Genomic DNA, 57,047 nt, shown 5'->3' with positions numbered 1-57,047 from the left:
CGCAGCGCTCCTGAAGCGTCTGGAACGTCGAGGGCTCCTGGCTCGCCGACGTAGTCAGCTCGACGGGCGCCGCGTCGAGCTGGTCGCCAGCCCGGCCGCGCTCGAGCTGGGCTGGCATCACTTCGGCGAGCTCGTCGACCTGCTCGCCGAGATCGCCGGCCACTTCGAGCCGCGGACGACCCTGGCGATGGAGGAGTTCCTGGGTGACGCGTTGGACGTTCTGCGAGGCGATCGTGGCGGCGGTACGGCGGGGTGACGCGGGGCTGCATCTGGTGGTGGGTGTTCCGATGAGACTGTCGGGGCCGCAGTCGATCGATCCTGCCTGCCCTCGCTGCCGACGTTCCAGCCAGGATCACCCACGACGAGGGCGTTGATGCTCTGGGGTCGAGTGTGAACGGGTCAGTTGCTGATGGCGGACTGGTCACTCACTTGGCGCGTGGGTTGCGGCGGATGAGTGCGCTTCAGCCGTTGTAGCCCGACTCGGCAAGGAGCACGGACTCGAAGAACCGGCCGTCCTCGTCTTCGAGGTCCAGAGGAATCACGGGACGCCAGAGCGCGAGGAGCAGGTCCGGGGCGGTGATCGACCGTCCCTCGTCGGCGACCTCGACCCGAGTGTGTTCACTCAGCCAGCGAGCCAGTTCCTCGGCTGGGGTGCCGAAGACGTCGACGCCCGCGTACTCGACGACGTCGGTATCGGTTGTCGGGCGACCGAACTCAATCGCCTCCACAGAGCCAGTCGAGTCGAAGTAGACGAACGTCACCAAACCCGAGGGTCGTTCAACGACGAGTGAGACGCTGGTCTCGTTCCCGCGGTGAAAGTCAGAGGGGCTTCCCAGGGCTCTGCAGCTCCGGATCGCCTCGGGCCGCGATGCCCCGATGGTGATGCCCGCCGCGTCGGTCGGAGGCCGAAGGTCGATCCGCATGCAAGAAGTTGAGCACGCCCTGCCCACGCACCGGTGAAGTCACTGCACTCGTCTCGGCCCGGGGTCCGGCATCGCGGTACGGCGAGGCAGGAGCCCGTCAGAAGGAGAAGTCCGCTGGCGCGCCTTCACCGACTCTGCCATCGACCGCTTCACGAAGGATGTCTGCGTGTCCCGTGTGGCGCGCATACTCCTCGATCATGTCCAAGAGCATCGCGCGTACGGTCGGTGTCTTGCCGCCGGGCCAGGTGAAGGAGGCCGGCCCGTCGAGTCCACGCTCCGCCATGACATCGGCGACGATTCGACGCGAGCGATCGACCGCGTCCAGCCACAGTCGATAGATCTTCTCGGGAGAATCCTCGGCGCCGGTGCGCCAGTCCCAGTCGGGGTCCGCGTCGAAGTCGACGCCGTCCCACGGGGAGCCGTACTCCTCGCCGGCAAGCTTGACCGCCAGCCAGTCGGCCTCGACCAGAGCCACGTGCTTGACCAGGCCCCCGAGCGTCATCGAGCTGGCGGCCGTCGTAGCGCGTAGCCCCGTCTCGTCGAGCCCGCCCGTCTTCCAAGCGAAGGTCCGTCGGTTCCGCTCGAGAACTGACAGCAACTCCTCGGATTCACCGTGAACCGCGGGCCCGAGGGAGTCGCGAGTCGATTCAGTCATGGCGGGAGGATAGTGAGCCCCCTTGCATGCACGCGCTCGCATCTCGGGCGGATCAGACGTGTCGTGGCGGCAGATCCTGATGTCCGGAGGTGGGTGGCACCGAGGGTTCGTGGCGTGAGGACGGCTCGCGTCGACGCGCGAGATGGACCATGAGGTCCGCGGAGATCTCCACCGTCGCCGGCAGGACGGTCGAGATGTGCCGGTAGACCTGCTGCTGCACGGCGGCCGGAAGCTCCAGATAGGCCGATACGGTCGACAGATAGCCGACGTAGTCGGCTGCGGACATGGTGAAACGCCGCTCGATCACCGACTGCTGAACATCGACGAACCACTCGGATCGCTCCAGCTCCGTACCCGGCCATTGCAGGCGCGCCTCCGGAGCCGTCCCGTCCGGCGAAGGAACCTCATCGCTCGCGAGAAACGGTGCCCGTGCCTCCTGCACCACCCGCTCCACCGACGGGTCCGCCAACCGCACCGGACCGCCGAAGTTCGCGAACACCCCACCCGGACGCAGGAGGGCGGCCACGCGTGACCACCGGCCCTCAGGACGCGTCCAGTGCAATGCCGCCGCGGAGTACACCAGCCCGAAACGCTTCGCCAGAGGAAGGTCCTCGAACCGAGCTTGCAGCGTCGTCACGTGCGGCACCCGCTTGCGCAGCTCGTCGAGCATGGCCGCGTCAGGCTCGCTCGCGGTGACCATGACCCCCGCCTGCGCGAACAGACGGGTCGCCTTGCCCGTACCGGCCCCGACCTCGAGCGCTGACCGAATCGGCTGGCCGGCGTAGGCCCTCACCTGCTCGACGATCTCGCCTGGATACCCGGGCCGGAACTGCTCGTAGGCTTCGGCCACACCTCCGAAACTCAAGGCACGACCAGACATGCCCGCAGCGTCGCACGATCGCCACGTCGACGCCTCGCCGTTGTTCGCGACCCCCGCCATGCCCGCCCGCTCATCGACACCCGCTCATCGACACTCGTGGGTAGCCGGTGTAGCAGTGGGTCGCGACCCGTGCGGCGCCGATGGCGCGTCAGCTCTGGCTCACCAGGTTCGGGCACGGGCGGCCCGAGATGACGTCGACGACGTTGGACAAGGTGGTCGTCGCGATCGCCGACAGCGCCTCGTGTGTCAAGAACGCCTGGTGAGCGGTGATCAGGACGTTCGGGAAGGTCAGCAGGCGGGCGAACGTGTCGTCGCCCAGCACCTCGGTGCTGCGATCCTCGAAGAACAGCTCGTCCTCCTCCTCGTAGACGTCGAGTGCGAGCGACCCGATGCGACGTGACTTGAGCCCTTCGACCACGGCGGCCGTGTCGATCAGCGCCCCGCGGCCCGTGTTGACGAGCATCATTCCGGGCCGCAACGTCGCGACCGCGTCGGCGTTGATCAGGTGCCGGGTGTGGGGCGTGAGTGGACAGTTGAGGGAGACGATGTGCGCCTCGGCCAGTCCGGGGGCCAGGTCGACGTACTCGATGCCGAGGTCGAGAAGGTGGGCGTCGTGAGAGGGGTCGACGGCAAGTACGCGGCACCGCAGGTGCCACAGCAGGCGGGCGACGATGGCACCGATCTGTCCCGTGCCGACGACGGTGGCGGTCTTGCCGGCCAGGTCGAAACCGACCAGTCCGTCGAGCGAGAAGTTGCCGTCGCGGACGCGCGCGTGAGCCCGCGGGATGTGCCGGTTGAGCGCAAGGATCAGGGCAAGGGTGTGTTCGGCCACCGCGTTCGGCGAGTACGCGGGGACCCGGACGACGGTGATCCCGAGCCGGGACGCGGCGGCCAGGTCGATGTGGTTGTAGCCCGCACTTCGCAAGGCGACGCACGTCGTCCCACCAGCAGCGAGGCGATCGAGGACCGGCTCGCCGAGGTCGTCGTTGACGAACGCGCAGACCACCGGCGATCCGGCGGCGAGGGCCGCGGTGTCGGTCGTCAGTCGGGTGTCGACGTAGCGGATGGCGACCTGGTCGGCCACCTCGCCGAGCGCGGCGTCGAACGAGTCGCGGTCGTACCGCCGCGCCGAGAACATGACCATGGGAATCGGCGTGTTCATGTCGACATCTTCCGCCTCTCCTCAGGGTGCCGGCCATCGGGTCAGGAGGCACGAGGGCGTCGGCACGGCTCAGCGGCCCGTTCCGTCGCCTCATGGTCGGTCACACCACCACGGTGCCGGTGCAGGTGCGATTCTTGAAGGTCGCACGGGCGCGGATCTTGTCGGGGCCCGGCCTGTTCGCGATCTTCTTCTCGACCGAGAACGAGCCACTTCGCCCGGCAGTCCTGGCATGCCGTGCCACGACAAGAGCACCGTCGTCCCTGATCCGTACGGTCCAATTCTGGCCGGCACGGTTCGAGTCGACCTCGAACTCGACCTCGATCCTGCCGTCGTCGTGCTTGGCCTTCAGCTTCAGATGGCCGCCGTGGATGCAGGCGCCGCTGGTCCGGACGCCGTCGTCGCCCGTGGCCGATGCCGGACCGGCCGCGGCCGTGAAGCACGTGGTGAGACCGAGTGCGATCGCCCCGGTCCCGACGAGAGCCCGCCTACGAAGTTGATGCAGCATGGTTGCCTCCTGGTCAGTGGATCGATGCCACCAGCGTCGTGAGGCGCGGGTCTTAGTCGCAATCAGACGATGGGACTAGACCCTGGTCGGGGCAGGGGCACGCCCGTAAGGCGCTGAGGGCGGCCGTCGCTTCGCTGATCTGTCGGAGATCAGGCGACTGCCCGATGTGCCCCTCCACCTCAGACGACGAGCATCGTGGTGAAGGAAGAGTCGGAGCGGTGAGGAGCAACCCATGTACGGAACCTCGCATCACCAGGACGTCGCGAAGCCCGAGGTCGAGTCCCGCTTCGGCGGGCTCCGGCACGCCGTCGGCGGTCGCCGACGACGCCGGTCGGTCGCCGAAGCAGGCGGAGGTGTCGACGGCGCGACGTTCGCCACCGCGGCGGGGGCGGCCATCCTGCTGGCCGGGCGCTGACGTCGGAGCCACCTCGACGCAGGGCCGCGTACGCAGGTCGCCACCGGGCGTTCGAGAGACTGGGCCACATGACTTCCTGGACGCCTGGCTGGGGCGCGTTTCCGCCCGCCCTGCGTGAGTTCTGGACCGAGCGCCACCTCTGCACCTTCACAACCGTGCGCACCGACGGCCGGCCCCACGCGGTGCCGGTCGGCGTGGCGATCGACCATGAGGAGCGGTGCGCCTGGGTCATCACCCACGGCGCCTCGCAGAAGGCTCGCCACGTGGCGGCCGCCGGAGCCGAGGGGAGCGCCGTGGCCGCCTGCCAGGTCGCCGGCGCACGGTGGTCCACCCTCGAGGGCCGCGCGCAGGTCCTGACAGAGCCAGCGGCCGTACGCCGAGCGGAGGAGTGCTATGCCGGGCGCTACCGCGTGCCCCGGCCGAATCCCCAGCGCGTCGCCGTCCGGATCGAGATCGACCGGTTCCTCATCTCGACGACGCTCGCCGGCTGACAACGGGTCAGCTAGTGCGACGCGGCGACGGTCGCGCCGACTGCCTTCCGGTAGATCGAGTAGGACGACACCAGTGCCCACACGCTCTCGAGCAGGATGAAGCCCCACTCGTGGCCGGCAACGGCGGTCGCGGCCAGGGCACTCGAGCCGAGCGCGTTCGCCGCGAGATAGCGATAGGACGACTGCGTCAGACGCCCGCTCAGGGCGGCGATGAACGCGACGAGGATCAGGAGAGACCCAGCGATCTGAACGACGTCGTACATGACGAGACCTCCAACGACGCCGTCTTGTCGCTGTCCGGGTACGGCGTGCCTCGTCCGGGACGTCCGACCCGGACGTCGCGCTCAGTATGCCGTCAGCACGACCTCGGAGCGTCACCCGCAGCGAAACGGTCGGGCCGCTGGGCGACACGCGTGTGCGTTCTGGGGCGCAGGACACGAGGCGCCGTACCGCCCGGTGCCGGGTTGTGGGAGCCTCCGGTGTGCCCACGCGTGTCTTCGACGACGGTTCTGCCGAGATCCCGAGCCCTGTGCCCGGCGCGCCGAGGCGGGTGATCGTCGTCGGTGCCGGTATCGCCGGGCTCACCGTGGCCAACGCGCTCACCGCGGCCGGCGTCGACTGCGTCGTCGTCGAGGCGCGAGACCGGATCGGGGGGCGGCTCCACACCGTCGAGGTCGACGGGCACGTGGCGGATCTCGGCGGTGCCTGGATCCACCATCCCGACGACAACGTCCTGAGTCACTGGATCGAGCAGGCGGCGGTGCCGTGGATCGTCGATCCGACCGGCACCCGGTTCACCGGGGCCGACCTCGCCGAGGGCCGCCGGCTGACGGCCGAGGAGCTCGAAGGCGTCGGGTACGCCGTCTTCGAGCCCGTCGCCGAGCGCGTCCGCGCCGAGCTCGCGGCGGGCGGGACGGACCGGTCGGCGGCCGAGGCGGTCGAGGAGTACCTCGCAGCGGCCGGGCCGGGCGGCGCCGAGAACGAGCGGCTCTGGCAGCTGATGGCCGCCATGGTCGAGCAGGACGGCGCCGGGCCGTTGGAGGGCATCTCCGCGCGGTGGGCGCTGACCGAGGACATGTTCGTCGGCGACGTCGTGGACAACGTCCCGGTGGACGGCTACCGATCGGTCCTGGGGCCGCTCGCGGCCGGCAGTGCCCTCCGACTCGGTGTTCCCGTCCGGCGCATCGAGCAGAACGAGGACGGGGTCGTCGTCACCGGCGACGGCTGGTCCGAGGCCGGCAGCCACGTGGTCGTCACCGTGCCGCTCGGCGTACTCAAGGCGGGCGCGATCGACTTCGAGCCGCCCCTCCCAGCGCAACGGCAGGACGTCATCGACCGCACCGGCTTCGGGAACATGGAGAAGGTCGTCCTCGCGTTCGCCCAGCCGTTCTGGCGCGACCGGGATCCCGGGCTGCAGCACTCGATCATCTATCCCGCCGACCGCAGGGAGGCGGCGACGTGGACGTGGGACTTCGGGCTCGCGCCGACGCTGATGTTCCTGGTCGCGCACAGCGCGGCCCCGTCGATGTGGCGCGACCCCGAGGGGTGGGCGCTGGAGCAGCTCGAGGCCGTGTACGGCGACCCGCTACCGGCCGCGCCGACCGGATCGGTGAGCACCGACTGGCTCCACGACGAGTTCGCCCTCGGCGCCTATGCCCACGTCCGCCCCGGCGAGCAGGCCTCGGACCTCGACGTGCTCGGCGAGCCGGTCGGCCGGATCTGCTTCGCGGGTGAGCACACGACGAGTGAGCGTGCCGGGTACGCGGACGGTGCGATGACGAGCGGCCTCCGGGAGGCCAAGCGCCTGCTCCAGCAGCCCGACGTACGACTCGTGGCGCCCGACGCGACCGGCGACTGAGTCGCGCTCACTCGACGAGACCCGCCCGCGAGAACCGCACCTCCTCCAGGTCCAGCCGGGTCTGCACCTGGCGCAGCACGATGTCGTCGATCCGCTGCTCGTCGCGTAGCTCGAGGAGCGCCTCCCGGCGGCGCGCGATGAGTGCCAGCGACAGGCTCGTGTATTGGTCGTCGTGCTGGACGACCGGGTCCCCGTCGCTCCCGGCCGCAGCCACGAGCCTGCGCTGCTTGTCGAGATCGTGGCGGACCCGGCTGACCACCCGCTCGCCGATGCCGAGCTCGGTGGCGGTGGCGTCGATGGTCTCGATCGCCGCATCGAGGGTGAAGATCTCGGCGAGCTGGAGCTCCTCGGCGACCGAGTTGTCGGCAGGCAGTCGGGCGAAGCGCACCACCGACGGGAGGAGCAGGGCTTGGAGGAGGGTCAGCACGATCACTCCTGACGTGACGAGCACGATCAGGTCCCGGTCGGGGAAGGGGGCGCCGGAGTCCAGCGTGTGCGGCACGGCGAGGACCGCGGCGAGCGACACCGCCCCACGGAAGCCGGCCATCGCACTCACCGTGCGCTGACGTGCGCCCACCCGGCGCAAGCGTTGCGCGGGGCGGCGGTCGAGGATCCGGATCAGGTACGGCGTGGTGTAGGTCCACACCCACCGCACCCCGATCACGACCGCGGTCACCACGAGGGTGGCCACCAGCGCGTGCCGAACGGACGTGCTGGCGAGGCTGCGGAACGCCGACTGCGCCGAGATCCCGATGAGGACGAAGAGGGCGCTGCTCAGCACCGTCGTGGAGACCGCCCAGAAGGGGAGGGCGAGCTGCCGCGTGGCCGCACCCGTGATCCGGGGCGTCACCTGGCTCATGAACAGCCCGCAGCAGACGACAGCCAGAACGCCTGACGCATGGATGACGTCGGCCAGCAGGAACGCCGCGAACGGAGTCACCAGCATCGCGATGGCCTCGAGCATCGGGTCGTCCATCCGGCGGCGTACCTGCCAGCTGACGAGCCCGACCAGGCCTCCGGCCAGGACGCCGCCACCGTAGGCGAGCACCAGGAGCCAGGTGACGTGCCAACCGGTCAGCTGCTCCTCGCCGACGGTGACCCCGACCGCCAGTCCGTAGATGACCAGCGCGGTGCCGTCGTTGATGAGGCTCTCGGCGCGCAGCACCGTGACCGTACGGCGGGGCAGGTCGCGGGCCAGGACACCGACTGCAGTCGCGTCGGTCGGCGCGAGCGCCGCACCGAGCACCCACGCCGGACCCCACTGCATGCCGAGCGCGTGTGCGGCCCACGCGACGGCGGCTGCCGTGGCCACCACCAGCACCGTGCTGGTCAGCACGACGACCCGCAGGTTGTTGCGGATCTCTCGCAGCGAGGTGGTCAGGCTCTCCCAGTAGAGCAACGCGGGAAGGAACAGGAGAAGGACGACCTCCGGCGGCAGCTGGGCCTCTCGCAAGTGCGGCGCGAACCCGGTCAGCACGCCGACGAGGACCAGCAGGATGGCGGGAGCGATCGGATAGCGACGCGCCAGCGCGCCGCACGCCACGAGGGCGACTCCGAGCAGGACGACCATCTCGAGTCCGAACACGGGCCCATCTTCGTCAGAGTCGGCTGGCACGACCACCTCGGGTGGCGTGGTGCCTCGGTGGATACCCACACCGACCGGAGAGCCAGCACCGTCGTCAGGGGTCGGGAGTGCGGCTGCCACGACGACGACCACCCAGCCGGAGCGAGGACGACATCGCCCGTGCAGAGGCGACCGCCGTCGTGGCCCGAACGCCTGCGGCGCCGCTGCCGTCAGACGGATAGCATCCGACAGATGTCCGCTCCGCCCGGCCTGAGCCGGTACCTCGGCATACGCGCTCTGCCCTGCACGGTCACGCTGACCTCGCGCGGGGCGTACTGGTGAACGGCCGCCGTCTGGGCGTCGAGGAGGAGCTCCTCCTCAGCGACGTGGTGACCGGTGAGGTGCGACCGCTGGCGCGTGAGGTGTTGGCAGGATGTGAGGGGGTCGGCGACGACGACAACGGCGCTTCGCTCAAGCACGAGTTCTTCCTCGCCCAGGTGGAGGTGGCGACCGGACCGCACACCGACATCGGTTCGGTCCGCAACGAGCTGGCCGGTGGCCGCGCACGGATCGCGGACGTCGGGGCGGCGATGGGGGTCGCGCCCCTGGCGGTCCCGGGTCCCGTCCTCGCCATGACGTCGACCGGCCGCAAGATCTCGCCCGGAGATCGGTACTCGGCCGTCGACCTGCACTACGGGGAGACGGCGCGTCAGTCCTTGATGTGCGCCATGCACGTCCACGTCGAGGTGGCCGATCCGGAGGAGGGAGTCGCGGTCATCGACCGCGTACGTCCCTGGATCCCTGTCCTGCTCGCGTTGAGCACGAACTCGCCCTTCTGGCACGGGGTCGACACCGGGCACGCCAGCTGGCGGTCGCGGGTGTGGAACATGTGGCCGACGAGCGGGCCGGCGGAGCTCTTCGGGAACGCCGACGCATACCGCGCTCGAGCGAAGGACATGGTCGCTCGCGGCGCGGCGCTCGACGAGGGCCTGATCAACCTCGACGTGCGACTCTCCCACCGCTACCCGACGGTGGAGTTCCGCGTCGCTGACGTGTGCACCGACCTCGATGACGCGATGGTGATTGCGGCTCTGGCCCGCGCCCTCGTCGTGCACTTCGCGGAGCGCGCGGGTGACCCGCCGGACGCGTGGCGCGTGGACGAGCTGCGCGCTGCAGCCTGGAGAGCTGCCCGGTTCGGGCTGGCGGACCGGCTGGTGTCACCGGCGTCGCGCGAGCTCGCGCCGGCCGCTGACGTCGGGCAGCAGCTGGCGGACCTGGTCGCCGAGCCCCTCGAGACCGCCGGTGACACCGAGCTCGTGAGGGCCGGCCTGCACACGTTCATGACCCGCGGCACCGGCGCGACCCGACAACGCGACGCACTGGCCGCCGGTGGCGCCATGGCAGACGTCGTCGCCGACCTTCGCCGGCGGACCCTCCGGTTCTGACGCGACGGGGCGACGAACCTGGGTCCGCCCCTCCCTCAGCGAGCGGTCTTGTGACCCACGCGCCGGTCGCGTACCGCCTCGTGGGTGAGGTCCAGCGCCCGCTGGGAGGTCTCGTAGGTGCGCTGGGCGACGCCCACGAACACGCAGTCGACGACCGTGAGCTGGGCGAGGCGACTGGCGGTGGCGCCGGAGCGGAACGTCGTCTCGCGGGCCGCGGTCGTGAGGAGGTGGTCGGCGAGGCGGGCGAGAGGCGAGCGCGGGAAGTTGGTGACCGCGACCGTCACGGCTCCCCGTCGTCGGGCCAGGGCGAGTGCGTCCAGCGTGTCCGCGGTGGCGCCGGAGTGGGAGATCGCGACGGCCACGTCGGACCCGGTGAGCAGGGCCGCACTCGTCAGCGCGACATGGGTGTCGTTCCAGGCGAACGCGACCCGGCCGATACGGTGCAGCTTCTGCTGGAAGTCCAGGGCGACGAAGCCACTGGCGCCGACGCCGTACACGTCGACGCGACGGGCCTCGACGATGGCGTCGACGACCGCGTGCAGGGTGCCGAGGTCGAGCTGATCGGCCGTGTCCTCGACGGCGCGGGCGTCGGCGAAGGCGATCGTGGCGACGACCTTGTCGAGGTCGTCGTCGGCCGCGATGTCGCCGGTGGCGTCATGGCCGTTGCCGGCCTGGTGGCGGCCTGCCTCAGCCGCCAGGGAGAGTCGGAGCGCGGGATAGCCGGTGAACCCGACCGCGCGGCAGAACCTGATCACGGTCGTCTCCGACGTTGCGCACTGCCGCGCGAGCAGGCCGATCGTCGAGGCCGCGACCGCGGCCGGGTCGGTGAGCACGCACTCGGCGACGCGGCGTTCGGCCGGGGCGAGCGAGGGCAGCAGGGCGCGGATCCGGACCGTCGTGGCCGGCGCGGCTTCGGGCATGCGGGACCTCAGTTCGGGGACGACTGCCAGCCGGTGGTCGTGAAGGCGCTGTCCGCGACCGGCTCACCGTCGACGCGGACGTCGTCGACGTAGACGCCACGACCCTGGTAGAGCGAGTCGGAGGCGTAGCGCCAGCGAACCAGTACGCCGTCACCCGCGGAGCCGGCGGTGGGCAGTGTCGCACCGGCGTGGTGCCAGCGCCGGCCGCCGAACCCGGAGACCGTGCCGTCCGTGTCGGTCTCGACCGGCCCGTCTCGCATCGAGAACGGCACCGGGGACCAGGTCGAGCCATCGTCGGTGGAGGCCTCCAGACTGACGATGTCGTAGCCCGCCTCGGTGTCGTACCAGAGCCCGAAGGACAGCGCACCGCCCGAGGTGGCGGGCGCGGACAGCGTGACGGTCCGCGCGTCACCGACACCGGAGAACCAGGCGTCGTCCCCCACGAGCGGGTGCACCGCGAGCGCCCGGGCCAGGTCCCGCGCGACCGCGCGGCGCGCCGGGTTGTTGCTGCCCCAGTCACGGCTCGGGTGCACCCGGTTGGTGAGGAGGATGACGAACGAGTCCGACATCGGGTCGATGACCAGCGAGGTGCCGGTGAAGCCGGTGTGCCCGAAGGTGACCGGGGTGGACAGACCGTCCATGTACCAGCGCTGGTCCAGCTCGAACCCGAGCCCGTGGGAGTCGCCGGGGAACCGGGCGTTCTGGTTGACCAGCATCGCCCGGACCGTGTCCTCCTGGAGGATCCGGGTGTTGCCGTAGCGGCCGCCGTTGAGCAGCGTGCGGGCGAGGACGGCCAGGTCGTGGGCGGTCGAGAAGAGCCCGGCGTGGCCGGCGACGCCGCCGAGCGACCAGGCGTTCTCGTCGTGCACCGCGCCGCGGATCATCGGCCGCCCGGCCCACGGCTCCGCCTCGGTGGCCGCGATCCGGTCCTGCAGGCTCGCCGGCGGGTTGAACATCGTGTCGGTCATCCCGAGAGGGCCGGTGATGCCGTCGCTGATCACCGTGTCCAGCTTCTGCCCGGTGACCGTCTCCACCACCATGCCCAGCGTGATCAGGCTGAGGTCGGAGTAGAGGTAGGTCTCGCCGGGCTTGGCGATCGGCCTGACGGCCAGCACCGCGGCCAGCCGTTCCGCGGGCGTCGGATAGGCGCTGTAGAGCGGGAGCCAGGCCGGCAGGCCGGCGGTGTGGGTGAGGAGGTTCCTGATCGTCACGTCGCCCTTGCCGTTCTGGGCGAACGCGGGCAGGTACGTCGCGACGGGCGCGTCGAGGTCGATCCGGCCGGCCTCGACCTGCTGCAGCACCGCGATCGTCGTGAACGTCTTGGTGACCGACGCCAGGTCGAAGATGGTGTCCGGGCGCACCGTCACCTGCTGGTCGGCGGGGAGCTCGGTGCCGGCGTCGGCGTAGCGCACGGCCTTGCCGGCTGCGTCCTCCACGGGAACGACGCCGTGGCGGGAGGCGAGCACCACGCCGCCGGCGTACTGCGGGTGGGTCGGCGAAGGCCCCAGGAAGGAGCGCAGGTCGGTCGACATCTGCTGCAGCGGTCCCGGCAGCAGCTGTGCCTGCTCGGGCGTGCCCGCTCGGAGCTGGTGGTGCTGGAAGCGGAGGTCCTCCGCCGTCACGTCGAACGGCTTCGGGACCTTCCTGATGGGCTTGTCCGGCGTGGAGCCGGGCATCGGGTGCGCAGGGCCGGCGGTCACGGCGAGCAGACCGAGCATCAGCGCCTGTGCCGCGACCAGCGCCCGCCTCACGGCCGGCGCCCGGGATAGAGCAGGTACCGCTCCCGCACGGCGCGGAACTCGGCCAGCTCGCCCTGCCAACCGGCGACGACCTCGTCGGCGTCGGCGCCCCCGTCGATCGCCCGGCGCACCTGGTCGGAGCCGGTGAGCCGGTCGATCCAGAACGGTGCCGTGGTCTCGCGCCAGGCGAAGTCCTCCGGGTAGAGGTCGCGGGCGGCGACGATCATCGTGATCGCCGTCCGGATCACGTCGAGCTCCGCCCGGTCTCCGACGTGCAGCTGCACGCCGCCGCAGGTCACGCCGGCGTGCTTGGACGACGTCGGCGCGAAGTAGGCCTCGCGGAACGCGACGCCGGACAGCCCGCGCTCGTTGAGCGCCTCGGCCCAGCGGTGGTCGACGTACGGCGCCCCGATGAGCTCGAACGGCCGCGTCGTGCCCCGGCCCTCGGAGAGGTTCGTCGCCTCGAACAGGCAGGTTCCCGGATAGACGACCGCCGTCTCGATCCGCGGCATGTTGGGGGAGGGCATCACCCACGGCTGCCCGGTCTCCTCGCCGTACATCGAGCGCCGCCAGCGCCTCACCGGCGACACGGCCAGGTCGACCTGGCCCCTCGCGTCCGGGTCGTCCGGCAGGAACTCGCCGTTGAACAGACCGGCCAGCTCGCCCACGGTCATCCCGTGCTGCTGGGAGATCGCCTTGCGGCCGACGAAGCTGGCGTACTGCGGGTGCATGACGGGCCCGTACGCCGCCGTGGCACTGATGGGGTTCGGGCGGTCGGGCACCACGAACCGCACGCCGGCGAGCGCGGCGGCGACCATGCAGTCGTACATCGTCCAGATGTAGGTGTAGAACCGGGCGCCGACGTCCTGGATGTCGAACATCACCGTCTCGACGTCGGCCGCGCGGAAGAAGCCGGCGATCTGTGCCGGCGTCTTGCCGTAGGTGTCGTAGACCGGCACGCCCGCCCGGGGGTCGACGTAGCTCCCCTCGGAACCGCCGGCCTGGGCGCTGCCCCTGAACCCGTGCTCGGGCCCGAAGGCGGCCACGAGGTCGACCCGGCTGTCGCCGGCCATGACATCGACCTCGTGCCGCAGGTCCTCGACGATGCCGGTGGGGTTGGAGACCAACCCCACGCGCTGGCCGGCCACCAGTCGATAGCCGTCGAGGGCGAGGTTGTCGAAACCGGTGAGCACGCCACCGCCGGCCTGAGGGCTCGGGGCGGACGCGAGGACGGGTGGGGCGGTCGAGACGACGGCACCCGCCCCGGCGGTGGTGAGAGCAGTGCGCAGCAGGCTGCGGCGCTGGATCGGACGGGCCATGCCAGTACCTCCGAGCAGGTCTGGAAAAGCGATGGGTGTAGGTGAATTACCGCTGGCGCCTTATGAGCGGTGAGTTTCCTACGCCGTCGGGCGGCGGGTCAATGCCTTCGCCTGCGGGGGAGGGCGGCGACAGATCGGTCAGTGCCGCTTCTGGATGAGCACGACGTAGCCGAGTGCGACGCCCAGACCTGCCACGATCGGACCGAGCGAGTGAGCGGCGCCGGACGCTGTGAAGGTCCAGATCGCCCCGAGGACGATCAGCGCGAGCGCGACCAGCGACCCCAGGATCTTGATCGCGACACTCGAGCTGCCGTAGCGGTTGCCGAGATCCGACTTGTTCATCGCCGCACAGGCTAGCCGAGGCCGCGGCCTGGTGGCTCGACGCCGCCGTCGTCCGTCCCCGAGCCGGACCCGGTCAGGTCCCGTCCTCGGTCAGGGCCGTGGACGGCAGCCAGTCCGCTCCAAGGAGCTGGGCGAGGTCGGCGAGACCGGTGGTGTCGCTGCCCACCATGTCGGAGGCGGCCGCGATCCTCTCCACCATCACCTTGCCGACCTGCTCCTCGACCGTGCCCTCGGCGTAGGCGATGTGCCACGGCGAGACCTGGTGGTCGCGGTGGGTGCGGCCGGTCACCTGACGTGCGGCGATGCCCGAGAAGCGGGCCTGGTGGAAGACGCCGACGCGCGGTTCGGTGCTCGCGCGTCGGCCGTCGGCGAGCGTCTCGCCGGCGTGCAGGCTGATCGAGGCGACCGAGGTGAAGACGCAGACCTTCGCCTGCCCGGTCTGGAACCGGAGCCGCTCGGCCTCGGCGTCGAACCGGTCGCGGCCGTAGATCGTGGCCACCTCGATGCCGGAGTGACGCAGTCGGTCGGCGATCGGGTCCGCGGCGGTCGCGACGAACTCGACCGAGCATGCCACCTGCCGCTCGGCCTCGACCTGCTGGGCGATCCAGGCGACCGTGGAGTCGACGCGGATCAGCCCGGCCTTCTGCCGGAAGCGCAGCAGCGCGGCCCGACCCTTCGCCACGTTGCGGCCGCGGCGCGCGAGCTCCATCTCACGACAGAACTCACCCCACTCGGCCTCGTACGCCGTCCGCTCCGCCGGGGTGAGAGCCACCGGCATGCCGGAGATCGGCACCGGCCCCCACGGCGCAGCGCGGTGCAGCATCGCCGGCGGCCGCACGTCGGCGAGCCAGCCGCGCACGAGCTTGAGGTCAGCGGCGCGCCGCGCCGGGTCCGTGGTCCAGGTCGCGCCGTAGCGGCCCTGCTCCACCCCGACGCCGTGGCGTTCGAGCGCGGCCGCGAACGCGGCCCCGGGTTGCGCCGTCGAGGTCCACTCCTGCATCGGCTCGCCGAGCACCTGCGCATAGGCCGGAGCGAGGTAGGGCAGCTCCAGCGGCATGTGTCCGGGCGTCGCGGTCGTCGCGATGACGAACGGCGCCTTGTCGTGCGGCCGTCCGTGCCCGGAGATCCGCGCCCAGAGCTTCCACCGCTTCGTCGTCGTACGTCGCAGCGCGTGGGCCTCGTCCGCGATGATCACGTCCCACGTGTGGTCCTTGACCTTCTCCAGCCGGTCCCACGTGATCACGACCCATTCCAGACCGCCGTCGCCCAGCGCGGTGATCGTGCGGCACCAGTGGCCGATGGTGATCGCGGCGGGCCGGTCGGCCACGACGAGCACCCGGCGCGCGCCGCGGAGGTCGCCCACCGCCGTCGCCCCGAGGACCGCGGAGATCGTCTTGCCCACGCCGGGCTCGTCGGCCAGCAGGAACTGTCGTCCGCCCGCCGCGGCGCGCGCCGCGATCGCATCGGCCGCTTCGAACTGGAGCCTCCGGGGCTCGAGCGCGTCGGTCGGTTCCGGGCTGGGGGTCGGATCATCGGGGTTGAGGGCGTTCTCGATGAACCGACCGAGGGTGTACGGCCCCGGCGCGTACGGCGCGAGGTGCGCGGGCAGAGCGCGCCCGACGAAGAGGTGGGTCTTGACGGCCGGGTGCCAGCTGGCGCCGTCGACCTGGGTCCCGTAGGGGACGTCGAGCACCCACAGTCGCTCGCCCGGTCCGGCGGCCGGCAACGGCCGCGGTGGCTGTCGCTTCCCGCTCCGGCGCGGTGACGTGCTGCGTCGACGAGCACTGGATGAGCGGCGACCGGGCATCCCCGGACGCTATCGGGGTCGACGTCCCCACGGGCGCTGGCACGCCCACGTCCGCCGCGCTGTCGCCCCGGGTGTGGGCGATCGCAGCGGCGGGCACCCGACACCATGGAGAGTGTCGACGTCGTGGTGGCGGGTGCCGGCCTCGCCGGCCTCCGGTGCGCCTCGATCCTCGAGGCCGCCGGCCTCGACGTCGCCGTGCTGGAGTCCACCGACGCGCCGGGCGGCCGGGTGCGCACCGACCGCGTCGACGGTTTCCTGCTCGACCGCGGGTTCCAGGTGGTGAACCCCTGGTACCCCGCCCTGCGGGCAGCCGTCGACGTCGACGCCCTTGCCCTCGCGCGCTTCCCCGCAGGAGTGCGAGTTCTGACCGACGACGGCCTCCGCACGGTGGCCGACCCGGTGCGGGTGCCCGCAGACATCGCGCAGACGGTGCGCAGCACGGTGACGCGGCCGGCGGAGCTGTGGGCGCTCTCGCGATGGGCGGCTCCTCTCCTGACCGGGATGCGCCGCGAGCACGGCTTGGTGCCGCACCTCCTCGCGGCGCGGGCCGACACCTCGTTGGGGGAGTCGCTCGACCGTGCGGGTGCCCACGGGCTGCTGCGAGCCGTGCTCCAGCGCTACCTGGCAGGCGTCGTGCTCGAGGACGCCGGCGAGACGTCAGCGGCGTTCTCGCTCCTGCTCGTCCGCAGCTTCGTCCGCGGGACGCCCGGCCTGCCGCGAGACGGTGCCGAAGCGCTCCCGCGCGCGATCGCTGCTCCGTTGAGCGGGGTCATCCGGCTCGGGGAGGGAGTGACACGGCTGGAGCGAACCGACGACGGCGTGCGCGTCACGACCACCGGGCCGACGTACGCCGCCCGCCGGGTCGTGGAAGCGACCGATCCGTGGTCGGCGGAGGCGCTGCTCGGCCCGCGGGTCGTGGCGCCTTCCCCGAAGGGTGTGGTCACGGACTGGTACGCCGTCACCGAGCCGCCCACCTCCAGCGGCATGCTCCACATCGACGTGCGCGACGACGCAGGACCGGTGGTCAACACGTGTGTCGTGTCCGCGACTGCGCCGTCCTACGCGCCGCCGGGCCGGCACCTCGTCCAGGTCACCAGCCTACTGCCGGCGGGCGGCCGCCCCGCCCCCGAGCCCGACACCCGTCGGCACGCCGCCGCCATCCTCGGCTGCTCCGGCCAGGACTGGGAGCTGATCCGCCGCCACGAGATACCCCGTGCTCTTCCGCCGCAGCCGGCGCCGCTGCAGGCGCGACGCGATCAGCGGTTGGACGAGACGACCTGGGTGTGCGGCGACCACCGCGACACGGCCTCGGCGCAGGGCGCGCTCGTCAGCGGGGCGCGCGCCGCGCACAGCCTGATCCGCTCTCTGGCGGAGTGAGGCGGTCGGTGCCCGGAATCAGCGCAGGGCACCGTACGCGCGGGTGGGCCGCAGCCGCACCACCAGCCGCTGGTCGGCGACCATCGCCCTGCGGTAGTCGTCCCAGTCGTCGTGCTCGCCCTTGATGCTGCGGAACACCGCGATCAGCTCCTCGACGGCCGCATCGGCCGGGTCGGCGGCGACGGCGGAGAGCTCGACGGCGCACTCGAGGACGGCGTACTCCCAGAAGCTGCTGCCGTTGACGTGCAGCGCCGCCCACGGCGTACGCCGCAAGTTGTGGGTCTTCGCCCGCGTCGCGGTCGTCGACACCCGGATGACTCCCTCGGCGTCGACGGCATGGGAGACGTTGGACAGCTGCGGCAGGCCGTCCTTCTTCAGCGTGACGAGCACGCCCTCGTGGGTTCGCGCGACCGCGGCGAGGGCTTCGGAGATCTCCATGCCAGCAGTCTGCCGCGTCCGGCAGGCGGGGCGCGGTGTCCCGCCCGGGGCATGCGACCTCGTCGGAAATCGACTGTCGGCGGGCGTCCAGGACCGGTTAGCGTCCGCGGCCATGGATTTCCTCGTCTACAGCCGGTCGGTTCCACCGAGCGAGCTCCCCGACCGCACGGCCGAGGAGGACGAGCGGCTCAACGAGCGGCACTGGTCCTACATGGACGCCTTCGCGGACCTGATGACGGCTCGGGGTCCGACGCTGGGCCCGGACCGGGACAGCTGGACGGGCAGCCTGCACATCGTGGACCTGCCCACCAGCGAGGCTGCTCGGGCGTTCGTCCAGGACGAGCCCTACCAGCGGGCGGGGCTGTTCGCGCACCACTCGGTATCCCGGTTCACCAACCTGCTGGGGCGCACGATGTGGGAGTGTGCCGGGTCGCGGGACGAGCCGAAGTTCCTGGTCCTCGCGCATGCTCCGGCACGTGGCCGCGAGCCTGTGGCGGTCGACGACCTGGCGGCGCCGTGGCGTGACGTCCTCGTCGTGTACGGAGCGCTGCACACCTTGCACGGCGAACCCGCCGGAGTCGCGGTGGGCGTGCACGTCCCGTCGCGAGGATTCCTCGACGAGCTCCTCACCGAGCCGAGCATGGCGCTGTCGGCTTACCGGGACGTCGAGGTGCACGACTGGGAGTTCGGCGGACGCCGCTGACCGGTGTTCCTCGGTCGCCCCGGCCACTTGACCAGGAGGGATGCGGACGGGCTGGCCTGTAAGCCGGGGCCAGACCCCGCGAGAACGGCCGCTGGTGGACATCAGTGCCAATTGCGGTCTGACCTGGGGAAACACTGGATCTGGGTAGCGGTCGTTAGTGGGCTGCCGCGGATCTCGTGCGGACTCCCTGCGGACTGAATCGCGGTCGGCGCCAGACCCGTGCCAGCCGTTCATTCGGGCCAAAGACCTCGGGTTTACCTCCACACCTACCAGGTGAGCACCACACCCCAGCAACGGTCGGCACCGGCCAGCCGTCGCAACGGGTGGGTGCGACACACCGACGAGTCACGGAGGCGCCATGTCCACCCTGCACACCCCGCCCTTCCACGAGCGCGACGACGACGAGCTGCTCACCTTCAACGAGGTGGCCGAGATCCTGCGCGTCCCGATCAACACACTGCGTTGGTGGCGCCAGCTCGACCAGGGGCCGCGCTTCTTCAAGATCGGTCGCCAGCTGCGAACCACGGTCGCGGAGGTCCGCACCTACCTCGACGCCGCCCAGGGCGACCTGCGTCCACTGGCCTGATCGAGCCGGCCATGGCAAGCATCCAGAAGCGCCCCGACGGCCGCTGGCGGGCCCGCTATCGCGACGGGGCTGGCAAGGAGCACTCGCGCCACTTCAAGCGGAAGGTCGACGCCCAGCGATGGGTCGACGAAGTGACCGCTTCAATCGTCACAGGCCAGTACGTCGACCCGAACGCCGGCCGAGTCCTCTTCCGCGACTACGCCGAGCTTTGGCGCGAGGCCCAGGTGCACCGGCCCTCGAGCCACGACCACGTCGAGGGAATGCTGCGCCGGCACGCCTACCCGTTCTTCGGCGACCGGCACATCTCCAGCATCCTGCCCTCGGAGATCCAGGCATGGGTGAAACGGCTGGCCAGCGGCGACCGTACGACGAAGCGGGTCCCGCTCGCTCCGACCACGGTCGGCGTCGTGCACGGGATCGTCTCGCAGATCTTCCGGGCGGCGGTCCGGGACCGGAAGCTCCTGGCCAACCCGTGCGAGGGAACCCGGCTGCCACGGGCGGAGAAGCGCCGTGTCATCCCTGTCACCACGACGCAGGTCGAGAAGCTCCGCGAGGGGATGCCGGACGAGTTGAAGGCGCTGGTCGTCTTTGCTGCGGGAACCGGACTGCGACAGGGGGAGGTCTTCGGGATGACCCGCGACCGGCTCCGGCTGCTCGGTCGGAACCCGGTCGTGATCGTCGACCGCCAGCTCGTGCAACGACGGATCATCGGCCCGCAGTTCGGTCCGCTCAAGACCAAGGCGAGCTACCGCACCGTGCCACTCCCGAAGATCGTGGTCGAGGCGCTGAACAACCACATCGATGCCTACGACATCGCGGAGGACGGGCTCCTCTTCACGATGTCAGGCCATCCGATCGGACGCTCCGCCTTCGGTCACCTCTTCCGACCGGTTGCGTTGACTGCTGGCCTCAATGCGCACACCGGTACGGGGATGCATGCACTGCGCCACTACTACGCGTCGCTTCTCATCCGCTACGGCGAATCCGTCAAGACAGTCCAGGCGCGGCTTGGGCACGCCAGTGCTGCCGAGACGCTCGATACGTACTCCCACATGTGGCCCGACGCCGAGGATCGCACTAGGGACGCGATTGACGACGTCCTTGGCAAGGGAGAACGGGAGCATCGCGAGGACGAAGGGGTCGGATGATGGTGCAAACCTTGGCACCCGCGCCCTGTGAGCCGGTTTGCGGCGAGGCCGAGCCGGCAGGAACTGGCCGGCGCAGACACTCGGGGACAAGTTCGCTCGTCACATCCGCACCGCGGGCCCAGCTGAGCGACGGTGGGGCTCGTGAACCAGGGTTGCGTGCAGCTCGGGCGCGGTTGCTGGTTTCCGTGGCGACCGCGGCGGATCGACCACGCTCGACTTTTACTGTCGTCTATCACCCGCCGCACGGCGCTGCCGCAACGAGCGGCTCAAGGGCACAAGGGGCGGAATAGAGCGACACGGCTGGGCTGGCTAGCGCGCCGCTTCGTCGGCGATCTGGATAACCATGCCGCGTGCGCGGGCCAGCTTTCGCAGCGCGTCATGGTCGGCATCAGAAAGCCGATGCCGACCGCTGCTGTGGACAACCACGGCTCCGCTAGAACTGAGGGACACCGACAGATCAAGGTCGACAGACGATCCGTAGTTCTCAACCTCAGCCTGGAAAGCTTCGAGGTTGAGACGTCGAATCTCCGCCTCGTCGACAACGATCGGATCGCCGTCGTCGTCAGGCAGGACCGAGTATGTGCGGCTCGCTGGTGGTAGGACTCGATGCCTCAATGCGCCGTTGTCCGCTCTTAGTGCATTCGCCTCGGCTTCGACGTGATGGCGCAGTCTGACCTCATTGTCGAGATGCTTCTGCAATAAGGGCAGCTGCGAAGCGAGCAGATCGACCTTCGCTTCGAGGGGTGTCTCATTCGTCTGCGGCTCCTGGGCGCGCAGCGTGAGGCCGAACCTGCGCCAAAGCGGATTCCGCCCTTCGCAGCTGACTACGGACTCCTCGATGTGCGCCCGAAGGCGGTCGATCTCGGCATCGATGTCCCAGACATTGAGAGCTGACTTGTACCCGTACGTATTGATGCCGCTCGTATCGAAGGATTGATCGTCAAGCGCCGTCACTACGTCGCGCGTCAGGCGATATCGTGCGATCCGAGGACGGGCGGTCAGCGATCCACCGACGGCGCGGCGTCCAACCGGCAGCACACACATGCCGATGTGTGTTGCCATCGGACGCATGGTGCTTGCTCGGCGTTCTCCGCAACCGCCTCAACGGCCTCTCTTCAAGTGACTGTCGGAGTCGGCCGACGATAAACGCGTCCGCACGCCGTCCGACTCGACAGCGCGCGATCTCGGCTACTCCCGCCACGGGCGGGATCGCGTGTGTGCGGTGACACGACGACTGCTTGCGGAAAGGTGTCGCGTATTCCGGAAGCTTCGCGAGCGGCGACTCAGATGGCGGTCGAGCTGCGGCATGACCCGGCCACCAGGATCGGCGCACTACGCCGTGGGGCGAGCAGTGGGCACTAATCCCGAGACGCTTGGAAATGGGTTCGGCAAGTCGAGATCGAGGAAGCACTCGGCGGCGGCGGAACCAGGGCGGAGGCGCAGCGGATCATCGAACTCCAGCAGGCCAACCGTGCGCTGAGGCGAGCTGACGAGGGCTTGCGGTTGGCGTCGGCGCGTTTCGCCGCACGGCAACTCGCACGGTGAGGTGAATGCCGCGCTGCTGGTCGCCTACGTCGACCAGCACAGGGTCCGAGGTACGGGACCGAGCCGTTCCGCAGGGTCTTGGCTTCAAGGCTGATCTGGCGCTGCTCGACCGCGACCCGTTCGAAAGTACCGAAGTGCCGCAGCAGGCGTGCGTGTGTCAGACATGGATCGATGGCCGGATCAAATACCACCGGGAATGCCGCTGACCCGGTGGTACCCGCGGCGCGGCGCCGCGATCGGCAGGTCAGTAGTGAGCGCTCATGACGTGCTTGATACGCGTGTAGTCGTCGAATCCGTAGCCGGACAGGTCCTTGCCGTACCCCGACGCACCGAATCCGCCGTGTGGCATCTCCGAGACGAACGGGATGTGAGTGTTGATCCACACGCAACCGAAGTCCAGTTCACGACTCAGCCGATCGGCGGTCCCATGGTCCCTGGTCCACACGCTGGCGGCCAAGCCATAGGGCACGCCGTTCGCCATTGCGATCGCCGCGGGCTCGTCATCGAAGGTCTGGACGGTGAGGACGGGACCGAAGACTTCGTCTTGCACGATCCGGTCGTCTTGGCACACCCCCGTCACGACGGTGGGGGCGAAGTAGAAGCCCCGCTCACCATGTCGAGTGCCGCCCGTCGCGACGCAAGCATGAGCGGGCAACTCGTCGATGAAGGTCATCACCTTCTCGAAGTGTGAAGCGTTGTTCAGCGGCCCGTATGCAGCATCCTGGTCATCAGGGTCGCCGGGCTTGGTGGACTCGGCCTCCCTGACGAGGCGGGCGACGAAGTCGTCGTACACGCTGCGATGGACGATGACGCGCGTGGCGGCGGTGCAGTCCTGACCAGCGTTGAAGTACGCAGCTCCGGCGATGGCTGCTGCCGCCTTAGCGAGGTCTGCATCCGCGCAGACAACGGCCGGGGCCTTCCCGCCCAATTCGAGATGAGCGCGCTTGAGCGAGCGGGCGGCGGACGTGGCGACCTCGATTCCGGCGCGAACCGAGCCTGTGATCGCAACAAGCCCAGGTGTGGGGTGCTCTACCAGGTACCGGCCAGTCGTTGCGTCGCCATTGACGACGTTGAAGACGCCCTTGGGGAGCACCTCGCCGGCAAGCTGCGCGAGTCTGACGGTTGAGCGTGGGGTCGTGTCGCTCGGCTTGAGCACGACCGTGTTCCCCGCTGCGAGAGCCGGGGCGATCTTCCAGACCGCCATGGCGAAGGGGTAGTTCCACGGCGTCACCTGGCCCACGACACCGATCGGCTCACGCCGGATGGAAGACGTGTGCTCTTCCAGGTACTCGCCGGCACTCTTACCCTCGAGCAGTCTGGCGGCCCCGGCGAAGAAGCGGAGCTGGTCCACGCCCTGGTCGATCTCCTCGCTTGCGATGAATCGGACGAGCTGGCCTGTGTCGCGAGACTGAAGGCGCGCGAGCTCGTCGCGGTGCTCGGCAATGACGTCGGCGAGGTCAAGGAGGTACTTCTGTCGACGGCTCGGCGGTAGCCGCTTCCACGGCTCCAACGATCGCTCCGCCGCCGCATATGCCGCGTCGACCTCGGCCGGCAAAGACACGGGCGACCTGCCGTTCACCTCACCGGTGGTGGGATCGACCAGGTCGATGAATGATCCGGTCGGAGAGTCGACGAGCCGTCCATCGATGTAGTTCTGGATCATCTCGGTCATCAGATGGGCCCTCTCAGGACACGTAGATCTTGCGGATCGTCTCGTGGACGGTCCAGGTGGTCCGCTCACCCGCATGCAGACGGACGGCGCACCCCGGGGTGAGGTCGACCTTCGAGCCGTCCGTAAAAGTGATGGTCGCGGATCCCGACAGGACGACGAACACCTCGTCGTCCTCGACGTCGACCGATGTGCCGGGCGTCATCTCCCACACCCCGACCTCTGTCCCGGCCAATGCGGTTAGCGCCCTGGAACCGGCCGCCGGCGTGCCGTCGACGATGCTCGTCTCGTCGATCGGTGCGGTGACGACGGCGCTGGTGAGGTCAAGAACGCGACTCATTCCTGCATCGTCGTCGATCACACGGCGAAAGCCCGCCGACAGATTGTCGCAATCATGTGCGCTCGGCCGACATTTCGTCTGCGATCAGGGCGACATGGAGGGAGATCCGCACCTCTGGGTCGTCTAGATCGCGGCCGAGCACCTGCGCGATCTTGGCGAGGCGGTCATAGAAGGCGGCTCGAGAAAGGTGGAGGCTCGCGGCCGCATGCGTCTTGCTCTCCGGATGAGTGAGCAGCGCGCGTAGAGCAGCAATCAGACTCGGCCGGCCTGCTACCGACCGGTCGTGCTCTCGCAGGCGCTGGAGCTCACGATCGGTGAAGAGTCGGAGCCGGTCATCTTGACCAAGGAGGGCGAGCAGGCCCCGCAGATGAAGATCTTCTAGTCGGTGCACCGCGGGTGAGGTCGGGTCCGCAGAAAGCGGGATCGCGTCCGCGACGTGACCGGCTTCCCGCAGGCTTCGGCCGATCTCGGCGAGGTCGCCTGCCACCCGACCGGCAGCGACCGCCACGTCATGTTGCTCCACGATCCGCCTGGCGACCCGGTCGGCGACGGCGTCTGCGCTCGTCGACGGCGTCGTCGACAACAAGACCCGGATGTCGCGTTCGACCTCACACACCAGGACGGGGACGCGTGCCGCGTGGGCCGCACGCACTGCCGTGGCTGCCACGTCATTCAGGTCGGTCGGCGCGCGCGTCACAGTCCGTGGCCGGAGGACCAGCGCGAGGAAGTTGCGCCGTCGCACGGGGAATCGTGCCAGCTCGCACCTGCGCAGCACCTCGTCCGACGTGGCGCCGGCCTGAAGCGCCGACATCAGCTCTCGATGTGTTCGTCGCACTGAGTTCTCTCGGTCGCGATCGTGGAGCCGGTGCAACGCAAGGGCTGCTGCTGCGCGCTCCGCCACGGCCATGTCCCGCTCGGCTGGCGGTTCGGGGGAGGCGATGACCAACCGCCCCCAGTCTTGCTCCGTCGTGCCCAGGCGGGTCACAAGCCAGCCGTTGCCGGCGTCCCACCCAGTGCGACCGGCGATGGTGACCCTTGCTGATCTGGTCTGCCATCCGTCGAGGAAACCGTCGCCGTCAGCGCTGCCAGCCAGGAAATCGAGCGGCCGATGCTGAGCATTCTCGAGGACGACAGGTCCGCCCGTAAGTCGCTGCACGGCATCGAGGATCTCGGCGGGACCGGCCTGCGTGAAGCTGAGCTCGGTGAAGGTGTCGTGTACCCGTTGCGCGTCGCGTAGATCTGCGAGCTGCGCGTCGATGATCCGCTCGCCGATCGTCTGTGTCAGCGATGCGAACTTCACCTCGTGTGTGAGGGCCACCAGCGGAATGGCCCGCTCCCTACACGCGTCAATGAGCGCCTGCGGCAGGGCTGTCTGCCAGCGGCGCCCGAGCTCGATGACCAACCCGGCGCTCTCCACATCGGCGAGCGTTTGGACGAAGTCTGCGAGTGCCATGTGGTCCCCGTCGGCGGGCAGGCCGGTCCCCATGGTCAGCACGAGGTCGCCAGGCCGCAAGATACCGGCGACGTCTGCTAACTCGGTGGCATGCACCCACCGGATCGGCCTCTCGATGGCATCCTCGCCAGCAACGACGACGGGGACGGCGCGCCTGAAAGCGGGGAGCCGAAGCGCCTCGGCCAACGTCAGGTGCCTCATCACCAAGACCCTTCGAACGGTGGGTGACAGTTTGTCGACCCGCTGGCGAAACAGACTACGATCTGTCGCCCGCAGCGGGGACGGCTACGGTCGAAGATGGCCGCATGAACACTAGGATCACCCACTGGGCCAACGGCGCTGACTACATCGGGGCGGCTGATCGCTGGGGACACGTCACCAACCCGGCGACAGGTCAGGTCACTGGCCACGTCGCTCTGGCGAGCCAGGCAGACGCGGACGTTGTGATCAATGCTGCCGCCGCTGCCGCCAAGAGCTGGGGTACGACGTCGCTAGCACGGCGAACCCAGATCGTGTTCGCCTTCCGGGAGTTGCTGAACGCCCGCAAGGAAGAGCTCGCCGCGATCATCACGGCCGAACACGGCAAGGTGCTCTCCGATGCGTTGGGTGAGGTCGCTCGTGGCCAGGAGGTCGTTGAGTTCGCCTGCGGCATCTCCCACCTCCTTAAGGGTGGCCATTCCGAAAGTGTCTCCACCGGAGTCGACGTTCACTCCAAGCGGGACCCGCTCGGCCCAGTCGCCGTCATCTCGCCGTTCAACTTCCCGGCCATGGTGCCGATGTGGTTCTTCCCCATCGCCATCGCCGCTGGTAACACCATCGTGCTCAAGCCGAGCGAGAAGGACCCGAGTGCCGCGAACTGGATCGCGGCTCTGTGGACGGAGGCCGGTCTGCCCGACGGTGTCTTCAACGTGCTGCACGGCGACAAGGTCGCCGTCGACGCTCTGCTCCACAGCGACAAGATCCAGGCTGTCAGCTTCGTCGGGTCCACGCCGATCGCGGAGTACGTCTACGAGCAGGCCTCGAAGACTGGCAAGCGGGTCCAGGCACTTGGTGGCGCGAAGAACCACATGGTGGTCCTCCCCGATGCCGACCTCGACCTCGCGGCCGATGCGGCGGTCAGCGCTGGATACGGCAGCGCGGGGGAGCGGTGCATGGCAATCAGCGCCCTCGTCGCGGTCGGTCCCGTTGCCGACGACCTCGTCGCTCGCATCGCCGATCGAACCCTGACCCTCGTCACTGGCGACGGTGCGCCCGCTGACGGCGTCGAGGCGGACATGGGTCCGCTCGTCACCCGCGAACACCGTGATCGCGTGGCATCGTTCATCGCCTCCGGTGAAGAGCAAGGCGCGAAGCTCGTCGTCGACGGTCGGAACGTGAAGCCCCGGGGTGCCACCGACGGCTTCTGGATCGGCCCGACACTCTTCGACAACGTCGGGGTCGAAATGGACATCTACACCGAGGAGATCTTCGGCCCGGTCCTCTCGGTCGTGCGAGTGGAGACCTACGCCGACGCGGTCGAACTGATCAACGCCAACCCTTACGGCAATGGCACTGCCATCTTCACCAATGACGGGGGAGCAGCCCGCCGGTTCGAGGCCGACGTTCAAGTGGGCATGATCGGCGTCAACGTCCCGGTCCCAGTCCCGGTCGCCTACTACTCCTTCGGTGGCTGGAAGCGGTCCCTGTTCGGCGATACCCACGCCCACGGTGTCGAGGGCGTCCACTTCTTCACCCGCGGCAAGGTAGTCACTAGCCGTTGGATCGACCCAGCCAACCGGCCGGCCGGTGGCCTCGAGCTCGGGTTCCCGCGCAATGTCTGAGACGCCGCGCACCGTGTCGGCTGACAGCCGAAGCGAGCTGCCGACCTTCGACCCAGCCCGCACCTATGAACTCGACCGCGCACACGTCTTTCACTCTTGGTCCGCGCAGGGCGCTCTCAGGCCCATGGTGGTGACCAAAAGCGAGGGGTCCTACATCTGGGACGCTGATGACAACCGGCTCCTCGACTTCACCAGCCAGCTCGTCTTCACCAATCTGGGACACCAACACCCCCGGATCGTCCGTGCCATCCAAGAGCAAGCGGCGACTCTGTGCACTGTGGCGCCGCAGCACGCGAACGCGGCGCGATCAGAGGCAGCGCGCCTGATCGCGTGCCACACCCCAGAAGGCCTCGACAAGATCTTCTTCACCAACGGCGGCGCTGACGCGAACGAGCACGCAATCCGGATGGCGCGGCTCCACACAGGACGCCACAAGGTCCTCTCTTCCTATCGGTCGTACCACGGCGGAACCGACCTCGCCATCAACCTCACCGGCGACCCGCGCCGCTGGCCGAGCGATACCGGGACCGCCGGCACCGTCCACTTCTTCGGACCGTTCCTTTACCGCAGCGCTTTCCATGCGACCAATGAAGCCGAAGAAGCCGAGCGCGCCCTCGCGCACCTGCGAGACGTGATCGAGTTCGAAGGCCCGCAGACAATCGCAGCCATCGTCCTGGAATCCATCCCAGGCACCGCAGGCATCATGATCCCGCCGCCCGGCTACATGCGCGGAGTCAGAGCCCTGTGCGACGAGTACGGGATCGTGTTCATCGCCGATGAGGTCATGGCCGGCTTCGGTCGTGCCGGACGCTGGTTCGCCATCGAGATCGATCAGGTGGTCCCGGATCTGCTCACCTTCGCGAAGGGCGTCAACTCCGGCTACGTGCCGCTGGGAGGAGTGGCGATCAGCAACGCGATCGCCTCCACCTTCGACGACCGAGTCTACCCGGGTGGCCTCACGTACTCGGGCCACCCCCTGGCGTGCGCGGCCGCGATCGCCACGATCAACACAATGGAGGACGACCAGCTCGTCGACCACGCGGCGGCCCTCGGTGCGGACGTGTTCGCGCCAGCACTACAAGCACTGGCCGACGAGCACCCATGGGTCGGCGACGTCCGCGGCACCGGCGCCTTCTGGGCGGTCGAGCTAGTCCGAGACAAGCAGACGCGCGAACCACTCGCGCCTTACGGAGCCACCAGCCCCGAGATGACGACGGTGCTAGCCGGATGCCGATCACGAGGGCTGCTGCCGTTCGCCAACTTCAATCGCCTCCATTTGGTACCGCCGCTCACCGCCAGTCGTGACGAGGTCACCCAGGCCATCAGCATCCTGGCCGAGTCTCTCCGAGACGCCCACAGCCAGCACACGAACGGGGCATGAGCGGGTCGATGGGAACCGACTCCAAACACAGCGTCGAAACCTGGGCGCGAGCCGCACTCTCGCACACCATGCTGGCCCCGTTGTGGCTCTCGAACCCAGATCGACCCGAAGCTCGACCGGCATTGAGTGGGCGCCATAAGACGGACCTGCTGATCGTCGGTGGAGGGTTCACGGGCTTGTGGGCCGCCGTTCGCGCCGCCGAGCGATTTCCTAATCGCAAGATCCTCCTGATCGAAGGCGATCGCATCGCCGAGCATGCCACGGGCCGCAACGGCGGATTCTGCGAAGCAAGCCTGACTCACGGCGAGTCCAACGGTCGGGCTCGCTGGCCCGACGAGTACGAGACCCTGCACCGGCTTGGGCTCGAGAACCTTTACCAGATCGAGGAAACGATCGCTCGCTACGGTATCGACTGCGGCTTCCTCCGTGGGGCGACGATGGCCGTTGCAACGCACCCGCACCAGGTGGAGGCGCTCGGCCCAGGAACGGCCGGATTCCTCGACGCCGAGCAGGCCCGGGCCAAGGTCAACTCGCCGACATATCTCGCAGGCCACTTCTCCGACGGGGACTGCGCGCTCGTTGACCCGGCCCGACTCGCGTGGGGCCTCGCCGGAGCGGCGGAGTCGCTCGGAGTCGAAATCGCTGAGCACACCCGCCTGGTCAACGTGCGCACATCACGGCGTGGAACAGGAGTCGATGCCCGAACCCAGCAGGCCACCGTCAACGCGCGTCACGTCGTTCTCGCCACTAACGCCACCCCTGCCTTGCGACGGCTTAAGCACAGCATTGTTCCGGTCTACGACTATGTGCTTGCCACCGAACCATTGTCTGATCGACAACTCGCCGAACTGCGGTGGGACCCGCGCCTCGGCGTCTCGGACGCCGGCAACCAATTTCACTACTACCGGATCACCCCCGATCGACGCATCCTGTGGGGTGGTTACGACGCGATCTACCACTACGGCCGGGGCATCGACGCCGACTACGAGGATCGGACCGAGACGTTCGAAACGCTTGCCAAGAACTTCGCCCGGACCTTTCCGCAACTGCGAGACGTGCGTTTTACGCATCGCTGGGCAGGAGTGATCGACACTTCGACACGTTTCTGTGCGTTCTTCGGCACGGCTCACCGCGGCCAGACGGCATATGCGCTCGGCTTCACCGGTCTAGGGGTGGGAGCTTCACGGTTCGCTGCCGACGTGATGCTCGACCTCCTCGAGCGTCGACCCACGAAGCGCACCCAACTGGCCATGGTCCACCAACGGGCCGTCCCGTTCCCGCCGGAGCCGTTCGCGTGGGTCGGCATCCAAGCCACCCGGCACTACCTTGCGCGCGAGGACCGCACCGGCAAGCGCGGAATCTGGCTCCGCACGCTTGATCGGCTCGGCTTGGGCTTCGACTCCTGAGATCAGCACTTCCGTTCCCTATCTGAAGCTCATCGCCTCGGATCGGTCACGCGGCGCGGCGCACGGTGGCGCCGGGGGCGTCGGCCACACACGTGGCAGGAGCAGACAGGTCCGCGACGCGCGTCGACATCGACACGCGCTCGCGGAGATCCCCGTTTGTCCCAGGTTTCTCAGAACACGCGGATCGGGACCGCAGCCGGTGCGCCGAAAAGCTCGTCGATCTCCTCGTCAAGGCGAACCAGCGTCAGCGACGCGCCTGCCATGTCCAGCGACGTGCAGTACTCGCCCACATAGTTCCGTGCGATCTCGATGCCGCGACCGACGAGATTCTTGTGGGCCAGACCGTAGAGGAGGTAGAGCTCACTGATCGGCGTCCCACCGAGGCCGTTGACCATCAGGGCCACCCGGTCGCCCGCCGCAAACGGCAGATCGCTGACGATCGCGTCTAGCAGGTCGTCCACGATCTCGCTCGCTGATCGAACCTGGACCCGCTCGCGTCCCGGTTCTCCGTGGATCCCGACCCCCATCTCAGCCTCTGTCTCGCCGAGCTCGAAAATCGGGGTGCCCTTGGCGGGTGGCGTGCATGACGTCAAGGCCATGCCCATGCTGCGCGTGACCGAGTTGACGTGCTCGCCGACCCGGACGACCTCATCGATATCAGCGCCCCGCTCAGCGGCAGCGCCCATCGCCTTGATAACGAAGAAGTTGCCGGCCACGCCGCGGCGCCCGACCGTGAACGTGGAGTTGTCCACGGCCACATCGTCATCGACGATCACCGTCCGCACCTTGATGCCTTCTGCCTCGGCCAGTTCTTGCGCCATCTCGAACGCCATGCGGTCACCGGTGTAGTTGTTCACGATATAGACCAGACCGGCCTCGGTAGCCAAGCGCCGAGTGGCGGCCAGAACGTAGTCCATCGGCGGGGCCGCGAAGACGTCGCCGGGACAGGCACCGTCGAGCATCCCGGGACCGACGGCCATCACGTGCGCAGGCTCGTGACCAGAGCCGGATCCCTGCAGGATCGACACCTTCCCGGGCACGGGCGCGTCCACGCGCATGATGAGGTTCGACGCAGGGTCGTACGTCAGGGTGCCAGGGTTGGCGAGCGCTAGACCCTCAAGCATGTCGGGCACGAACTGCTTGGGGTCGTTGACGAACTTCTTCATGTTGGCTCCTCAGATGTAGGCGACGCTGATGCAATGGACTCGAAGTCGACGAGCCGGCGAGCGATCTCCTCGGTCATGAGTGCCACGGCCACGGCCCCAGGGTCGAGACTGCCCACGCTTCGTGCGCCGGTGTAGCTGGCGCGTCCGCGCTTGGCCTCAAGGTCCCTCGTCGCCTCGGCGCCCGCCCGCGCGGCCTGGGCGGTGCGTTCGAGAGCCAGCGACAGGGGCAGGTTTTCTGCTGCGGCTCGTTCGAGCGCATCCGCGGCCGGCACCAAGGCGTCGAGCAGCGTCTTGTCGCCTACGGTCGCCTTCCCGCGATCCATGATCCCCTTGATCGAGGCGCGGAGCGCGGCGGCAGCGTCGCTCGGGCCACCCGAAGTGGCATCCGCGTCGGCAAGTGAGCCTGCGGCTCGCAGAAACGCCGTTCCCCAGATCGGACCGGAGGTCCCACCAGTCCGACTCGTGATGATGGTTGCGATGCGTCGAAGAAACGCGGCATTGCTGTCGCGGTCGAGTTGCTCCCAGGTGTCGAGGACGACCTCGAACCCGCGGGCCAGCGAGAAGCCGAAGTCGCCGTCGCCGGCAACAGCGTCAAGCTCACAGAAGTAGGACTCGTTGCTGATCGCCGTTTCACTGATCGCCAACACCATCGTCTCCACGGCTTTGGATGTGCTCATCGAGCCTCTCCTCCCGGTGCGGTTCCATGTGACGGAGTGAGCAGGTGCTTGAGGTGTTCGACTCGCAGTTCGCCCTTGAGGAGGAGGCGACCGGGGTTGGAGCGCACTGCCACGGGGGCTCCGCCGGGCTCGCCTAGATCGCTGAGCACGAGGGCGGCGCCTTCGAACACGTCGCCGGTCGTGTACTCACTCTCGGTCACGACGCATCTCATTCCCGCTGAGACGGCTGAAGCGCAGCCGATGGGGGAGTCTTCGATCGCCACGCAGCGCTCGACGCTGACATCGAGCTCGCGGGCGGCGGCGAGGTAGATGTCGGGCGCCGGCTTCTTGTGGGGCACCAGGTCACCAGCGAAGACGCGGACTTCGCGAGCCACGTGCGGGGGGAGAACGTGGTCAGCGACGGCACGAACCGATTCCGGCGCCGAAGTGGAGGCGATGGCGACACGCCAGTCATTGGCCAACGCCTCGGCCGCTAGACGCGCGACGCCCGGACGGGCCGGCAACCCACCAGCCTCAACGATCTGTCGATAACGCTGAGTCTTGTATTGGTGCAATAACAAGATGAGCTCGTCGAGGTCGGCAGGCTCCTGGGAGCGCCCGGCTTCGCGCAGCACCTCCGACGTCATGGCTGCGCGGATGCGTTCTTTGCCGCCGCCGACCTCGAGGAGTGGCCCATAGTCACTGACCCCCCAATTGAGCGGTATCCCGAACGCGGCGAAGGCCTCATTGAACGCGACTCGGTGGCCGTCCTTCTCGGTGTCGGCTAGCACGCCATCGCAGTCGAAGATCAGGGCGTTCTCGGTCATGCCGCACGTCCCGAGCTTCCGAACATGCACATGTGGTCGACGGCCATCTGCCGGACGCTCGCCGATGACGTCGAGATGAGGTCCAACGGTTCCCAGCGGTCACGGGCCTCGGCTTCCCGCAAAGCATCGAGAGACGACATCATCCACGCCCGCTTGAGCGCGGTCGAGATGTTGACCTTGGCGCACCCTCGTGCGATCAGGTCGCGAAACTGCTCCTCAGCGAGCCCGGTTCCACCATGCAGCGCGACCGGCACCCCGGTTCGATCCACGATGTCCTGGACGCGCTCGTAGTCCAGATCTGGCTGCGCGGCGTACTGACCGTGCGCATTGCCGATGGAAGGTGCGAACACGTCGACGCCGGAGCGTGCGATGAAGTCGAGGCAGATGTCGAGCGACTGCCGCTCCGAGGGGGTATCGCTGCCCACTCCGTCCTCGACCCCCGTGATCGACTCGATCTCGCCCTCGACGTGCGCGCCGAAGCGGCGTGCCTCGGATACGACCTCCATGGTCTGAGCCAGGTTCTCGGCTACGGGCATCTCCGAGGCGTCGAACAGCACGCTGTTCCAGCCAGCTCGCAGACATTCGCTGATGACCTCGCGGCTCGGGCAGTGGTCGAGATGGAGGCAGACCGGCACCTCAATGCCTGCTGTCATGGCCGCCCAACTGGAGAAGAGCACCGATGAGCCGATGTGCCGGACGGTTTTCACCGAGGTTTGCACGATGACGGGCGATCGCTCGGTGACCGCTGCGTCAAGCACCGCCTCCATTGTCTCGACGTTGACGATGTTGATGGCCGGGACGCCGTACCGCTCCTTGAGGGCGGGAGTCAGGATGTCGATCAGGGCAGCGACGGGCACTACTACCTCCGTGTCGTGGGTGCACCGACCGTAGGTGTGGGCGTTGGAACCGCGCATGGGGGCGTTCCCCCGTCTTTGGCTGCGGGGTTCCCTACCGCGAGATCGATCGCGTCCGGGCGATCAGCTCGTGGCGGCTCCGGAGGCCCGCTTTGCGCAGGATCGCACCTACGTGCTTCTCGACGGTCTTGACGGAGATCACCAGGTCCTCCGCGATTGCCTTGTTGGCCAAGCCCCGTTCGAGCAGCTGACGGACCTCTCGCTCGCGACCGGTGAGCACGGAAAAGTCGGCCTTGCGACCGACCGGGCGGAACGCGGGCAGGACCGAATGCCCGTGCGCGGCCGCCACCACCACGGAGGCAGCCGTCGATGCATCGGCAGTGTCGAGGAAGCAGCCCACAGCACCGGCCAACACCGTCTCGGATACCAGGTCGTAGTCGTCGCTGGGGCACACTGCCACGATGGAGCGGCGCGGGTGTTCCTCGGCGACGCGTCGTACCCACGCCACGAGCAGCTGCGGATCGTCGTGCCCGATCACAGTGACGGCTGGCGCAGATCGAAACATCGCCCCGATGACATCTTCGACTGCCTGGCATTCACCGACCACGGCGAGCGAGGGTTCTTGCCATCCCAACAACCGGGAGAGCCCGGCAGTGGTGATCTTGCGCGGCGCGGCTACGACGATCGGCACTCGCGCCAGATGTGCGGCGGGGCCATCGCGTTGGGGAAACCGCAGGCGCACCGTGGTGCCCCATTGCGGCTCGGACTCGAAGACGACGTCGCCGCCGAGTTCGCGCATCCAGTTCACGATCCGTGCTTGGCCAGCCCCGCTAGGGAATTCGCTCGGACTGAACCCGCGGCCATCGTCTTGGATGACTACGCGAAGCACGCCGTAATCGCAAGCGAGGAGCACGCGGACCGTACGGGCCGCAGCGTGCCTGCCGATGTTGTCGAAGATCTCACGCACGACACGCAGCACGTCGCGCATGGCGGACTGGCTGAGTGATCGGGCGCTGTCGGGCTCGCCGGTGAGGACGAGGTCAGTCCCGATCGATCGAACGCTCTCCAAGGTCGCGAGCTCGGCTCGCAGCAGAGTTTCGAGATCCTTGGGGTCTTCGGCCATGACAGCCAGTTCGCGAACCTTGGCCGCCATGTCAGACAGCGCGCACTCAACTGCCGTGCGAATCGGTGCGAGTCTGCCGTCCAGGGTTCCGCCGGCATCGTTCGCCGCACTGTCGATTTGGCGAAGCGCGTTGCCGAAGGTGTGCGTCATCAGCTCCTCGAGCTCGCGAAGCAGCAGATGTCGTTCTGCCGCTGCAGCCCGATCGCGGGTATGCGCCTCGATGGCCGAGTACATGGTGGCGTTGGCGAGAGCGACAGCCGCATGACGCGCAAACATTGCCAACAGCTGTGCGTCCTCCGCGCCGAACCGACGATCCGGGTCGCGAGAGAACAACACGAGAGCCCCGACGATGCGTCCTCGCCACTCCAACGGCGTGCCAATCGTCGCACCCAGACCGTCTCGGTCGGCGGGATCGAGGTGCCCACCGGCGACTTCGTCGTAGCGGTCGAACCACACCGCGCAGCGACGCCGCACAACCTCGCCGGTCATACCTTCGTCCAGGCTGAAGACGTGCCCGGACAGGCACCGAATCCCGATATCGACCTCCTTGCGGTAGGTCGCGGCCGCCTCGTCGACACTGGAAACCGAGCCGGCGTCACACTGCATCAGGTCGATACATCGGGTGAGAATCGAGGCGAGCGCTACCGAGGGCTCGAACTCGCCTACGAGGTCGTCCGCGATCTCGTTCAACGCGGTCACCTTCGCGATCAAAGCGGCTAGCGGCCCGCGGACGCCCTGGCCGTCATCGGTCACCTTCACGCACCTCCACCGTGAGCACATCAAGCCCAGAGCAGAGACCAATTGAACGGTTGCGCCCGGAGACCGGCCCGGCGTGCCAACCAAGATCGCATCGAGTGACCGCAGACCTGCGACACCGACTCGAAGAAGCACGCCACCGAGCGTCGGAAAGTGGGCTCGGCCCTCGTGCGGCGCTCACTCTTGTTCGGCTTGGCCTAGTCGCCGCAGGATGTCGCGAAGGCGCAGGTATTCCTGCCAGGACACGGGCAGGAACGACGCTGACGCCGAGAACTCGAACACGTACAACACGATCGAGAGGAGGGCACCCTCGTCCATGCCCTCCCGAGTCGAAGTGACGATCGCGAACACTTGAAGCGCCACCATGAGACAAAGCGACGCTGCATGGTTGACCGTCTCGATGTCAGAGAGCCGGATGACCCATCCGTTGAGGATGCCAATGTGTCGGCGAGTGAGGTCTACCTCGTCGCGACGGAGAACGTCGATCTGCCGCTCGAACTCGTCGTTGTACTCCTCGTTGAACGCCACGGTGCGCCGAGTGGATGCCGCATAGATCGCAACGATCACTGCAGCCATCACCAGGGCGCCCAGGAAGACCGGTCCCGAGAGTGCGGCGAGGAACACCAAGGTCCCGACGAACCCCCCGATGCCCACGATCAACTCAGGCATCGAGTACTCGAGGAAGTCAACGACTTCTCGCAGCATGTTCAGCCTGGCACTCTTCTCCGAAAGGCCGACCTGAGGCTTGGACGCATCCGTGCCTGCCCGCTGGTACACGCTGGCGAACAGTCGGGCGTCCAGTAAGCGGCGCGAGGTCGCAAAGGCCGCGGTCGCGAGGCCGACGAGGATGAATAGCATTAACCCTCGCCACGAGCCAGCCAGATAGTCGTCCAGGGCCACGCCGATCGCGAACGGCAGAAATACCTGGCCAGCCGCCTCTGCCAGGACGAGCAGCAGCGAGAACGCGACACGAGCCCGGTAACCCTGCAGCATCTGCCGCATGGGAGCAGGCTAGCCGACCGCCTCTGCACCGTCGTTCACTCCGCAGCACCAGTCCCGAGGTCATGACGTCGCCCGTGACGCTCTGGTTCAAGCCGTTGGCCCCGTCGACCAATCCGGGAATGGCAAGCGATCGAGAGCATCCAAGAAGCCCCGGCCTCCACGCTGCGCACGACAACGCGGCTGGAGTCGGCCGGACTTCGGCGCTATCCGCCGCAACGTGCACAGACATCGCGAGAGGGAGCGGTCATGCCGCAAGCACCGGTGAACGGAATCACCATCGACTACCGCCTCGACGGAGACGGCCCCGAGACGGTCGTCCTCATCTGCGGGCTCGCAGACACTCAGGATTCCTGGGCTTTCCAAGTCGCGGCGCTTCTCGAGCTCGGCTACCGGGTCCTGACCTTCGATCCGCGTGGCGCCGGCGGGTCTGACGCGCCCGAAGGCCCTTACACAACGACGCAGCTCGCAGAGGACACGAAGGCGCTGGTCGACCAGCTGGGAATCACCTGCTTCCACCTCGTCGGCCACTCGATGGGAGGCGCCGTGGCGCAGGAGTACGCCTTGGCGCACTCCTCTGACCTGAAGTCCGTCACCCTGTCCTCGACCTTCCCCGCACCGTCCCCCTACATGTCACGGGTGCTCACGCTGTGGGCCGATCTCGCTCAAGAGGCTGGAGTCGGGCTCGTCATGCGGCAGTCGATGCTCTACTCGCTCACACCCCAGTTCTTCGCCGATCACCCGGATGAGGCAGCGCAGGCTGAGGAAGCGATGGCGGAGTTCCCGATGTCTGTCGAAGCTCTGCTTGCCCAGATCCAGGGAGCCGAAGCGCATGACGCCCGCAGCCGCCTCGGTGCCCTGGCAGTCCCGACGCTCGTCCTCGCTGCCGACTCCGACATCTTGGTGCCGCCCGCCGTGTCCGCGGAGCTCCACGAGCTCATTCCAGGGTCCCGTTGGGTGACCGTTCCCGGAGGACACGTCGCCAATCTGGAACGAGCAGGCGAGTACACCGCTGCGTTGACCGACTTCCTCGGCTCGCAGCCGAGCTAGCGGTGCAGGCCGTGTCCTCTGCCTCACGCTGCCGCCCTCGCGGATCCTCCCATCGGAGGGCGGGACGCCCGAGCGGAAAAGGCACGTCCGAGTTCGAGATGGTGTGGCCGGCGACGACACCGGCAGGGGTGGACGAAACTAATGGCGAGTACGAGAAAGATGACGAGGTCTCGTCCCATCGAGAACTCCTCTTCGGCGTCTCTAGTCTGCAGGTCGGCCTCGCAGGCCTACAAGGGTTGAAAACGCTAGGCGTCGGGGCTGTGCTCGACATCGGCCAGCACGGTTGGCCGGCCACGCTCGTCGTCGACCTCGCCGGCAACCCTGGCCGTATCACCCCCTCGGCTGTAAAGGACGTCGTCTTCGCGGTCGACCCGCAATGCGTCACGTTGCGGACATCGACGATCCGACGCAGCGAAACGGTGCGGCTCGCGGCGCCCCGGGCTGCGCTCGCGGGGAAGGCACAACGGGACGCCGCGCAAGACGCAGCGGATGATGACAAGTCGCGCAGTGGCAACCAGCCCCCAGCAGATCGAGATGGCTGGTGAGTGCTGCACCGTGGCACTTCGAGTCAATGCGCGTTCGTGCTCGGGCCGAGAAGCTCCTCGTGAGCCGGGCCCAGGCTGCTGAGGCGACCCCATCGGCGCCGGCCGGACCGGACTCCTCGGCAACGCAGGCGGAATGGCGAACATGACCGATTCAGAAGCAGACGACAAGAACCGGCGGATCCTCACCGAGGACGTGCGAAGCATGCCGTTGACCACCCCGAGCCAACCCGGGATGTGGATCGATGGAGGCTGGCCGACCGCTGCGACGCAGACACTGGCGGTGCTCGGTGGTGCCCGCGTTGCCGCCTGGGAGATCAGCGCCGGCGTCGCGTCCGACGTTGAAGAAGACGAGTGCGTCGTCGTGCTGTCCGGGCGCGGAACCATCCGCTTCGAGCACGGCGACGAAGACTCGACTCAGACCCGGGACGGTCCTCCGGCTCAGGGCTGGCGAACGCACGGAGTGGACCGTTCTCGACGCAGTTCGCGCTCTCGTCATCTCAGGAACGGTGGACGCTGATGCCTAACAGGCGAGTTTGCCTTGCCGCTCCTCACCCGGACGCCGTCGACGCGGCCCGCCAGGTCCTCACCCTGGGCGGGAACGCTGTCGACGCGGCGCTGGCCGCCGCCGCTGCATTGACCGTCGTGTACCCGCATCAATGCTCGCTCGGAGGTGACCTGATCGCATTGATCCGGACGCCCGACGGCCGAAAACTGAGTATCAACGCAAGCGGTGCCTACGGCTCGGGCATCGACCCTGCTCCGCTCCCCATCCCACAGCGCGGGCCCCTGTCCGTCTCCGTGCCGGGTGTCGTCTCGGGCTGGCGATGCATGCTGGAGGTCGCCGGTAGCCTGCCGGCGCGTCAGATTCTCTCCCCTGCGGTCGAGCTTGCCGAGCGCGGGACGGCCGTCGGAAGCCGTCTCGCATCCGCGATCGCTGAACTGCTTGCGACCGCTACCCCGACGTGGCACCTTCGAGAGTTGCTCTCGAACTCGCACGGGCAACCGTTGGAACGAGGCGCGTTGCTGCGCCAGCCCGCGCTCGCGCACACGCTTCGGGCACTCGCAGAGAACGGCCTCCAGGACTTCTACGCCGGCACCATCGCCGATCGCTTGGGTAAGGCCTTCACCGACCTCGACATCCCCATCCGCCCCGACGATCTGAGTGGACACGACGTGGTCCTCACCGCGCCCCTGGAGGCTGACATCGGCGAGTGCCGGGTGATCACGGCCACGCCGAACTCGCAGGGCTACATCTTGCTAACGGCGCTCAAGGTCCTGGAAAGGATCGCGGGTAGCGGGTCAAGAACCCGCGCGGACGACCTCGCTCATGTCTTCGCGTACGGCGAGGCCCGGCGCGAACGCGAACTCGCCGACCCCGCGCACATGACGGCAGACATTGCGGACCTGCTTTCTGAAGGCAGCATCATCACCGACGCCGACTCGATAGCACTGTCGGCCTCCCGCGGCTTCCGCGACTCCTCGAATCTGTCAAAGGCGACGGGAGACACGGTCGCCGTGACCGCCGTGTCAGACGACGGCACCGCCGTCTCACTCATCCAATCCCTCTTCTGGTCGTTTGGATCGGGAGTGCACGACCCGAGTACGGGCATCACGTTCCACAACCGCGCGTCCTCCTTCGCCGCCACCGCCGAGTCGCCGAACGCGCCCGCGGCGCGCAAGCGTCCAGCGCACACCCTGATGCCGGTCATCGTCGAGTTTGCCGACGGCCGGCTCTCGGCCCACGGCGCCATGGGCGGCCACGCCCAACCGCAGATCCACACGCAGGTGCTGCGCCGTGTCCTGGACGGGCATGCGGCACAGGAGGCCGTGGCCGCGCCCCGCTTCATCGTGGAGTCCTTGGCCGAACCTGACGCCCTATCGGTCCGTGCCGAGTCTGACCTCGACCCGCGGACGCTGGGTTCGCTGGCCCTCTCCGGTCTTCCACTCCACACGATCACGCCGCTGAACGAGGATGTCGGGCACGCCATGATCTGCACCGTCGCTGCAGATGGAACGCTCGACGCGGGCGCGGATCCGAGAAGCGACGGCCGTGTACTGACTCCAGACGGTCATTAACCGAAGCCAGCGCGGTTGTTTCGCCGCAGCCGAGGGACGATCGCGAACGCCTCGGGCAATCAAATGGGGGCGGCGCCGTCATGATCGCCGTGACGTCCTCACCATGGGATGTGCCTCGATCAGTACACCCGGACGCGCGAGGAGTTGACCAGCTACCGTGCTCGCAACACGTCGATCGCCGGCGCGCGGTTACACCGTCTTTGGACGGGGAGCACGCGGCTGGAAGTGTCGTTGAGCGGTTGAACCAGGGCGCTGATCAGCCAGGCGCCATGGCCGTCCGCAAGTTGACGGTCCTGGGTAACTAGGGCCAGCAGCGCGGACCCATGCAGCCACGACCTGTCCTGCTTGTCCTCCGTGGGACCTGCGCGACCCGGCAAGTCCCGTCGTGTCTGGGTCTCCGGACTGGCGACATCGCCATCGGCAGGAGACCACCCGTCGTCGACAGCAACGAGCGCCTGCCCACCGACGACGCCCTGACACTCGCATCCGAACAGTTGGCACTCGCCTGCAATACCCCTCGGCCGCGCGCCCGGCATCGTGCCCCGAGCGTAGGAAAGAACTACAACAGGCCCTCCTCGCACCAATCGTTGGTTCGCCCTTCAGCTATGGAGTTTCGATGAAGACTGTCAGCTTCACGCCGACCGACCTGACCCTCGAGCCTTACCCGGTCGCGTCCGGGCGGCTCACCCCAGGAACAGAGATCAACGCCGCCCCCCTCTGGGAGCGCGAGGACGGCAGCGAAGTCGGCGCCGTCTGGGAGATGACCCCTGGCGTCCTTGAAGAGGTTCAGGGAAACGAGGCCTTCGTGATCGTCAGCGGACGGGCGCGCGTGGAGTTCCCCGACGGCCGAGTCCTCGACCTCGGCCCCGGCGACGGAGCGTTCATCGCGCCCAACGATCCGTGCAGGTTCGTGACTTTGGAGACCGTGCGCAAGGTAGTCGTCTTCCGGCTGACCTGATAGGCGGCGTAGGGCTAACCCCGGAAGGTTGTGGCGCTGCTGGCACGCCTGCTGGCACGGAACCGCAAGCCGACCCCCGTAAGAGCCCGACAGACTCGATCCGCTGCATGGTTCACACGCTGACCAGAACGCCCCTCGCTCGGGCCTCCCGTTGGCGCTCGAGGCTCCGGAAGGTAGGGATGATCGATGGTCGAGTACAGCGACGAGCGGCTAGGCATGAATCGCAACATCACCCGGCGAAGCTTCTTGGATGGGGTCGCCGTCAGCGTCGGCCTTGTTGCGGCCGGCACTGGAGCTGCGGACGCCAGCACTGCCTTCCAAGGCCGCCCGAGCGGGCATGGAAAGCACCCCCACCCACCTGCGACGTACCCGCCCGCACTCACCGGCGGTCGCGGCTACTTCGACGGCGTCCAGACCATCCCGCACTCGCTGGCCAGCGGGCAGTTCTGGAAGACGGCACCGCCGCCGAAGAGCACAGGGGAGTACTACGACCTGGTGGTCGTCGGCTCGGGCATCAGCGGGCTGTCGGCGGCGAAGTTCTACCGCGAGCAATTCGGACGTTCGACGATCCTCGTTCTAGAGGGTCTCGATGACGTCGGCGGCCACGCCCGCCGCAACGAGTTCGAGACCAGCGCTCGCACCCTCATCGGCTACGGCGGATCGCAGTCGTTGGACAGCCCAAGCTCATTTGCCCGTCCAGCATCCAGGTTGCTCGAAGACATCGGCATCGACTACCAGAAGTTCGAGCGATACTTCGACACCAGCTTCAACGCCGAGCACGGACTCACGCGCCGTGCCCTCTTCTTTGACAAGGAGACCTGGGGACGGGACTTCGTGACCTACACCGGTGGCGGCCGAGCCTGGGACGACGTCCTCGCAGGTGCGCCGATGGCGAACGAGGCCAAGGCTCAGATCGCTGAGATGTACGCCGGCGAAGTCGACTACATGCCCGGTCTCACCGTCGCAGAGAAGAAGGACGAACTCGCGCAGATCACCTACGAGCAGTACCTCCTCAAGTGGGTGAAGGCGCATCCAGACACGGTCAAGTTCTTCGAGACCACGCCCAACGGCGACTACGGCTACGGCGCCTCTGGCGTCGGCGCCTTGGACGCCTCCGTCGAGTTCGTCGGCTTCGACGGACTCGGACTCGGCTGGGGCGAACTCGAGGAGAGCCTGGAACCTGACCCGCGCTTCCGCGCAGACGTCCCCAAGTTCTGGTACTCCGAAGACCCCTACATCTACCACTTCCCCGAGGGGAACGCCGGGGTCGTCTACTCGCTCATCCGCGACCTGAACCCCAGGGCGCTGCCGGGACGCGGCATGGAAACGATCGACACCAACCGCATCCAGTACGCGGAGCTGGACAAGCCCGGTAGCTTTCGGGTACGGCTTAACTCACCGGTCGTCAAGGTTCAGAACCTCTACCCGCCCAACCGTCACAAGAAGGGCACGACACACGGGAAGCCGTTCGCCGTCGAAGTCTCCTACATGAACGACGGCAAGCTCCTCACCGTCCGCGCCAAACACGTCATCCTCGCGCTCAACAACAACCTCATCCCATACCTGACGGACGAGCTCGGGGCCGCGCAGGCGAACGCGCTGAAGAACGCCAAGCGGATGGCTCTGAGCTACGCGACGGTCCAAATCAAGAACTGGACCGCGTTCACGAAGCTGGGCATCTCAGGCGCTCGCTATGTCAGCGGCTACTGGGACAGCATGAGCCTCGACTTCCCGGTCAGCATCGGCAAGTACAAGTTCCCGCAGGACCCGCACAAGCCGATTCTCGTGCATCTGGGGTCCGCGGCTGCCGTTCCCAGTGATGACCCCTGGAAGCCCAAGCATCCGACCGATCAGTCGGCCGATGGACGCCGCGAGCTGCTGGCCACCGGGTTCGCCGGCATGGAGCGCGAGTTGCGCAAGCAGTTGCAGGAGGTCCTGGGCCCCGGCGGGTTCGATGCGGCCGAGGACATCGAGGCGATCACCATCAATCGGTGGGCACACGCCTACGCCTACCAGTACTGCGTGCCGTTCGAGATCTTCTGGCCGCACGGGCCGTTCCCGAACCACGTGGCAAGGGAGAGGTTCGGCAACGTCGCGATCGCAAACAGTGACTCTGCGCCGCGGGCGTACGTGGACGCCGCAGTGGACATGGCCTACCGAGCCGTTCGCGAACTGGCAGGCAGGGACGCCGGTGAGGTCGCCGCAGGCGTCGATGGGGTCGACCCGCTTCGGGTCGGCTGAACCGACAAGACGAAAGAAGCAGGAATGACAAGCACGAACCTCTCGTTCTGGGCGGACGCCTACGGGCCGTACACGGCGAATGAGCCCCTCCGGGGTGAGCGCCGAGTCGATGTCGTCGTCGTCGGTGGCGGCTTCAACGGGCTGTCGACGGCCTACCACCTGCGTACGGAGGGCGAAGCTCTCGATGTGGTGCTGCTTGAAGCCGACGCAATCGGTGACGGCTCCAGCGGCCGCAACGCGGGTGCAGCTGTGGTCGGCGTGAACGGGGTAGTGCTCAAGGCACATGGAGAGCAGCGCACGAAGGAGCTCTACGACTATGCCTCCCGTGCTCTCGACTACATGCGCGAGCTCATCACCAAGCACGACATGCAGTCAGACGTGATCGACACCGGCTCGCTCACCGTCGCGATCGGCGACCGGTGGGTGAAGGATCTCGAGGCGGCGAAGGCCATGCACGAGAGCTTCGACCCAACACACGACGTGGAGTGGGTCGACGCCGCGACTCTCGCCCAGGAGTTCAACAGCCCGCTCTTCGCCGGAGCGGCCGGTCTGCGTGAGAAGCGAACTTTCATGTTCGACCCGGTCAAGCATGTTCGCGAGTGGAAGCGGCTCGCGACCGAAGCCGGCGTCGAGGTCTACGAGCACTCGCCCGCCATCGAGATCGTCACAAATCCTCGCGAGGTCCGCGTCACCACTCCCCGGGGTACGGTCGTCGCCAACCGGCTGGTGTTGGCGACGAACGCGTATTCACACAAGTTGCCCAGTGACGTGCTTCCGGTCGGAGACCAGACGCCTCTGTACTCGTATCAGTTCGCGACCGAGCCGCTCAGCCCCGAGCAGTGGGACTCGATCGGATTCAAGAACCGAAACTGGACCGAGGACAGCCTCAGCCTCTTCCACTGGGCTCGCCCGACCGTCGACGGACGGCTCATCTTCGGTGGTCGAGACGGACTGAAGGCCGCCGACGACGGGTTGACCCGCGAATACGACGTGCGCGTCTTCCACCGCATGGAACGTGACTTCCGAGCATTTTTCCCGCAGTTGTCCGACGTGCGCGTGACGCACCGTTGGGGCGGCGTGATCTCCGGGACCTTCGATCTTCTCCCGCACATCGGCTTCGTCGATGAGCGCAAGCAGATCCTGCGGGTCAACGGCTGCTGGGGTCACGGCGTGGCAATCGCGCACCTACACGGGAAGCTGCTGGCCCACCTTGCCCGCGGCGTCGATTCAGAACTCACCAACCTCTGGATCGTCGACCGCAAGACGAAGACGTGGCCCCCGGGGCCGATGCGCACGACCGCCGCACGAGCGGCATTCGAAGGACTGCGTGCCTTGGAGAACCGGACGATCCGCCGCTCAGCGCGCGAAGCGGTGCGCCCGGACCAGAAGAGGGCGTTCGCGCAGCTCCAAGCCCCCATCCGCTGACTCCCGCTCCGACAGAAAGAGAACCACGTGGCACTCGAGTTCGTGAACTCACCGAGTCTTCACCCGCCGGCTGGCTATACCTACGCCGTGATCGGCACCGGATCCCGCATCATCCACCTGGCTGGCCAAGTCTCCGCCGATCAGGAAGGCAACCTCGTCGGAGAAGCCGACCTGGCCATCCAAGTCGAGCAGTGTTTCGTGAACCTCGCCGAGGCCCTAGCAGCAGCGGGAGCGTCGATGGACGATCTTGCGAAGATCGGAATCTACGTCGTCGAGTACACCGAGGCATTCGACGACGCGATCGCCCGCGGATACCGCGCAGCCATGGAGCGAACGGGGCTCGGACTGCCTGCCGCCGTGCTTCTCGGCGTACAGGCTCTCGCAATGCCGGGGGCCCTTGTCGAGATCGACGGGGTCGCGATCGCCAACTGATCCTGGCACGGTAGCAGCGCGGCGCCGACGCATTGCTACCGTGCCAGCGCCCCTCCAAGCGCCCATACGCAGACGTCGGTGGCCAAACGCCTCGTCTCGGGGAGATATGGGATAAGCGCCCAGTCGTGCAGCAAACCCGGAATGACCCGGAGGTCGACGCTGGTGCCGGACGCCCCAGCGGCCCGGCGACTCAGTTCGCTGGCCTGAGGGAAAAGCAGGTCCCGCGTCCCAGAGAACACGAGAAGATCGCCGAGGTCGTCGAGCGGCCCATTGATCGGGGACAGCGCGGGCTCTGAGAGAACGCGCCCGCCGGCGTACAACCGCGCGGCGCCGTGCAACGCGTCTAGATTGAGTAACGGATCACGCTCGGCGAGGTCGAGCGTTGCCTTGTCATCGAGAACCAAGTTGAGCCAGGGCGATAGCAGAACCGTGCGAGTGGGCGCCGGGACTCCGCTGGAGAGCAACTCTTGGGCGAGCACCAGAGCCAGCCCTGCGCCGGCCGAGTCTCCTAACACCGTCATCGCTTCGCCTGCCGACCTGCGTAGCACCTCGGACCAGGCGTCGACCACCATCGGCACCGTCTGCGTGACGGTGTACTCGGGGGCGAGGGGATAGTCGACCAGTGAGACGGTGAAATGCTGTTCGAGAAGCTGGCCAAGAAACCCCCAGTGCATGTCCTGCATCGTGTATCCGCCGCCGTGAAGAAAGAAGAAGTGCCCGACGGACCGCCTCGGGGAGACGGTTGCGACGCGCCCGTGGCCGGCGACGAATTCGTCGACGACGAATCGGCTAGCGACGCGCTTCGGTACGAGTGGACCTGGCTTGCGACGGGCGGGCTTGGTGAACGCGTTGGTGATGTAGCCAGGCGGCACTAAACGCAGAGCGGCAGTGGTCATGCGCGCCTGCCAAGACAGCGATGTTGGCATCTGGTCCCTCGATCATGCGTGGAGGCGGGGCGTAACGTGCGAACCGTTCGAGTCCCAGGCGGCACGAACGAAGGTCATCCGATCCGTGAGATCTCCTCGACGGAGGACTCGCCTATCGGCCAAGTAATTGTGGTGCAGCCGCCACGGCGCCAACGACGCCTGCTTGGGGAACGCGGCGATCCCGCGGTGCACATAGTTCGCGTTGAGATCGAACACAGATCCCAGTTGGGGGTCTCCGGTTGGAGCGGTTGGCTCGGCGGCGAGAAGGTGGTGTTCGGACATGTGGTTTAACAGTCTGCAGACGTATGTAGCGACCAGATCGGCCTTCAGCGTCCATGACGCGTTCGTGTACCCGAGCGTCCAAGCGAGATTCGGGACGCCGCAGAGCATCATGCCTTTGTAGGCGATGGTCGACCCTACGTCGACTCGATCGCCGTCGAGGTCGAAGGTGATCGCTCCGAGGGCGAGCATGTTCAGACCCGTTGCCGTGATGATGATATCGGCGTCGATCTCCTCCCCACCCTCTAGTTCGATTCCTGACTCGGTGAACCGACTGATGACACCGGTGGAGATTGATGCTTGACCCGATCTGATCGCGTCGAACAGTTCTCCGTCTGGTGTGGCGCACAGCCGCTGATCCCATGGGTCGTAGTGCGGCGTCAGGTGGGTCTGGAGGTCATAGCCGGCGGGTAGCAGGTTGCGCGCTTCCTTGGCCAGGATCGACTTGACCATCGCCGGCCGACGGCGGCTGAGTTGATACCACGCGAGACTGCCGAGAACGTTCTTCCAGAAGATCACCTTCGCGGCGCCTCGTTCGCCGAAGACGTGGGAGAGCACGCTCCACGAGCGTTCAAGGCGGGGCACGCTCATCACATACGTCGGCGAGCGTTGCACCATCGTGACGTGAGATGCCCTTTCTGTCAGAGCTGGAACGAGGGTGATGGCAGTAGCGCCGCTGCCAATGACCGCGACCCTCTTGCCCTCGTAATCGAGGTCTTCGGGCCAGGCCTGCGGATGGACGAGCGGGCCGGTGAATGCTTCCTGGTTCGGAAAGGTCGGTGCATAGCCCTTGTCGTAGGAGTAGTAGCCGGTGCATAGGTACAGAAACGAGCAGGTCATGGAGATGTGCTTTGTCGGGCCACCGCCTTGCTCGACGACGACCTCAACGGTCCACAGCGACAGGTCTGAGTCCCAGCTCGCGTGCACGACCTTGCATCCGAAGTGGATCTTGTCCTTCAGACCGTATTCGTCGGCGGTGTCGTCGAGGTAACTCAAGATGCTGGGACCGTCCGCGATCGAAACCGCCTTGGTCCACGGACGGAATGGGAAGGCAAGGGTCGGGATGTCGGAGTCCGATCGGATACCCGGGTAGCGGAAGAGGTCCCACGTGCCTCCCAATCGTTCGCGCGACTCGAGGATCGCGACCGAGAGGTCCGGGCACTCGCGGGCTAGCCGGGCCGCGGCGCCGATGCCGGAAAGCCCGGCTCCGACGACGAGAACGTCAACTCGGGTGGGCAGGCCTGCGCACATCAGCATCTCCCGCGTCGCGAGTGGACCGACTCCTAACGAGTACGGCTGTGTCGCCAGCGTGCCCGGCGCCTCCCAAGCGCTGATTGACGCCGCGGGCCATGCTCTTGCACACGAGCGCCACCGGTCACGACCTGTGGCACACGACGACCAGGCGGTGGCGTCGCGGATCAATGGGGAAGGGCGGCGGGGGCCGCACGATCGATCCAACACAGCCGTGCTGTCTTTTCTCTGAACAGGAGTAGTACCCGTGGACGTCGGACTCTTTTGTGCCTACCAGCTTCCGGACACACCCCCGCAGGTCGGCTTCGAGTGGGACATGCAGGTCATGCGTTGGGCCGAGGAATACGGCTTCGCTGAGGCGTGGTTCTCCGAGCACTACACCGTCGGCTACGAGCGATGGCCCTCCCCTGAGCTGCACGTCGCCGCCGCGGCCCGCGAGACCCGCAACTTGCGTCTCGGGACCGCCGCCAACCTGATCCCGTACCACAACCCGGTCGCCCTCGCGTACCGCCTCATGGCGCTGGACCACATGACGAATGGCCGGCTGATGGTCGGGTTCGGTGCTGGAGGCTACGAGACCGACGGACAGCTGTTCGGCACCGACATCGGCCAGGAGAACCACGAGAAGCTCCAGGAGGGCGCGGAGCTCATCAAGGCGATCTGGAACGCGGATGGCCCCCTCAAGATCAACGGGAAGCACTACTCGGTCGACATCCCCGCGCTCGACGAGTCCACTAAGCTCGGCGGCCACTGGCACCCCCTGACGCCCGGTGGTCCGCGCACCGCGCTCGTGGGCTTCTCGCCGCGCTCGTCATCGCTGCGGGCCGGCGGCGCTCGCGGCGACATCCCGATGAGCATCTGCTTCAGCGTTGAGTACCTGCAAGGGCACTGGGAGGTCTACGAGGAAGGCGCGCTCGCCGCGGGTCGGACGCCGACCCGCAAGGACTGGCGAGTCGTTCGTGACGTGTGGGTGGCCGACACCGACGAGCAGGCGCTCGAGCTCGCCCTCTCCCAGCCGCTCAAGGAGACCTGGGACAACTGGGTCATTCCGCGCAACATCGCTGCCCTCAAGCACATGATCGGCGAGGACGTCGACATCACCGCGGAGTTCTTCGCCCACCACGGCTGGATCGTCGGGTCGCCCGACACCGTCATCGCGCAGCTGAAGGAGGAGCAGGAGGAGTCGGGTGGCTTCGGCACGCTGCTGACCTACAACTACGACTTCCACGCGGACCCCGAGCCGTTCCGTCGCCACCTTGAGCTTCTCGGCACAGTCGTCATGCCGGCACTCAAGGAGTACGGCACCGACTGAGGGCGAGGCACTGTGCGGCGTACCACTCCGGTACGCCGCACGGTGCGGCCTGCACTCAGTGCCGACCTGCCCCGACACCAGGATCCGTTCAAGCCCACCGGAAGTTGGAGTGCGATGACGATCACCGCCGACCCCGACGCAGCGCTACTGGGAGCCGCCGTCAGCGGCACCGTGAAAGCAGCCGGCGTCGACGTCCAGTACTACGACTCACTTGAGGAGACGCCCGGCCGAGCGCCCATCGTGCTGGTCCACGGCACGGGAGGCACGACTGCGCGCCACTTTCGGTTCCTCTTCCCGATGCTCGCCACCGCGCAACGTGTCGTCGCCGTCGATCTCAACACCGACACCACCGCACCCGCCGACATGGGGCCCCACGCCTACGCCGACCAAGTCGCCAGCGCCATCGAAGAGATCCTTCCGGATCGACGAGTATCCCTCGCCGGCTACTCGTTGGGTGCGGTCGTCGCCGCCACCGTGGCGGCGAGGCGAGCCGACCTGGTTGACCGACTGGTCCTGATGGCAGGGTGGCTGAAGACCACGGCCGGCCAGGCGCTACGAAACCAGGTCTGGCTCGACCTTCACCGCAGCGGTCAACAGGACACTCTGGCTCGATACTTCGCCTTCTGCGCATTCAGCGACCCGTTCTTGAACTGGCGCACGCGAGCCGAGCTCGACGCCCTGATCGCGAGCGTCGCCAGTGACGATGCCACTCGCCATCAGATGGAGATGAACCGCACCGTCGATCTCACCGAGGTGGCCCCGACCATCGCCTGCCCGACGCTGATCATCGCGGGCACCGACGACCAGATGACCCCGCGCCGCCAGTCGAAGGCACTGTTCGGCGCCATCCCTGACGCCCGGTACACCGAGGTGACGTCAGGACACGCCATGGTCGCCGAGCGACCAGCGGAACTGGTTCATCTCCTGACGAATTTCAACGGATCACCGGACCGATATCCGGCAGGCGAGATCATCCCGTCCCGCATGCCCTGATCACAGCGGACCGCGTCCATACCCGCCACACGAAACGGAGGAACTCCCAGCGTGAGCGAGTCGCCAGAACGCCCCAGCACGATGCCCCAGAACGTCGACGTCGTCATCGTCGGCGCCGGGTTTTCAGGCATCGGCCTCGGCATACGGATGCGCCGCGCGGGCTACAAGTCCTTCGTCATCCTCGAGCGGGCGACCGACGTCGGAGGCGCCTGGCGCGACAACACCTACCCTGGCGTGGCTTGCGACATCCCGTCGCACTTGTACTCGTTCTCGTTCCGGACGAACCCGGACTGGTCACGCATGTACGCACCCGGCGAGGAGATCTGGGACTACTTGCGCAGCGCCGCGCGGGAGGAAGGACTGCTGCCCCACCTTGTCTTCGACGCCGACATGCTGCGGGCCACCTGGGACGACACCGAGTCGCGATGGCGAATCCACACGACCCAGGGCGACTTCACCGGGAACATCCTCGTCGCCGCGACTGGCCACTTGACCGACCCGAAGTTCCCTCCTGTGCCTGGGCTCGCGGACTTTCCCGGGGCGCTATTCCACTCCGCCGGCTGGGATCACTCGAGATCCCTGTCAGGCAAGCGGGTTGGCGTCGTGGGCACTGGCGCTTCAGCGATACAGATCATTCCTGAGGTCGCCAAGATCGCCGACGAACTCGTCGTCTTCCAGCGCAGCGCGCCCTACGTCAATCCGCGACTCGACCGGCCCTTCTCTGAATCGGACAGGCGTCTGTTCCGACGCGATCCGAGCGCCATGACGGAGATGCGCGAACGACTCTTCTGGTATGGCGACTACACGTTCGCGGCGCGGCGCCTTCTTCCAGCTTTCCTCCAAGAGGCTCGCGATCGGGCGCTTGGCCATCTCGCCGCCCAAATCGAGGACGATGAGCTGCGCGCGAAGCTCACACCCGACTACGAGATCGGCTGCAAGCGGATCCTGTCGTCAAACGCCTACTTCCCCGCCATGGCCCAGCCTCACGTGCGGCTCGAAACCGCTGCGCTCAGCAGCATCGAGGGAAGCCGGGCGATCAGTGCCCACGGCAATTCCTACGAGGTCGACGCCCTCATCTTCGCGACCGGGTTTGAGACTTACGACCTGCCGTCGTCACACCGCGTCCTTGGCCGCGGAGGGAGGTCGCTCGCCGAGCACTGGGGCGACGGCGGCATGCAGGCGTACGACTCGATCTCCGTCGCCGGGTTTCCGAACCTGTTTCTCCTGAACGGACCCGGCACCAGCCTGGGGCACAACTCGCTCATCTACATGATCGAGACGCAGATCGACCACTTTCTCGGCGCATTCGAATGGTGGCTGAGCAATGGGCAGCCCGAGCTCGAAGTCAGCACGCGCGCAGAAGAGGCATTCGGTCGGGAGCTGGATCGCCGCGCGGCAGGCACCGTCATCCTCCACGGAGGGTGCAGCAGTTGGTACCTCGACCCCCGAAACGGCAGAGCGACGCTGTCGTGGCCGGACTTCGCGCATCGTTTCCGCGACCAGTGTGAAGAATTCGATCCGGAGATCTATACAGCGACCGCCTGAGGGCGTCCGCCTGCTAGAGCCAAAGGCACGCACGGCTGTTTGCATGCCGCCGGCGCCCACGAAAGGAAGTGAGTGAACTCATGAACACGTCCGTTAGTGTGCTCGGTGCGGGGCTGATGGGTTCCGCGATCGCTCGGGCTCTTCTTCGCGCTGGCCACTCGGTCACGGTCTGGAACCGGACCGCGGCAAAGGCAGACGCCCTTCGAGGCGACGGCGCCAACGTCGCCCAGAGTGCTGTCGAAGCCATGAATGCCAGCCCGCTGAGCATCTTCGTCTTCAAGTCCTATGACGCCGTCAACAAACTTCTCGACCAAGCCGCCTCGACGGACTTTTCAGGAGACGTCATCAACCTGGTCACCGGCCAGCCGGAAGACGCCGACAGGGTCGAGCACTGGGCGACGCGGCACGACGTCCGACTTCTCGACGGCGCCATCCTTGCGTTCCCCAACGACATCGGAACCGAGGACGCCGCCATCTACTTCTCTGGCGACCCCGGCGTCTGGGAACAATGGGAAAGCGTCGTCCGAGGTTTGGCGGGCGGCTCGCTCTACCTCGGCAACCAAATGCGTCTTGCCAACTCCATCGACACCGTCACGCTCTCGCTCGTCACCGCCGCCGAATGCGCAATCCTGGAAACCCTCGCCTACGGCCAGGCCCTGGGATTGCCCCTGTCGGTGCTGTGGGACACGATCAGCCAAGTGCCGGCCGCACTCGAAAACTTCATTTCCTATGCGGTGCGCAAGATCGAGGCATCGGACTACACCACTTCCGACGCCTCGATCGACACGTGGGTGATGTCGAGTCGACAGATCGCCGAGCACGTCGACCGCATGGGGATCCGGGGCCACCAGATCAAGGCCGCCGCCGCAAGCTTGCGAGCCGCCCAGGACGCGGGCCTCGGCGCACTGGATCTCCTGGCGCTTCACCAGATCGCCGACCACAGATGACGGTGCCAGACCCAGCCGAAGCGTCACCAGGACACGATTCGTCCGGCAACGGCTCCGCACCAGACCGCGTCCAGGCGGACGAAGGCACCGGTTCTCTGTCCACCCTCGAGCAGACATGGCGCGCGCCCGTGCGCTTCGTCGAGTGCGACCAGCAGGGTGTCGTGTTCAACGGGCACTACCTTGTCTGGGCCGACGAAGCGGCGAGCCGATGGTGGAGCGCGGTCGGGCTCCCCTGGACAGGGCCCGACGAGAACGGCGGCGACTCCATGGTCAAAGCCAGCCGACTTGAGTGGTCATCATCGGCCCGCTGGGGAGACGAGGTCGCCGTGACAGCTCGCGCCGAGGCTCTGGGGCGCTCAAGCCTTAGCCTCACCATGGACATCACCGTGGGGGAAAGGCTCTGTTGCCGAGTCGTCACGACCTATGTCTGGGTGGTCGCCGGCCGGTCTGCAGCGTGGCCGCCCGCGATGCGTCGCAAGCTCGCTGGTCTTATGGGCTGACCCTTGGTGGTTCGTACACACTGACCCTGCTCAGTGACCTGGCTGGTTCGCTGCCCCTGGACTCGTGGACTGGTGCCGCTGGCCGGTCTCGTGGAGTGACTCTGATTGAGGGCCACGCCCTCCCATGGAGCGCAGCGCGAGAGACCGCTGCCGGTCCTAGGTCTGGTGCCGCGACGGCCCGGTCGCAGCCAAGTTTGGGACGGGAGCCAGCCGCGTGCGACGGCTGTGTCTCGCGTGCGTTACATCCAACGACACGTTCCAGCTGTGCCACTCCCTCTGGCGGTGCAGTGCCGCGCCTTGGCACGGACAGGCAATGTCGCGTGCGTCACTCACGCCCACCATTGAGGCCACTGACCGGCGGGTTCTCTGGGCCGCAGCCAACATCGAAGGAGCGTTCATGCGAGCCAATGTGTCCACGTTGCGGCAAGGCTGTCTGGTGGCTGCGGCCACCCTGCTGGCGACAACTCTGTCGGCGTGCAACTCGTCAGGAAGTGGTGACGCGAACTCAACCTCGGGCAGCAACGCAGACACATCGAAGGCTCAGGAGCGGCTCAACGCCGCCTACAAGGGCTTCTACTCAGAGCCGCAGGGCGACACTCCGGCAGCGCCGACCGGCAAGAACGTCTGGGTCATCCCGACGGACCTGTCCTACGGCTTCTCCGACGACTGGGCGAAGGCCTCCAAGGATGCGGGCGCGCTGCTCGGCTGGACGATCAAGACCTACGACGGCAAGAGCGACCCGAACAACGTCCTGCAGGGCATTCGCTCGGCGATCGCGGCGAAGGCTGACGGCATCATGATCGAGGTACAGGACTGCGACGCGATCAAGTCCGGCCTGACTGAGGCGAAGAAGGCCGGCATCCCCGTCGTCGGCGACCAGGGCCAGGACTGTGACCCGCCCCTGTTCTCTGCCACCACCGTCTTCAAGAACGGTGGTTACGAGGGCAACGACGGCACCGCCCCGAAGACGCTGGCAGCCGCGTTCAAGCCGCAGGCCGACTGGGTGACGGTCAAGAGCAACGGCGACGCCAAGATCATCACGATCGAGGAGACCGACTCCCAGGCGGCCATCTGGCAGGCGCAGGGCGTCCGCGAGGAGCTCAAGGATGTCTGCCCGGGATGCAAGATCGTCGCGACGGTCAAGTACACCGTCGACCAGATCCCCAACCTGCAGCAGATGATCTCTCAGGCGCTGCTGCAGCACCCCGAGGCAACAGCGATCATCAACACCGTCGCCGACTTCGTCCAGCAGTACGGACTCTCCGGTGCTGTCCTCTCCTCGGGGCGTGCCGACAAGTTGCTCGTCACCGGCGGCGAGGGAACGGCCCCCGGCTTGGACCTGATCCGCAAGGATGCCGGCGACCAGCAGACCTCGACCTGCACCTCGAACATCTGGGTCGCCTACACCGACATCGACCAGATGATCCGCCTCTTCGCCGGCGCCAAGCCCGCAACCGACAGCGGGAACGGCTGGGTGCTGATCGACAAGGACCACAACCTGCCCAAGAGCGGTGCCTGCGTCCCGCAGGTCGACGGCAAGCCGATCGACCCGAAGGCCCTCTACACTAAGATCTGGGGCAAGTGAGATGACGGTGGGCCCGCTGCCGCTCGACGGGACAACTGGACCCGCCGACCGCGGAACCGCGGTGACGATCAGTCAATTCTCCAAAAGGTTCGGCGCGACGCAGGCACTCGACGGCGTCAGCTTCGAGGTGAAGCCAGGCACCATCCACGCGCTCGTAGGCGGCAACGGGTCGGGGAAGTCCACCCTCATCAAGATCCTCGCAGGCGTCCACCAGGCCGACGCCGGCTCGCTGGGGGTGCGCGGCAGCGAGCAGGACGCCACCGCGATGACGCCGGCGCTCTCCCGCGACCTTGGCTTCCGGTTCGTCCACCAACAGCCGTCTGTATTCCCCGACCTGACCGTCGCGGAGAACCTGGCGATCGGCTCGTCATTCCTCACCGGGTTCGGCAGCCGGGTGCGCTGGAAGGCCCAGCGCGCCCGCGCCGTCGAACTCCTCGAGCGATTCGAGGTGAACGCCAGCCCGGACGCCGAACTGCGAACGCTGAGCCCGGCCAACCAGACCGGCGTGGCGATCGCGCGAGCTCTCCAAGATGGCGAGGAGGACAGCTCCAGCATCCTTGTGCTCGACGAGCCAACCGCCTCCCTACCTGGCCCCGACGTCGACGTCCTTCTCGAAGCGCTCCAGCACTACGCCGCCGCGGGTCAGACGATCATCTATGTCTCCCACCGGCTGGAAGAGATCCGGGCCATCGCCGACAAGGTGACGGTCCTGCGCGACGGGAAACTGATCACCACCACCGATGGGGGACTGACTCAGGGCCGCCTGGTCGAGCTCATCACCGGACGCTCCCTTGAGCAGCTCAGCCACCGCAAGGTCGAGACTCGTGCCTTCTCCAACAAGGTCCTCGAGGTGGAGGGCCTCTCTGGCGGCGCCGCGAACAACGTCAGCTTCTCCGTCTCGGCCGGAGAGGTTCTCGGGATCGCCGGTCTGATGGGGTCTGGGCGCTCGTCCATCCTGCGCAGCCTTTTCGGCGTGCCCGCCCCGAACGCCGGCACCGTCCGCGTCGACGACAAGCCGGTGCACATCCGGTCAGCCGGAGACGCCATGGCGGCTGGGATCGCGTACGTCCCTGAGGACCGCAACGGAATGGCCTCGTTCTCCGACATGACCGTTCTCGAGAACCTGACGATCGCCGACTCCCGTCGATACTTCAAGCGAGGGCGACTCCAGAGTCGCAGCGAGCGGGCAGACGCCAAGAAGCTCGTCAGCGACTTCACCGTCAAGACAGCCGGCCTCGACCACCCGCTGACCTCGCTCTCGGGCGGAAACGCCCAGAAGGTCATCATGGCTCGATGGCTTCGCCGCGAGCCACGGGTCATCCTCCTCGACGAACCATCCCAAGGCGTCGACTTCGGCGCTCGCGCCGACATCTGGAAGCTGATCGCCCGCGCCGTGGCCGAAGGGGCCGGAGCGGTCGTCGTCTCCTCCGACTTCGAAGAACTGGCCACGTTCTCCGACCGCGTCCTCATTGTCCGACACGGCGCCATCGTCGGAGAGCTGACCGGCTCGGACGTCACCGAACACAACATCGATCGACTCGTCCTGATGGGGAGTGAGAATGACTAGCAACGCCGCAGAGTCGACTCAGCAAGTGCCGGACACTGCAGTAGCGGCTGCAACTGCCGAGAGTCCGACAGCGAGGTCACCGCGCCGAACGATGCCGTGGCTTCGTTGGGTGGAGGCGTACGGCCTTCTGCTGGTCACGGTCGGCATCATCATCTTCTTCAGTTTCTACGGCCCCACGTCGCAGACGTTCCCGACAATGGCGAACTTCCAAATCGTCCTTGCGGGTCAGTCCGTGCTGGCGGTCGTGGCACTGGGAACCCTCATCCCGCTCACGGCCGACGTGTGGGACCTCTCTATCGGAGCCATCGCCGGCCTGGCCGCCGTCTTCGGTGCTGCCTTCATGTCCTCCGGCATGTCGGCGCCACTTGCGATCCTGGCCGCCATCGGCGTCGCCGGCATCGTCGGCGTCGTCAACGCTCTGATCTCAACCAAGGGCGGAGTGCACCCCGTCATCACCACCATGGGCACATCCACGATCGTTGCCGGTGTCGTCACCCAGAAGACCGGCGGCCTCGCCATCGTGAGCAACCTGCCGGCCTGGCTGGTCGAACTCGGCCACCACACCACCTTCGGTATCCCCGCCCTTGCGGTCATCGCGACCGTGGTCGCCCTGTTCGCCTACTACCTGCTCAATCACACGCCCTTCGGCCGCTACCTCTACGCCATCGGATCCAATCCGAATGCCGCACCACTGGTCGGCATCCGGACCGGCAAGCTGATCTCGATCGCCTTCATCCTCGGAGCTTGTTTCGCCGGAGTCGCCGGCATCATGCAGGTCGCCTACGCAGGCGGTGCCTCCACCAATATCGGCACCAATCTGGCACTGACCGGTATGGCGGCATCCTTCCTGAGCGCGGCGGCCATCAAGCCAGGCAAGTACAACGTCCCCGGAGCGGTCGTTGCGCTGATCTTCCTCGCTGCGCTCAACAGCGGGCTGAACCTTGCGGGCGTTCCGCCGTTCGTCAACGAGTACGTCAACGGCGCGGCTTTGATCGTCGGCATCGGCTTCGCCAGCAACATCGGCCGTCTCCGCGAGCGATCCGGGTCTTGAGCCCGAACAAACCTTCCCCTCTTCATCTTCACAAGGAGTACGACAACAATGGGTCAGTTTGACGACCAGGTAGTGCTGATCACGGGAGCAGC

At 67.5% G+C, this 57,047-nt stretch carries 54 protein-coding genes and 1 riboswitch (2 of these 55 running past the window's edge); of the genes, 29 read left to right on the top strand and 25 right to left on the bottom strand.

Features of this window, described 5'->3' with window-relative positions:
- Positions 1-256 carry the 3' portion of a helix-turn-helix domain-containing protein gene (locus tag QDS12_RS18720; RefSeq protein WP_279881854.1) on the top strand. It extends 236 nt beyond the left edge of the window, so only the last 256 of its 492 coding nucleotides appear in the window; its start codon lies beyond the left edge, outside the window; its stop codon occupies positions 254-256.
- Between the two features lie 205 nt (positions 257-461).
- On the opposite strand, the gene QDS12_RS18715 is transcribed toward QDS12_RS18720, so the two are convergent.
- From QDS12_RS18715 to QDS12_RS18695, 5 genes are all read right to left on the bottom strand, one after another.
- Positions 462-923 (bottom strand): hypothetical protein, encoded by a 462-nt coding sequence (locus QDS12_RS18715; RefSeq protein WP_279881852.1) that lies wholly within the window; start codon positions 921-923, stop codon positions 462-464.
- 97 nt (positions 924-1,020) lie between these two features.
- Positions 1,021-1,578: a DinB family protein gene (locus QDS12_RS18710; RefSeq protein WP_279881850.1), complete on the bottom strand. Its 558-nt coding sequence runs from the start codon at positions 1,576-1,578 to the stop codon at positions 1,021-1,023.
- Between the two features lie 52 nt (positions 1,579-1,630).
- Positions 1,631-2,428 (bottom strand): class I SAM-dependent methyltransferase, encoded by a 798-nt coding sequence (locus tag QDS12_RS18705; protein WP_279881848.1) that lies wholly within the window; start codon positions 2,426-2,428, stop codon positions 1,631-1,633.
- A 178-nt stretch (positions 2,429-2,606) separates the two neighbouring features.
- Positions 2,607-3,620 (bottom strand): 2-hydroxyacid dehydrogenase, encoded by a 1,014-nt coding sequence (locus QDS12_RS18700; protein WP_279881846.1) that lies wholly within the window; start codon positions 3,618-3,620, stop codon positions 2,607-2,609.
- Between the two features lie 100 nt (positions 3,621-3,720).
- A complete protein-coding gene (locus QDS12_RS18695) occupies positions 3,721-4,125 on the bottom strand; it encodes a hypothetical protein (protein ID WP_279881845.1) in 405 nt (134 codons plus the stop codon).
- 232 nt (positions 4,126-4,357) lie between these two features.
- On the opposite strand from QDS12_RS18695, the gene QDS12_RS18690 reads away from it, so the two are divergent.
- Positions 4,358-4,540, top strand: a complete 183-nt coding sequence (locus tag QDS12_RS18690) for a hypothetical protein (protein ID WP_279881843.1) — start codon at positions 4,358-4,360, stop codon at positions 4,538-4,540.
- Between the two features lie 68 nt (positions 4,541-4,608).
- A complete protein-coding gene (locus tag QDS12_RS18685; RefSeq protein ID WP_279881841.1) occupies positions 4,609-5,031 on the top strand; it encodes a TIGR03618 family F420-dependent PPOX class oxidoreductase in 423 nt (140 codons plus the stop codon).
- Between the two features lie 11 nt (positions 5,032-5,042).
- Here QDS12_RS18685 and QDS12_RS18680 read toward each other — a convergent pair whose 3' ends face one another.
- Entirely contained in the window at positions 5,043-5,294 is a 252-nt protein-coding gene (locus tag QDS12_RS18680) for a hypothetical protein (protein ID WP_279881839.1), read from the bottom strand.
- 13 nt (positions 5,295-5,307) lie between these two features.
- Positions 5,308-5,374, bottom strand: a riboswitch (guanidine-III (ykkC-III) riboswitch).
- A gap of 138 nt (positions 5,375-5,512) precedes the next feature.
- Here QDS12_RS18680 and QDS12_RS18675 point away from each other — a divergent pair.
- Entirely contained in the window at positions 5,513-6,889 is a 1,377-nt protein-coding gene (locus QDS12_RS18675) for an NAD(P)/FAD-dependent oxidoreductase (RefSeq protein WP_279881837.1), read from the top strand.
- Positions 6,890-6,896: 7 nt separating this feature from the next.
- Here QDS12_RS18675 and QDS12_RS18670 read toward each other — a convergent pair whose 3' ends face one another.
- Positions 6,897-8,474 (bottom strand): Na+/H+ antiporter, encoded by a 1,578-nt coding sequence (locus tag QDS12_RS18670; protein ID WP_279881835.1) that lies wholly within the window; start codon positions 8,472-8,474, stop codon positions 6,897-6,899.
- 317 nt (positions 8,475-8,791) lie between these two features.
- Here QDS12_RS18670 and QDS12_RS18665 point away from each other — a divergent pair, with 317 nt between their 5' ends.
- Complete coding sequence (locus QDS12_RS18665) at positions 8,792-9,898, top strand: glutamate--cysteine ligase (RefSeq protein WP_279881833.1); 1,107 nt, start codon at positions 8,792-8,794, stop codon at positions 9,896-9,898.
- A 35-nt stretch (positions 9,899-9,933) separates the two neighbouring features.
- Here QDS12_RS18665 and QDS12_RS18660 read toward each other — a convergent pair whose 3' ends face one another.
- The 5 genes from QDS12_RS18660 to QDS12_RS18640 form a co-directional block, all read right to left on the bottom strand.
- Positions 9,934-10,818: a MurR/RpiR family transcriptional regulator gene (locus QDS12_RS18660; RefSeq protein ID WP_279881819.1), complete on the bottom strand. Its 885-nt coding sequence runs from the start codon at positions 10,816-10,818 to the stop codon at positions 9,934-9,936.
- A gap of 8 nt (positions 10,819-10,826) precedes the next feature.
- Positions 10,827-12,569: a serine hydrolase gene (locus QDS12_RS18655; protein WP_279881815.1), complete on the bottom strand. Its 1,743-nt coding sequence runs from the start codon at positions 12,567-12,569 to the stop codon at positions 10,827-10,829.
- Positions 12,566-13,876: a DUF1343 domain-containing protein gene (locus QDS12_RS18650; RefSeq protein WP_279881812.1), complete on the bottom strand. Its 1,311-nt coding sequence runs from the start codon at positions 13,874-13,876 to the stop codon at positions 12,566-12,568. Before QDS12_RS18650 ends, QDS12_RS18655 begins: the two co-directional genes overlap by 4 nt.
- 138 nt (positions 13,877-14,014) lie before the next feature.
- Positions 14,015-14,218: a hypothetical protein gene (locus QDS12_RS18645; protein ID WP_279881808.1), complete on the bottom strand. Its 204-nt coding sequence runs from the start codon at positions 14,216-14,218 to the stop codon at positions 14,015-14,017.
- A gap of 73 nt (positions 14,219-14,291) precedes the next feature.
- Positions 14,292-15,911: a helicase gene (locus tag QDS12_RS18640; protein WP_279881804.1), complete on the bottom strand. Its 1,620-nt coding sequence runs from the start codon at positions 15,909-15,911 to the stop codon at positions 14,292-14,294.
- 219 nt (positions 15,912-16,130) lie between these two features.
- Here QDS12_RS18640 and QDS12_RS18635 point away from each other — a divergent pair, with 219 nt between their 5' ends.
- Positions 16,131-17,402, top strand: coding sequence for an NAD(P)/FAD-dependent oxidoreductase (locus tag QDS12_RS18635; RefSeq protein WP_279881802.1), 1,272 nt, complete (start codon positions 16,131-16,133; stop codon positions 17,400-17,402).
- Between the two features lie 18 nt (positions 17,403-17,420).
- Here QDS12_RS18635 and QDS12_RS18630 read toward each other — a convergent pair whose 3' ends face one another.
- Positions 17,421-17,840 carry a PPOX class F420-dependent oxidoreductase gene (locus tag QDS12_RS18630; RefSeq protein ID WP_279881800.1) on the bottom strand — a complete coding sequence of 140 codons (420 nt, stop codon included), beginning with the start codon at positions 17,838-17,840 and terminating at the stop codon, positions 17,421-17,423.
- A gap of 112 nt (positions 17,841-17,952) precedes the next feature.
- On the opposite strand from QDS12_RS18630, the gene QDS12_RS18625 reads away from it, so the two are divergent.
- The 3 genes from QDS12_RS18625 to QDS12_RS18615 all read left to right on the top strand — a co-directional run bounded on the left by QDS12_RS18625 (position 17,953) and on the right by QDS12_RS18615 (position 20,277).
- Positions 17,953-18,543, top strand: coding sequence for a YciI family protein (locus QDS12_RS18625; protein ID WP_279881798.1), 591 nt, complete (start codon positions 17,953-17,955; stop codon positions 18,541-18,543).
- A 358-nt stretch (positions 18,544-18,901) separates the two neighbouring features.
- Positions 18,902-19,129 carry a helix-turn-helix domain-containing protein gene (locus QDS12_RS18620; RefSeq protein WP_279881796.1) on the top strand — a complete coding sequence of 76 codons (228 nt, stop codon included), beginning with the start codon at positions 18,902-18,904 and terminating at the stop codon, positions 19,127-19,129.
- Between the two features lie 11 nt (positions 19,130-19,140).
- Positions 19,141-20,277, top strand: a complete 1,137-nt coding sequence (locus QDS12_RS18615; RefSeq protein WP_279881794.1) for a site-specific integrase — start codon at positions 19,141-19,143, stop codon at positions 20,275-20,277.
- A gap of 309 nt (positions 20,278-20,586) precedes the next feature.
- On the opposite strand, the gene QDS12_RS18610 is transcribed toward QDS12_RS18615, so the two are convergent.
- The 4 genes from QDS12_RS18610 to QDS12_RS18595 form a co-directional block, all read right to left on the bottom strand.
- The gene (locus QDS12_RS18610) at positions 20,587-21,339 is read right to left on the bottom strand and encodes a hypothetical protein (protein WP_279881792.1); all 753 of its coding nucleotides are present in this window, start codon (positions 21,337-21,339) and stop codon (positions 20,587-20,589) included.
- A gap of 727 nt (positions 21,340-22,066) precedes the next feature.
- Positions 22,067-23,494, bottom strand: coding sequence for a gamma-aminobutyraldehyde dehydrogenase (locus QDS12_RS18605; protein ID WP_347882190.1), 1,428 nt, complete (start codon positions 23,492-23,494; stop codon positions 22,067-22,069).
- Positions 23,495-23,507: 13 nt separating this feature from the next.
- Positions 23,508-23,831 carry a cupin domain-containing protein gene (locus QDS12_RS18600; protein ID WP_279881790.1) on the bottom strand — a complete coding sequence of 108 codons (324 nt, stop codon included), beginning with the start codon at positions 23,829-23,831 and terminating at the stop codon, positions 23,508-23,510.
- A gap of 52 nt (positions 23,832-23,883) precedes the next feature.
- Positions 23,884-25,485: a PucR family transcriptional regulator ligand-binding domain-containing protein gene (locus tag QDS12_RS18595; protein WP_279881787.1), complete on the bottom strand. Its 1,602-nt coding sequence runs from the start codon at positions 25,483-25,485 to the stop codon at positions 23,884-23,886.
- Positions 25,486-25,589: 104 nt separating this feature from the next.
- On the opposite strand from QDS12_RS18595, the gene QDS12_RS18590 reads away from it, so the two are divergent.
- From QDS12_RS18590 to QDS12_RS18580, 3 genes are read left to right on the top strand one after another with little or no spacing between them, the layout of a single operon-like run.
- Positions 25,590-27,104, top strand: coding sequence for a CoA-acylating methylmalonate-semialdehyde dehydrogenase (locus QDS12_RS18590; protein WP_279881784.1), 1,515 nt, complete (start codon positions 25,590-25,592; stop codon positions 27,102-27,104).
- Positions 27,097-28,485, top strand: a complete 1,389-nt coding sequence (locus QDS12_RS18585) for an aspartate aminotransferase family protein (RefSeq protein WP_279881782.1) — start codon at positions 27,097-27,099, stop codon at positions 28,483-28,485. The genes QDS12_RS18590 and QDS12_RS18585 overlap by 8 nt, the downstream gene beginning before the upstream one ends.
- Positions 28,486-28,493: 8 nt before the next feature.
- Positions 28,494-29,891 (top strand): FAD-dependent oxidoreductase, encoded by a 1,398-nt coding sequence (locus QDS12_RS18580; protein WP_279881780.1) that lies wholly within the window; start codon positions 28,494-28,496, stop codon positions 29,889-29,891.
- A gap of 170 nt (positions 29,892-30,061) precedes the next feature.
- Here the strand turns inward: QDS12_RS18580 and dhaK are convergent, their stop codons facing one another.
- The 6 genes from dhaK to QDS12_RS18550 all read right to left on the bottom strand — a co-directional run bounded on the left by dhaK (position 30,062) and on the right by QDS12_RS18550 (position 36,275).
- The gene (gene dhaK / locus QDS12_RS18575; protein WP_279881778.1) at positions 30,062-31,057 is read right to left on the bottom strand and encodes a dihydroxyacetone kinase subunit DhaK; all 996 of its coding nucleotides are present in this window, start codon (positions 31,055-31,057) and stop codon (positions 30,062-30,064) included.
- Positions 31,054-31,734 (bottom strand): dihydroxyacetone kinase subunit DhaL, encoded by a 681-nt coding sequence (gene dhaL, locus QDS12_RS18570; RefSeq protein WP_279881776.1) that lies wholly within the window; start codon positions 31,732-31,734, stop codon positions 31,054-31,056. Before dhaL ends, dhaK begins: the two co-directional genes overlap by 4 nt.
- Positions 31,731-32,540 carry an HAD-IA family hydrolase gene (locus tag QDS12_RS18565; RefSeq protein WP_279881774.1) on the bottom strand — a complete coding sequence of 270 codons (810 nt, stop codon included), beginning with the start codon at positions 32,538-32,540 and terminating at the stop codon, positions 31,731-31,733. The genes dhaL and QDS12_RS18565 overlap by 4 nt, the downstream gene beginning before the upstream one ends.
- Positions 32,537-33,397, bottom strand: coding sequence for a class II fructose-bisphosphate aldolase (locus QDS12_RS18560; RefSeq protein WP_279881772.1), 861 nt, complete (start codon positions 33,395-33,397; stop codon positions 32,537-32,539). The genes QDS12_RS18565 and QDS12_RS18560 overlap by 4 nt, the downstream gene beginning before the upstream one ends.
- Before the next feature lie 91 nt (positions 33,398-33,488).
- Positions 33,489-35,270: a LuxR C-terminal-related transcriptional regulator gene (locus QDS12_RS18555; protein WP_279881769.1), complete on the bottom strand. Its 1,782-nt coding sequence runs from the start codon at positions 35,268-35,270 to the stop codon at positions 33,489-33,491.
- A 180-nt stretch (positions 35,271-35,450) separates the two neighbouring features.
- A complete protein-coding gene (locus QDS12_RS18550) occupies positions 35,451-36,275 on the bottom strand; it encodes an ABC transporter six-transmembrane domain-containing protein (RefSeq protein WP_279881767.1) in 825 nt (274 codons plus the stop codon).
- 246 nt (positions 36,276-36,521) lie between these two features.
- On the opposite strand from QDS12_RS18550, the gene QDS12_RS18545 reads away from it, so the two are divergent.
- The 8 genes from QDS12_RS18545 to QDS12_RS18510 all read left to right on the top strand — a co-directional run bounded on the left by QDS12_RS18545 (position 36,522) and on the right by QDS12_RS18510 (position 44,999).
- Positions 36,522-37,322, top strand: coding sequence for an alpha/beta fold hydrolase (locus tag QDS12_RS18545; protein ID WP_279881766.1), 801 nt, complete (start codon positions 36,522-36,524; stop codon positions 37,320-37,322).
- Between the two features lie 260 nt (positions 37,323-37,582).
- Positions 37,583-37,867: a hypothetical protein gene (locus QDS12_RS18540; protein ID WP_279881765.1), complete on the top strand. Its 285-nt coding sequence runs from the start codon at positions 37,583-37,585 to the stop codon at positions 37,865-37,867.
- Between the two features lie 133 nt (positions 37,868-38,000).
- On the top strand, positions 38,001-38,384 hold the full coding sequence (locus QDS12_RS18535; protein WP_279881764.1) for a hypothetical protein: 384 nt from the start codon (positions 38,001-38,003) through the stop codon (positions 38,382-38,384).
- Positions 38,384-39,943: a gamma-glutamyltransferase gene (locus QDS12_RS18530; RefSeq protein ID WP_279881761.1), complete on the top strand. Its 1,560-nt coding sequence runs from the start codon at positions 38,384-38,386 to the stop codon at positions 39,941-39,943. Before QDS12_RS18535 ends, QDS12_RS18530 begins: the two co-directional genes overlap by 1 nt.
- A 616-nt stretch (positions 39,944-40,559) precedes the next feature.
- The gene (locus tag QDS12_RS18525; protein ID WP_279881758.1) at positions 40,560-40,901 is read left to right on the top strand and encodes a cupin domain-containing protein; all 342 of its coding nucleotides are present in this window, start codon (positions 40,560-40,562) and stop codon (positions 40,899-40,901) included.
- 186 nt (positions 40,902-41,087) lie between these two features.
- A complete protein-coding gene (locus QDS12_RS18520) occupies positions 41,088-43,142 on the top strand; it encodes an NAD(P)/FAD-dependent oxidoreductase (RefSeq protein ID WP_279881755.1) in 2,055 nt (684 codons plus the stop codon).
- Between the two features lie 24 nt (positions 43,143-43,166).
- Complete coding sequence (locus tag QDS12_RS18515; protein WP_279881753.1) at positions 43,167-44,567, top strand: FAD-binding oxidoreductase; 1,401 nt, start codon at positions 43,167-43,169, stop codon at positions 44,565-44,567.
- Between the two features lie 27 nt (positions 44,568-44,594).
- On the top strand, positions 44,595-44,999 hold the full coding sequence (locus tag QDS12_RS18510; protein WP_279881751.1) for a Rid family hydrolase: 405 nt from the start codon (positions 44,595-44,597) through the stop codon (positions 44,997-44,999).
- 35 nt (positions 45,000-45,034) lie between these two features.
- Here QDS12_RS18510 and QDS12_RS18505 read toward each other — a convergent pair whose 3' ends face one another.
- On the bottom strand, positions 45,035-45,895 hold the full coding sequence (locus QDS12_RS18505; RefSeq protein ID WP_279881749.1) for an alpha/beta hydrolase fold domain-containing protein: 861 nt from the start codon (positions 45,893-45,895) through the stop codon (positions 45,035-45,037).
- 42 nt (positions 45,896-45,937) lie between these two features.
- Positions 45,938-47,455, bottom strand: coding sequence for an NAD(P)/FAD-dependent oxidoreductase (locus tag QDS12_RS18500; protein ID WP_279881747.1), 1,518 nt, complete (start codon positions 47,453-47,455; stop codon positions 45,938-45,940).
- 247 nt (positions 47,456-47,702) lie between these two features.
- Here QDS12_RS18500 and QDS12_RS18495 point away from each other — a divergent pair, with 247 nt between their 5' ends.
- The 9 genes from QDS12_RS18495 to QDS12_RS18455 form a co-directional block, all read left to right on the top strand.
- A complete protein-coding gene (locus QDS12_RS18495) occupies positions 47,703-48,767 on the top strand; it encodes an LLM class flavin-dependent oxidoreductase (RefSeq protein WP_279881744.1) in 1,065 nt (354 codons plus the stop codon).
- A gap of 114 nt (positions 48,768-48,881) precedes the next feature.
- Positions 48,882-49,760, top strand: a complete 879-nt coding sequence (locus tag QDS12_RS18490) for an alpha/beta hydrolase (RefSeq protein ID WP_279881741.1) — start codon at positions 48,882-48,884, stop codon at positions 49,758-49,760.
- A 51-nt stretch (positions 49,761-49,811) separates the two neighbouring features.
- A complete protein-coding gene (locus tag QDS12_RS18485) occupies positions 49,812-51,305 on the top strand; it encodes an NAD(P)/FAD-dependent oxidoreductase (RefSeq protein ID WP_279881738.1) in 1,494 nt (497 codons plus the stop codon).
- A 68-nt stretch (positions 51,306-51,373) separates the two neighbouring features.
- Positions 51,374-52,252 (top strand): FAD-dependent oxidoreductase, encoded by an 879-nt coding sequence (locus QDS12_RS18480; RefSeq protein ID WP_279881736.1) that lies wholly within the window; start codon positions 51,374-51,376, stop codon positions 52,250-52,252.
- Positions 52,253-52,380: 128 nt separating this feature from the next.
- Positions 52,381-52,752 carry a thioesterase family protein gene (locus QDS12_RS18475; RefSeq protein WP_279881734.1) on the top strand — a complete coding sequence of 124 codons (372 nt, stop codon included), beginning with the start codon at positions 52,381-52,383 and terminating at the stop codon, positions 52,750-52,752.
- Between the two features lie 214 nt (positions 52,753-52,966).
- On the top strand, positions 52,967-54,337 hold the full coding sequence (locus QDS12_RS18470; protein WP_279881732.1) for a substrate-binding domain-containing protein: 1,371 nt from the start codon (positions 52,967-52,969) through the stop codon (positions 54,335-54,337).
- Position 54,338: 1 nt separating this feature from the next.
- A complete protein-coding gene (locus QDS12_RS18465; RefSeq protein ID WP_279881730.1) occupies positions 54,339-55,904 on the top strand; it encodes a sugar ABC transporter ATP-binding protein in 1,566 nt (521 codons plus the stop codon).
- 109 nt (positions 55,905-56,013) lie between these two features.
- Positions 56,014-56,955 (top strand): ABC transporter permease, encoded by a 942-nt coding sequence (locus QDS12_RS18460; protein WP_279881728.1) that lies wholly within the window; start codon positions 56,014-56,016, stop codon positions 56,953-56,955.
- Positions 56,956-57,003: 48 nt separating this feature from the next.
- Positions 57,004-57,047, top strand: partial view of a mycofactocin-coupled SDR family oxidoreductase gene (locus tag QDS12_RS18455; RefSeq protein WP_279881726.1) — the 5' end (the start) only. It continues 811 nt past the right edge of the window; only the first 44 of its 855 coding nucleotides appear in the window; the start codon lies at positions 57,004-57,006; the stop codon falls past the right edge of the window.

Origin of the sequence: Nocardioides sp. CER19 (assembly GCF_029846275.1) — a bacterium.
Taxonomy (GTDB): Bacteria; Actinomycetota; Actinomycetes; order Propionibacteriales; family Nocardioidaceae; genus Nocardioides.
This window is presented reverse-complemented; position numbering and strand designations above follow the sequence as displayed.

Excerpts from the sequence above, each read along its gene's own strand:
- QDS12_RS18715 (WP_279881852.1), bottom strand. The coding sequence starts at position 923 with ATGCGGATCGACCTTCGGCCTCCGACCGACGCGGCGGGCATCACCATC.
- QDS12_RS18710 (WP_279881850.1), bottom strand. The coding sequence starts at position 1,578 with ATGACTGAATCGACTCGCGACTCCCTCGGGCCCGCGGTTCACGGTGAA.
- QDS12_RS18700 (WP_279881846.1), bottom strand. The coding sequence starts at position 3,620 with ATGAACACGCCGATTCCCATGGTCATGTTCTCGGCGCGGCGGTACGAC.
- QDS12_RS18695 (WP_279881845.1), bottom strand. The coding sequence starts at position 4,125 with ATGCTGCATCAACTTCGTAGGCGGGCTCTCGTCGGGACCGGGGCGATC.
- QDS12_RS18690 (WP_279881843.1), top strand. The coding sequence starts at position 4,358 with ATGTACGGAACCTCGCATCACCAGGACGTCGCGAAGCCCGAGGTCGAG.
- QDS12_RS18685 (WP_279881841.1), top strand. The coding sequence starts at position 4,609 with ATGACTTCCTGGACGCCTGGCTGGGGCGCGTTTCCGCCCGCCCTGCGT.
- QDS12_RS18680 (WP_279881839.1), bottom strand. The coding sequence starts at position 5,294 with ATGTACGACGTCGTTCAGATCGCTGGGTCTCTCCTGATCCTCGTCGCG.
- QDS12_RS18660 (WP_279881819.1), bottom strand. The coding sequence starts at position 10,818 with ATGCCCGAAGCCGCGCCGGCCACGACGGTCCGGATCCGCGCCCTGCTG.
- QDS12_RS18650 (WP_279881812.1), bottom strand. The coding sequence starts at position 13,876 with ATGGCCCGTCCGATCCAGCGCCGCAGCCTGCTGCGCACTGCTCTCACC.
- QDS12_RS18645 (WP_279881808.1), bottom strand. The coding sequence starts at position 14,218 with ATGAACAAGTCGGATCTCGGCAACCGCTACGGCAGCTCGAGTGTCGCG.
- QDS12_RS18635 (WP_279881802.1), top strand. The coding sequence starts at position 16,131 with ATGGAGAGTGTCGACGTCGTGGTGGCGGGTGCCGGCCTCGCCGGCCTC.
- QDS12_RS18630 (WP_279881800.1), bottom strand. The coding sequence starts at position 17,840 with ATGGAGATCTCCGAAGCCCTCGCCGCGGTCGCGCGAACCCACGAGGGC.
- QDS12_RS18625 (WP_279881798.1), top strand. The coding sequence starts at position 17,953 with ATGGATTTCCTCGTCTACAGCCGGTCGGTTCCACCGAGCGAGCTCCCC.
- QDS12_RS18620 (WP_279881796.1), top strand. The coding sequence starts at position 18,902 with ATGTCCACCCTGCACACCCCGCCCTTCCACGAGCGCGACGACGACGAG.
- QDS12_RS18615 (WP_279881794.1), top strand. The coding sequence starts at position 19,141 with ATGGCAAGCATCCAGAAGCGCCCCGACGGCCGCTGGCGGGCCCGCTAT.
- QDS12_RS18610 (WP_279881792.1), bottom strand. The coding sequence starts at position 21,339 with ATGGCAACACACATCGGCATGTGTGTGCTGCCGGTTGGACGCCGCGCC.
- QDS12_RS18605 (WP_347882190.1), bottom strand. The coding sequence starts at position 23,494 with ATGACCGAGATGATCCAGAACTACATCGATGGACGGCTCGTCGACTCT.
- QDS12_RS18600 (WP_279881790.1), bottom strand. The coding sequence starts at position 23,831 with ATGAGTCGCGTTCTTGACCTCACCAGCGCCGTCGTCACCGCACCGATC.
- QDS12_RS18595 (WP_279881787.1), bottom strand. The coding sequence starts at position 25,485 with ATGAGGCACCTGACGTTGGCCGAGGCGCTTCGGCTCCCCGCTTTCAGG.
- QDS12_RS18590 (WP_279881784.1), top strand. The coding sequence starts at position 25,590 with ATGAACACTAGGATCACCCACTGGGCCAACGGCGCTGACTACATCGGG.
- QDS12_RS18585 (WP_279881782.1), top strand. The coding sequence starts at position 27,097 with ATGTCTGAGACGCCGCGCACCGTGTCGGCTGACAGCCGAAGCGAGCTG.
- QDS12_RS18580 (WP_279881780.1), top strand. The coding sequence starts at position 28,494 with ATGGGAACCGACTCCAAACACAGCGTCGAAACCTGGGCGCGAGCCGCA.
- dhaK (WP_279881778.1), bottom strand. The coding sequence starts at position 31,057 with ATGAAGAAGTTCGTCAACGACCCCAAGCAGTTCGTGCCCGACATGCTT.
- dhaL (WP_279881776.1), bottom strand. The coding sequence starts at position 31,734 with ATGAGCACATCCAAAGCCGTGGAGACGATGGTGTTGGCGATCAGTGAA.
- QDS12_RS18565 (WP_279881774.1), bottom strand. The coding sequence starts at position 32,540 with ATGACCGAGAACGCCCTGATCTTCGACTGCGATGGCGTGCTAGCCGAC.
- QDS12_RS18550 (WP_279881767.1), bottom strand. The coding sequence starts at position 36,275 with ATGCGGCAGATGCTGCAGGGTTACCGGGCTCGTGTCGCGTTCTCGCTG.
- QDS12_RS18545 (WP_279881766.1), top strand. The coding sequence starts at position 36,522 with ATGCCGCAAGCACCGGTGAACGGAATCACCATCGACTACCGCCTCGAC.
- QDS12_RS18535 (WP_279881764.1), top strand. The coding sequence starts at position 38,001 with ATGGCGAACATGACCGATTCAGAAGCAGACGACAAGAACCGGCGGATC.
- QDS12_RS18530 (WP_279881761.1), top strand. The coding sequence starts at position 38,384 with ATGCCTAACAGGCGAGTTTGCCTTGCCGCTCCTCACCCGGACGCCGTC.
- QDS12_RS18525 (WP_279881758.1), top strand. The coding sequence starts at position 40,560 with ATGAAGACTGTCAGCTTCACGCCGACCGACCTGACCCTCGAGCCTTAC.
- QDS12_RS18520 (WP_279881755.1), top strand. The coding sequence starts at position 41,088 with ATGGTCGAGTACAGCGACGAGCGGCTAGGCATGAATCGCAACATCACC.
- QDS12_RS18515 (WP_279881753.1), top strand. The coding sequence starts at position 43,167 with ATGACAAGCACGAACCTCTCGTTCTGGGCGGACGCCTACGGGCCGTAC.
- QDS12_RS18505 (WP_279881749.1), bottom strand. The coding sequence starts at position 45,895 with ATGACCACTGCCGCTCTGCGTTTAGTGCCGCCTGGCTACATCACCAAC.
- QDS12_RS18500 (WP_279881747.1), bottom strand. The coding sequence starts at position 47,455 with ATGTGCGCAGGCCTGCCCACCCGAGTTGACGTTCTCGTCGTCGGAGCC.
- QDS12_RS18490 (WP_279881741.1), top strand. The coding sequence starts at position 48,882 with ATGACGATCACCGCCGACCCCGACGCAGCGCTACTGGGAGCCGCCGTC.
- QDS12_RS18465 (WP_279881730.1), top strand. The coding sequence starts at position 54,339 with ATGACGGTGGGCCCGCTGCCGCTCGACGGGACAACTGGACCCGCCGAC.